The sequence below is a fragment of the Carboxylicivirga mesophila genome (assembly GCF_018271975.1).
Lineage (GTDB): Bacteria > Bacteroidota > Bacteroidia > Bacteroidales > Marinilabiliaceae > Carboxylicivirga > Carboxylicivirga mesophila.
In genome coordinates this window covers 115,343-173,013 of record NZ_JAGUCN010000001.1, presented here as the reverse complement: position 1 = coordinate 173,013, position 57,671 = coordinate 115,343, and the positions used below count along the sequence as shown (strand labels likewise).

Below are 57,671 nucleotides of genomic sequence, written 5' to 3'. Positions count from 1 at the left end.
GTAAAGCATCGTTTACATATTGGCTTTGATGATCCATCACACGCAGAGGGAAGCGATGAGTTTATCATGAGTGAATTTCATCGTGTGCGTGACGAGATTAAAGACGGTTTCTACAAATTCTACATTGAAAACATTAAACAAGCCTAAGGCATGTCGGACAATAAAAAGCAAATCGGTTTTTTTGAGAAGTACCTGACCCTGTGGGTGGCACTGTGTATCGGAGGCGGTATTTTAATCGGCCATTTCTTTGGCGATACAGTTTCGGTTTTAAGCAGCCTGGAAGTATCGGGTGTAAATATCTTAGTGGCTATACTGGTATGGCTCATGATTTACCCCATGATGCTGCAGGTAGATTTCACCAGTATCAAAAATGTGGGAAAACGGCCCAAAGGGCTAATCCTGACACTGGTTGTTAACTGGCTGATCAAACCATTTACAATGGCTTTCTTTGCCTGGATATTCTTCAGCAAATTATATGGTGCATTCATAGAACCAGAGCTGGCCGGTGAATATATTGCAGGAGCCATCCTGTTAGGCGCTGCTCCTTGTACAGCCATGGTGTTTGTATGGTCGTACCTTACTGATGGCGACCCTAACTACACTCTGGTGCAGGTGTCGGTGAATGACCTTATTATATTGGTGGCCTTTGTGCCAATAGTTGGTTTTTTGCTGGGCATCACCAATGTGACTATCCCTTATGATACACTGGTAAGCAGTGTGGTCATCTTTGTGGTGGTCCCTTTACTGGCTGGCACCGTTACCAACCGTTACCTCATTAAGCGCCATGGACAAGAATGGTTCACACAAACATTCTTACCAAAGTTTAAGCCGGTAAGTGTTTTTGCTTTGCTGGCCACATTGGTCTTGCTATTTGCGTTTCAGGGGCACAATATCACACAAAATCCCTTGATCATTCTTTTGGTAGCTATCCCCCTAATTATTCAGACCTATTTCATCTTTTTCATTGCCTGGTTTGGGGGGCGCAAGCTGAAGCTTCCACACGCTGTATGTTCACCAGCATCCATGATTGGGGCCAGCAACTTCTTTGAATTGGCCGTGGCGGTAGCCATCGCACTGTTTGGCTTACAATCACCGGCAGCACTGGTAACCGTAGTGGGTGTATTGGTTGAAGTACCGGTTATGCTATCCTTAGTAGCATTAGCAAATAAATGGAAATATTAAAAAAACAGATAATTAACAGTCAGTGGTTATTAGTAAAGAATGTTAAACTACTAACCACTGACTGATAACTACTGACTAATTATTATTTTTGCAGCATGATTTACTTATTGGCTGGCATAGTAGTAGCGTTAGTAGTGGCTTTCATCTTTTCACGAAAGTCAGGTACTGATGCAGAAGAACAAACCATTGTGGCTGATGACTGTTGTGGGGCACATGAAGTATGTGAAGCCGACAGCCTGCTTAGTAGCAGCGATAAAGCTGAATATTACGAAGATGAGGAGCTGGACAGCTATCAAGCCAAACAAGCCAACAGCTATTCTGATGAAGAAATTGAGCAGTTCAGAGAAGTACTGTTTACCCTTAAGGAGCGCGAAGTGGCAGGCTGGCTTAAAAGCCTTCAAATAAGAGGCATCAATCCACCAGATATCATCCGGGAAGAAGCACTGATGATTGTAGCCGACAGAAGAGGCCTGTAATAATACGTGTCACCTCAATCACAGGCATCTCGATCACCAACAACAGATGCCTGACCTCTTAACTTACCAACTTATCTTATATCTTAGTGCTGTAAAATTCAAAACCAATGAATCCAGCATTAACAGCTACCATCATAGCCAGCTATTTTGGCCTTTTAATCCTTATTTCCTTTTTAACCAGCAAAAAGGCCGATAACGATACCTTCTTCAGAGGCAATAAACAATCGCCCTGGTACATAGTATCCATCGGAATGATTGGGGCATCATTGTCGGGTGTTACCTTTATATCGGTACCCGGATGGGTGGGTTCAACCGGTTTGACCTATATGCAGATGGTATTTGGCTATTTTTTGGGATACCTGGTGATTGCGCATATTCTTCTGCCACTATACTATCGTCTTAACCTCACCTCTATTTACGCCTACCTTGATAAACGTTTTGGATTCTGGTCGTATAAGTCGGGCGCGGCCTTGTTCCTGTTGTCGCGTACCATCGGTGCGTCAGCTCGTCTCTACCTCATGGCCAATGTGCTGCAAATAGCAGTTTTTGATGCCTTCAATATTTCCTTTGAAATAACCGTGCTGGTGACCATATTGCTAATTTGGCTCTACACCTTTCGCGGGGGTATCAAAACAATCATATGGACCGATACTTTACAAACACTTTTTATGCTGCTGAGTGTTGGCATTACGGTCGTGGTTATTGCCAAAACCATGAACCTGTCTTTTAGTGGTATGATATCGGCCATTGCCAATAGTGAATACTCACAGCTGTTTGAGTTCAATGATTTATCGTCGAAACAGCACTTTATCAAACAGTTTTTCTCAGGTGCTTTTATTACCATTGTTATGACCGGACTAGATCAGGATATGATGCAAAAGAACTTAACCTGCCGTAATCTGAAAGATGCACAGAAGAACATGCACTGGTATGGTTTCTCATTCGTTCCTGTGAACCTGCTTTTCTTGAGTCTGGGCGTGCTTTTGTTTATGTTTGCAGCTAATCAAGGCATTGCCATTCCTGAGCGATCAGATGATTTGTTCCCGATAATTGCAACTGGCGGTTATCTGCCTAAAATTGTGGGCGTGTTCTTTATGCTGGGATTGGTAGCGGCTGCCTATTCAAGTGCCGACTCTGCTTTAACATCGCTCACCACCTCCTTTTCGGTAGATATATTAAATATTGAAAAGAAGGATGAAGCGCAAGCCAAACGCACTCGTTTTAAGGTGCACATCGGATTCAGCCTTTTGCTGGCTTTGGTAATATTGTTATTCAGAGCTTTTAACAACGACAGCGTCATCAGCACGGTATTTAACCTGGCCGGTTATACCTATGGGCCACTGCTGGGTTTGTATGCATTCGGTTTATTCACCAAATTCAAAGTACGCGACAGCTTAGTTCCCATCATAGCCATCCTGTCACCTATAATCATTGGCATACTGGATTACAACTTCACCATTGGTTTTGAAAAGCTGATATACAACGGTGCCATTGCTTTTACTGGACTTTTGCTGATCACCAAATACAATGACTAGAGTCGTTTGGGCACCTCTACCTGATAATTAGTAAAACCTATGCTCTTAGATGGCATAGGTGATTCAAACGGCATGTAGAAATCACCATCATCATCAATGAGTAAAAGATGGTTTAATTCCGGAAAGTCAATTTTGGTAAGATCACGCATTTTATACACCACTGCATTTCCAGGATCTCGTAAAGTTCCTTTTCCCTTTATCTGGTAGAAGGCATGGATTTTACCCCTAACAAATGAGCCATCGCTGTTGGTCCACACCTGTACCACTGGCGATAAGGCATTAGGACCGGAAAGGTTAAACCTGCTGTAGGTACAGAAGTTACCCAAACTGTAGGCAATAAATCGATTTTTATAAATCTCAATGGAACGCGGCACATGTGGGCCATGTCCAAAAACAATATCTGCACCAGCATCAATCACGGCATGGGCAAAAGCATACACGTTACCTCTGTTTTCGCCGTAGAAAGTCTCTGTTTCTCTTGTAACATGCATATGCGCTTTACCTTCGGCCCCTCCATGAAAAGATACTATCACATAATCACACTGTGCATCCAGCTCCTCAACAATACGCACTGCACCTGCAATGTCGCCAATTTGAGCCGTTCCGGTGTTGGGAGCAAATGCACACATACCTACCCGCTGTCCGTTTATTTCCTTAATAACAGAAGGCTTATCCACCAGTCCGGCAAAAGCAATATCCAAGCTATCCAGCAGCTTACGGGTTGTTTTGAGTCCAGCTGGTCCAAAATCCCTAATATGGTTATTGGCAACACTCACAAAATCAAAACCTGCTCTTTTTAACACCGGCGCATAGCGTGTTGGTGTTTTAAAGGCATAGCACTTCGTGATGTCCTTACAGCGCTTAAATACATCCCCTTCATCCAGGAAAGCACCTTCCAGGTTACCGAACACCACATCCGCCTGTGAAAATACCGGTGCCACCTCATGTAGCAACGGCCAGGGATCATCATTCGGTGGTAAATAATCGGCAGATGGGAAGTGGGTACCCAACATCATATCCCCTACTCCAATAAACGACAATCCGCTATTCTGTTGCGAAAAGCCTGAAATAATGATACCAAACACACCAATCAAAAGCAGGGATAATTTTTGCATAATCTAACTATTAGGATGCTAAAGATACAATTTTGGAACCAAGGCGAATGGCCACCATTTGGCTTTTCGCGAAAATACCGCTAATATTGTGTTAGCGCATTTCAAAACTACGTAGTAAAAATTATATCATGCCTTATAAAGAGCAAAAAGTTGAAAGATTGTTCTATTCCATTGGTGAGGTAGCCGAGATGTTTAATGTTAACACCTCGCTCATCCGCTTCTGGGAAAAAGAGTTTGACATCATCAAGCCTCATAAAAACAAAAAAGGCAACCGCCTGTTTACTCCAAAGGATGTAGATAACTTCCACCTCATATTTCACCTGGTGAAGGAAAAAGGAATGACTCTTAAAGGCGCTCAAAAAAAGCTTAAAGAAAACCATGACGATACGGTTAATAACTTCGAAGTGGTATCAAAGCTTAAAGACATCAGAGAGTTACTGGTGGAAATCCGTGATAATATAGATTAAGACAGTCAATTGTGCAGATTCAGGATATTTTAAACGAACTGGAAGAGTTCGCCCCTTCAGCATTAAAGGAAGATTTTGATAATGTTGGCCTGTTGGTGGGCAATGCCGCCACAGAAGCAACCGGTGTACTTATCACTTTGGATATTACAGAAAAGGTAATGGATGAAGCCATTGACCTGGGCTGTAACCTGGTGGTGGCCCATCATCCGATTATGCTTTCGGGACTAAAAAAAATTAATGGCCGCAATGCTACTGAACGCATCGTCATCAAAGCCATACAACACAATATTGCTATTTATGCGTCACACACCAATGCCGACTCGGTGATTAACGGGGTGAGTGGCCGCATGTGTGAAAAACTGGGACTCCAGAACTGTAAAATACTTGCCCCCAAGAAAGAGAGCTTGCTTAAGTTGGTAACATTTGTACCTGCCGACCATGCTGAAAAAGTGCGCGAAGCTGTTTTTGCTGCCGGTGCCGGTCAAATTGGTAATTATGACGCCTGCAGCTACAATGTAAATGGACAAGGCACCTTCAGAGCAGGTGACAATACCAGGCCGTATGTGGGTGAAAAAGGACAAATTCATACAGAAGCTGAAGTGCGCATCGAAACCATCCTGCCTGCCTACCAGAAGGGGAAAGTGCTAAGTGCCCTGTGGAAAGCTCATCCATACGAAGAAGTAGCCTACGACCTTTACCCATTGGCCAATGAATGGCCCTCTGCCGGAATAGGTATGGTGGGCGATTTACCTGATGAAGTTGATGAAGCCACGTTTCTTAACCGGGTGAAGAATAAATTCAATGCAGGATGTGTTCGCTACACCAACCTGCTGAATAAACCAGTGAAGCGTGTGGCCGTATGTGGTGGTTCGGGCAGCTTCCTGTTGGGTAAAGCCATAGCCGAAAAAGCAGATGTGTTTATTACCGGTGATTTTAAATATCATCAGTTTGCCGACGCCGAAGACCGTATTCTAATTGCTGATATCGGACATTTTGAGAGCGAACAGTACACTAAAGAAGTTTTTTTTGAGTTACTTACAAAAAAATTCTCTAATTTTGCAATCCATTTATCAAACGTGAATACCAATCCCGTAAATTATTTATAACAGCATGGCAACAGATTCAAAAGCAAATGCACCAGAAATGACGGTAGAGGAAAGATTAAAAGCTCTTTATGACCTTCAGAGTGTGGAGTCGTCGATCGACAAGATTCGTACGTTAAGAGGAGAACTTCCTTTGGAAGTGCAGGATTTGGAGGACGAAATTGAGGGGCTTGATACCCGTATGGCCAACCTTGATGGGGAGGTTAAGAAATTAAATGACGCCATCCTGAGTAAGAAAAACGAGATTAAAGAAGCTGACTTATTAATTAAGAAATATGAGGCTCAGCAAGGCAACGTGCGTAACAACCGCGAGTTCGATTCTTTATCTAAAGAGATTGAGTTCCAGAAGTTGGAAATCGAGCTTTGCGAAAAACGCATTAAAGAATTTACTGCTGAACTGAAGAATAAAAAAGAAATTGGCGAGTCATCTAAAACTCTTTTAGAAGAGCGTAAAGCTGACCTGGATGCCAAAAAGAAAGAGTTGGAAGAAATCGTTGGCGAAACTCAGGTTGAAGAGGAACGCCTGATTCAGAAGTCTTCTGACATTATGAACGTTATTCCGGAACGTCTTCAGGTAGCCTTTAAGCGCATCCGCAAGAATGCCCGTAACGGACTGGCCGTTGTAACTGTTGAGCGTGATGCATGTGGTGGTTGCTTTAACAAAATTCCACCTCAGCGCCAGATGGATATCGCTTCTCGCAAAAAGATCATTGTTTGCGAATATTGTGGCCGTATTTTGGTTGACGGTGCCATGGGTGATACTGTAGAATAAGCATATTCGATAATAAATATAAAGCAGCCGGACTTGTTCCGGCTGTTTTTGTTTGTAGCTTTTGCTATTTTTAATGCAAAACAAACGCATGAAACACATCCTGACCGTTTTTTTTATTACAGCATTTGCACTGCAGCTAAGCGGGCAATCCTCCTATCTGCTGTCACCCCAAGGTCAGGCAACCCTGCATCAAATCTACCAGACGCCACAGGCTAACTTACATCAATTCGAAAGCAGGAATAACCCATCCATTGAAGATGAGTACCTGCGTCTCTACGGGCTTTTCATGACCTATCAGGCCAATGAGCAATCCATTCACGCGAATTCCTTTCATCAAGGGTTAAAACACTTCGAAACTCATTTTAATGATGATGAGCGCTTTCATTTAATGCAGGTCACACTCCTTATCCAGCAAAGTCTGTTGTATTGGAGCAACGAAGCGTACACCGATGGCGTGCGTGCTTTTTACAAAGCCCATCGTGTGTTTGCGAGAGCCGATAGGGCTAATTTTCAATATGACTACGATAAGATAAACGGCTTGTTTAATGTATTTCTGAGTCAGATACCCGAGCAGTACCGTTTCTGGGCTTCACTATTCGGATTACAGGGGGATGCTGACAAAGGTTTACAACTACTGAGAAATAACCTGCAAAATAGTCATCTTAACGAAGGTGCCAGACAGGAAGCATTGGTGGCCTACTCCTACTGCCTGCTTAAATTTGGCGAACCAGACAAAACAGAAATCATTCAGTTAATGGCTTCTTCGCAAAACCTTCACTCGCCTGTTCTATCATTCGTTATAGCATCTTTAGCTATTAAAAAACAATTGGGCACTGAAGGCTTAAGCTATGTCGAAAATCTTCCTTATCAGACTTACCAGGCCTTTCCATTGTTGTACCATGTGAAAGGCCGCTTATTATTAAATCAACTGGATAGTGCAGCCACCAACTCTCTGCATACTTTTACTAAGCTCTACAAAGGACAATCCTTTCGGACAGATGCCCTGATGCGTCAGGCCTGGTGGTGGCATATTCAGCAGAATTTAAACAAGCGGGATAGTCTGATAATGCTTGCGAAACAACAAACCGTCTTCTCAACATCCAACGACAAGCAAGCGCAAAAAGAGTTAGTCGCATTGCCAGATGAGCCAGTAACCTTACTTAAAGCACGCCTGCTATTTGATGGCGGCTATTATGAGAAAGCACAAGCAGCATTGATGTCTTCAAACACTTCACAGTTGAGTAGGTATTACCTGCCGGAGTATCATTATCGGCTGGGGCGCATCAATCAGGCACTTAATAAGCACCAGGATGCGCAGAAAGACTACGATATAGTCATTAGCTTATGCCAGGATGATAAGCGCTATATCGGTCCATATGCTGCAATAGAGTCGGCTAAAATTTATTTGAGTCAAAATGATAGTACCAAAGCTCAGCAATACCTCCAACAAGCGCATCAACTAAACACCGGGGAGTACAAGCAAGACATATCCCGCACCATTGCCTCTTTAATTAAGCAATAAGCGCTGCTGCGCATTACATAAACTTAACACTCCACATAAATTCTTTCGTGGCTGCCAGTCAATACTATAAATTGCCTGATCAACCGCAAGCTCGCAGCTGGCAAGATAACTAGACCTACTAGTCTACATATACTTAATAATTACTTAATATTTAAGTTCTTAAATCACCTCCATTCATACTATTTTTGTTTATATTAGTATTGATATTTTTTTCTTTTAACCTAAAACACATTTATATGAAAAAGTTTTTACTCTTTTTATTAATTTCTCTAATCCCACTTTCAGGCTTTTCCCAAGCCAGTGACCTTTTCTTTTCAGAGTATATAGAAGGCTCAAGCAACAACAAGTACATTGAAATTTTTAATGGTACAGGCGCACCTGTTAACCTATCTGATTATCAAGTAATATTGTTTTCAAACGGTTCATCCACGCCAGGAAACACACTTGATTTAGAAAATATTGATCTAGCTGACAATGCCGTATATGTAATTGCTAATGCAAGTGCAGATATTTACAATTCGGCTAACACAACCTCAACGGTTACCTATTTCAATGGAGATGACGCAATAGCTTTAAAAAAAGTATCAACTGACAGTTATGTTGATATCTTTGGTTGCATTGGAGAGGACCCCGGGAGCGCTTGGACAGACGGAGCGCATTCAACCGCAAATAAAACACTTGTAAGAAAGGCTTCTGTTAGTGGCGGTGTTACAACAAATCCTACATCGGGTTTTCCCACACTTGTGTCTGAATGGAATGTATACGACCAAGATGAAGCCAGTTACCTTGGCTCACACACTTTTTCAACCGTCGTTGGTACTGTTGAATTAACATCTCCAGCTGGTGGTGAAAATTATACTGCCGGACAAGTTGTTAAGTTCATGTGGAACTCAACCAATGTTTCAAATGTCTATTTTGAGGTTTGGACTCAGGAATCTAAGTGGGAACAAATCACTGACAATATTGCTTCACCCGATGGGGACAATGAGTATGACTTTACTATTCCTGCTAATGCCTTTTCATGGGACGGCTACAAGCTAAGAGTTGTTGATGCAGATAATTCATCGGTATCAGATGAGTCAACCGCTTTTATAATTGACGGGCACGACACCGAATTATTATGGGAAGATTTCTCTGGTTCCCAATTTAATAGCACATTCCAATATAGTGTACTCGGAGCCAACAAACAATGGACAGCCTATAGTGACTATGCACAAATGAATGGCTACGATAATCAAAACATGGAAGCTGAAGAAGATTGGTTAATCACCAATGCCATTAATATGGATAATACAACAGAAGAATTATTTGTATTTGAGTCTTCAGTCAATTATGACAATGTTAATTCCAGTCTTGAAGTATACTATTCAACAGATTATTCTGGTACAGGAGATCCAACTGGTTCAACCTGGAATACCTTGAGTGCAACTTTTGCCACATCCACAACCTTTACACATTCTGGCTATATTGATGTTTCTGCAATAAGTGGCACTGTATATTTTGCTTTTAAGTATCTGAGCTCTGCTGACGGAGCTGACTTGTGGCAAATTAAAAATATTGAAATCACCGGGGTTGATACACCAACCAGCGTAGATAGCCAAAAGGCATCCGAAGTTGTTATCAGTCCAAACCCATTTACTAACGAGTTATACATTAAGGGAACAAAAGAGCTACAAAACATCATCCTGTTTAATACGGCCGGACAAGTTGTTATGAACGACCAGTCAGGCAGTAAACGTGTAAGCACGGCAAACTTACCAAAGGGTATGTATATTGTACAAGTGAAATTTATGGATGGTACATCAACTACTCAAAAAGTAATCAAGAAATAAGATTTTCCCCTCTAATAATTCAAAAGCTGTCACGCGCTTGTCGCGTGGCAGTTTTTTTGATCAAAAAAAGGGCCTGCCCACCGGCAAGCCCCCAACTAAACTATATTAAAGCTAAATGAATCCTAGAATAAGCTGTCGATGAACTTATCGTCAGTGAGATTAGGGATGGTCACCTTTAACTGAGGATTAGCATCCATGGCACGTTTAATGGCAAAAATAGCGCCTTCGTTACGTGCCCAGCTACGACGCGAGATACCGTTATTTACATCCCAGAACAGCATGTTGGTCAGTCTGCGGTGAGCATCATCAGAGCCATCCAGCACCATACCAAAGCCACCGTTCATTACTTCACCCCAACCTACGCCTCCACCATTGTGGATAGACACCCAGGTAGCGCCACGGAAAGAGTCACCAATAACATTTTGCACTGCCATGTCAGCTGTAAATTGTGAGCCATCATAAATGTTCGATGTTTCACGGTATGGGCTATCGGTACCCGACACATCGTGGTGATCGCGGCCTAATACGACTGGTGCAGAGATACGTCCTTCAGCAATAGCTTTATTGAATGCTGCTGCAATGCGCATACGTCCTTCGGCATCGGCATACAGGATACGCGCCTGCGAACCAACCACCATCTTGTTTTTACCGGCTTCCTTAATCCATAGGATATTATCAGCCATCTGCTGTTGTATCTCAGCTGGTGATTCTTTCATCAATTCTTCCAGCACGTCAGTAGCTATCTGGTCAGTTATTTCCAAATCTTTTGGATCGTTGCTGGCACACACCCAACGGAACGGACCAAAACCGTAATCGAAGCACATAGGCCCCATGATATCCTGCACGTAAGAAGGATATTTAAAGTCACCCTTCTCATTCATAATATCAGCTCCTGCACGGCTCGACTCCAACAAGAAGGCGTTACCGTAATCGAAGAAATACATGCCATTATTGGTGCACTTGTTGACCGCCGCCACATGACGACGCAGGCTCTCCTGAACTTTCTCTTTGAACAGTTCAGGATTTTCGGCCATCATTTTGTTTGACTCTTCAAACGACAAGCCAACAGGGTAGTAACCACCTGCCCATGGATTGTGCAACGAAGTCTGATCAGAACCTAAATCCACATGGATACCTTCTTCGGCAAATTTCTCCCAAACATCCACCACGTTACCCTGGTAGGCAATAGACACCACTTCTTTGGCTGCCTTCGCTTTTTCGACACGTGCTACCAGTTCATCCAAATCTGCAATCACCTCATCAACCCAGCCCTGTGAGTGGCGCGTATGAGTAGCCTTTGGATTCACCTCAGCGGTGATACTGATAACACCGGCAATGTTACCGGCTTTTGGCTGAGCACCTGACATACCGCCCAAACCAGCCGTGATAAACAGCTTACCGGCCAAATCAGTTTTTCCTCCTGAAATCTTACGTCCTGCATTTAAAACAGTAATGGTTGTGCCATGCACAATACCCTGTGGACCAATATACATAAACGAACCGGCAGTCATCTGACCATATTGAGTAACTCCCAGGGCATTGAATTTCTCCCAGTCATCCGGCTTGGAGTAGTTCGGAATCATCATTCCGTTAGTTACTACCACGCGTGGTGCATCTTTATGTGATGGATACAAGCCCATTGGATGTCCCGAATACATCACCAAGGTCTGCTCATCAGTCATGGTAGCCAGGTACTGCATACATAAGCGGTACTGTGCCCAGTTCTGGAAAACAGCTCCATTACCTCCATAAGTAATCAGCTCGTGCGGGTGCTGTGCCACAGCATAATCCAGGTTATTCTGAATCATCAGCATGATAGCAGCTGCCTGACGTGATTGATGAGGAAATTGTTCCAGATGGCGTGCTTTCATCTCATAATCAGGACGCAGGCGATACATATAAATACGTCCGTAAGTATTAAGCTCTTCCAGGAATTCAGGTGCCAGCTCGGCATGATCCTTTTCCGGGAAATACCGTAAGGCATTCTTTAGCGCCAGTTTCTTCTCTTCTTCGGTTAATATCTCCTTACGCTTTGGCGCGTGGTTAATGTTTGGCTCATAAGCTTTTGGAGCCGGCAACACTTCAGGAATCCCCTCTAAAATTGCTGCTTGAAACGCTTGTGTATCCATATATGGTAAGTTTTAATTTTTCGATTTTGAGCGAAATTACAACCATATTCAGCTTATATACATGACAAAAGGCAAATTGAGTAAAATCAGGTTTTGAAAAAAGCTGATAGCTATTAGCTTCTAGCTGACAGCACAAAACACTATGCCCCCCCACAGTCTTTCAACTGCTTCTCCAAGAAGAGCATTGATTATCTAGATGTAGCTATCATTCTTTTATATCTTCCCCTTGGGGAAGTGCCTGAAAGGCGATGGGGGATTATAATCAAAATTCTCTCCGCTAGCGCGGATTTCCAATCCGTGCTCCTAAAACAAAACACAAAACAACACAAGTAATCACGACTTTAGAATGTTTAAGCAGTGCACATGATTATAGTGGAGGCAAAAGGCTTATTAGATGTGTTTGTTGTTAAGTAATTGGCACGGATTTCAAATCCGCGCCAGCTTCAGTCTGAAAGACGACGAAAACAATACCTCATAACCCATTCATTTTCAACACCAATAAACATCTCATAAAAACGTGCTTATGTTTTTACAAAAACGTAGTGATGTTTTGATCAAAACATAAGCACGTTTTTTCTAAAACATCACTACGTTTTTTTCACTTGTCAAATGCAGATTCCAAATCATTGCTATTCTCTCCTTACTCCACTGGCATGGATTTATAATCCTTTTAGAGATTAATCCCAGCCCCAGTTACCATCACTCAGCCAATGTGACAATTATCGTTTCTGTTTGTTATTAAAAACTGTATATTGAAATCCAATTTCAAAAAAATCAAATCATATGTTTTCAAAAGAGACGTACATCAATAGACGCAAAAGATTGCAGCAAAAAGTGCAGTCGGGATTAATTCTGATGCTGGGAAATACAGATGTTCCTATGAACTACAAGGACAATGTGTACCATTTCCGTCAGGATAGTACTTTCTTATATTTCTTTGGCATTGACCTGCAAGACCATGCAGCCATTATTGATATTGACAATAACAAAGAATACCTGTTTGGCGATGATATCTCGCTGGGCCACATCATCTGGATGGGACCTCAACCAACCATGACTGAGAAAGCTGCTTCGATTGGTGTTGAAAATACTCGCCCGATGGCCGACCTGGCCACTATGGTAGGTGATGCCCTCAAAGCTGGTCGCCCCGTACATTTCAACCCGCCTTACCGCGGTGAAAACATTATGTGGCTGGCCGACTTGTTAGGCTGCCGCCACAACGAAGTACAAAGCAAGACGTCGCTGGAGCTGACTAAGGCTTGTATCGAGATTCGCTCTATTAAAGAACCTTGCGAAATTGAGGAGATGGAGCGTCACATGGCCGTAGCCTATCAGATGCACACCACCGCTATGCGCATGGCGCAGGATGGCGTGACCGAGCAAGCCATTACCGGCGCTATGGAAGGTATCTCCATGAGTGGAGGCGGCATGGTATCCTTCCCCATCATTTGTAGCAAGCGAGGTGAAACATTACATAACCACGACCATAGCAATACATTGAGAACAGGCGACCTGCTATTAGTGGATGGTGGTAGCGAATCGCCATTGCATTATGCAACTGACCACACACGTACATCGCCTGTAGGTGGTAAATTCTCGCAACGTCAGAAGGAAATTTACCAGATTGTGGTGGATGCCAACAACATCAGCCGCGAAGCCACTAAACCGGGCGTTACCTACAAAGAAGCACACCTGGTAGCCGCACGTGTTATTGCATCGGGACTGAAAGATCTTGGTCTGATGAAAGGCGATGTGGACGAGGCTGTGGCAGCTGGGGCACATGCTATGTTCTTCCCTCACGGACTGGGCCATATGATTGGTCTGGATGTGCACGACATGGAAGACTACAACGATACTTTGGTGGGCTACATGGACGAGATGGAACGAAGCACTCAGTTTGGCTTATCAGCACTTCGCCTGGGTCGTACACTACAGCCAGGCTTCTGCATCACCAACGAACCTGGTATCTATTTCATCCCTGCATTGATTGACCAATGGAAGGCAGATGGCACCAATGCTGATTTTATCAATTTTGATAAGGTTGAGTCTTACAAAGACTTCGGAGGTGTTCGTCTGGAAGACGATATCCTGGTAACTGAGGATGGCTGCCGTATTTTAGGCGATCGTATTCCAATTACGGTTGATGAAGTTGAAGCCACTGTAAGTGAAGGAAAGAAATAGGTTATAGATATTAGTCAGTGGTCAGTAGCTCATTAAACTACTGACTACTGACCATCAACTAATGACAAGTTATTAAAAGTAAATCATGAAGAGATTACAACTACTATTTTTAGCTACGGCAATAGCAATTGGAGCTGTAGCACAGGAAGAGCCCAAGAGCACCATTGAATTTACACCGGTGCACGACATTAAAACAACCCCTGTAAAAAGCCAGGACCGCACAGGTACCTGCTGGTCGTACAGCACCACTTCTTTTGTTGAGACAGAAATTATTCGCCTGGGAGGTCCTGAACTGGACTTATCTGAGATGTATTTCGTTCGCTATGCCTACCCTGAGAAAGCCCGTCTGTATGTGATGGCACACGGCAAAGGTAATTTCAGCGAAGGAGGCCAGGCACACGACGTAATGAATGTGATACGCCAGCACGGTATCGCCACAGAAGCTGCCTTCCCTGGCCGACGTGATGTTACCAAACCTCATAACCATTCTGAGTTAGCCTCTTCACAAAAAGCGCTGCTCGATAATTTCATCAAGAGACGCAAAGCAGCTCCTTCTCCTGTTTGGTATGAAGTACAGGGTGCAGTACTGGATATTTATCTGGGTGAAGTACCTGAAACAGTAGAGGGTAAAACACCTCAGCAGTTTGCTCAGGACATGAAAATTAATCCGGATGATTACGTAGAACTAACATCCTACACACACCACCCCTATTACAAAGCCTTTAACCTGGAAGTGCCCGACAACTGGAGCAATGATCACTATTACAACCTGCCATTAAACGAGTTGATGGAAGTAATGGATAATGCTTTAGCCAATGGCTACTCATTTGTATGGGATGGCGATGTCAGCGAAAAATTCTTCTCACATAAACTGGGTGCCGCCATTGTGCCTGCTGATGAAGACTTAGGTTTTGCTCCACAGGAAGAAAAAGAGATTACACCTGAAGTACGCCAGGAAGCCTTCCTGTCGTGGCAATCAACTGACGATCACCTGATGCACATCACTGGTCTATCGAAGGATCAAAATGGTACATCCTACTATAAAACTAAGAATAGCTGGGGTACTGATCGCGGTGCCTACGAAGGTTATCTGTACATGTCGGAAAGCTACATGCGCCTGCACACAGTAGCCATTATGGTGCATAAAGATGCGTTGCCAAAGGTCATTAAAAAGCAGTTGGGGATTAAGTAATATCTTATTGTAGTATCAAGACTCAAGACATAAGACTTTAGACGAAAAAGAATAGATATGAAAGGTGGCTGCGGCCACCTTTTTTTTTCTAAAGTCTTCATGACTTGCTTAATTGCTCTTCTTTCCCAACACACACCTACCCTGCATTCAGCACTTAATTGTCCGCTAGCGCATATGTAATCTGTGCTATGGAAGAATTAATACTAATAAAATAGTCCGGCTTTTGAATGCATATGAGTTTTTCAACTAGCTATGAGTTCAATATAGATCGTACAGTTGGCATAGTGCCAAAGCTAACCTACTGAATGTTTTGCTTATTTATTTAGTGCACGGATTGCAAATCCGCGCCAGCCGTGGCAGCAAGCAGAAAGGTGACCGTTTGGCCACCTTTCTGCTATATCAATCGTTCTATTTAATCAAATGTCTGGTTAGAGTTTGATGATATCTGAATCATCTTATCATACTCTTCAGCCGTTAAGTCTTCTTTGAAATAATAGTGCTGCGGATTCACCTTCTTGCCTTTCACATGTACCTCATAGTGAAGGTGAGGCGCTGTACTTCCACCGGTATTACCTACATAGCCAATCACGTCACCACGTTTTACCTTCTGTCCTCGGCGCACGTTAAATTCATCAAGGTGCGCATATAGTGTAGTATAACCAAAGCCATGATCAACCTCGATGCGTTTTCCATACCCGGTTTTTTCATTGGTGATTTTAGTTACAACTCCATCAGCCGTGGCATAAATATCGGTGCCGATAGGTGCCGAGAAATCCATTCCTTCATGAAACTTTTTCACCTTGTAGATGGGGTGAATACGGTATCCCCAACCTGAGGCTGTCCGCTTTAAATCAGCATTGGAGATAGGCATAATAGCCGGCGTGCATCGCAGCATTTCTTCTTTACGCATGGCCAGCGAAATCACTTCATCAAAGGAAGTAGACTGCACATAAAGCTGTTTCATCACCACGTCAAGGCGCTTGGCTGTGTTAATCACCAGTTCGGCATTATCCATATCTTCGAGATGGCGATAGCGGTTGACTCCACCAAAACCGGCTCGCCGGATACTGCTTGGAATACTATCTGCCTGAAAAATAGTACGGTAAATATTTTCGTCCCGCAGCTCAATATCTTCTAAAACTAACTCCAGCTGATCGAGCTTCTTATTCATAATGTCATACTGTGCCAACAGCTGATGGTTCTCGCGCTCAAGGCGTTTCTCCACCGGACTTTGAAACACATATGGGTAAATGAGATAAGTCAGCATCCCCACCAACAATACAAACATAAAGTAGATAGATGCTCTGGAAATATAGTATTTAGAACCTTTGTTTATTTTATCGTAGCTAAGCGTTTCAGGATTATAGCGATACTTAACTTTTGACATAGACCGTATGTTTTACTTTTGTTAGAAAAATTGGGTACTAATCGTCCCAAAATTACTTAAATAATCTAACTTTGCAAGGTTTTTTATTGTACATAACACCTTGATATAAATTTACGAGATATGATGACGGCCTCTGAAGTAAGAAAGAGTTTTCTGGATTTCTTTAACTCTAAGCAACATAAGGTGGTGCCTTCGGCGCCAATGGTGGTTAAAAACGACCCGACATTGATGTTTACCAATGCCGGGATGAACCAGTTTAAAGATATATTCTTAGGCAACCATCCGGCTGAAAGTCCACGTGTTACCAACTCGCAAAAATGCTTGCGTGTATCGGGTAAGCACAACGATCTGGAAGAAGTAGGCCATGACACCTACCACCACACCATGTTTGAGATGCTGGGTAACTGGTCGTTTGGTGATTACTTCAAAAAAGAAGCCATTGCCTGGGGTTGGGAATACCTGACTGATGTGCTGAAAATAGATAAAGACCGTCTTTACGTCACCGTTTTTGAAGGCAGCAAAGAGGATAACGTGGGCCGTGATGATGAAGCTGCCGATGCCTGGAAAGAGTGGATTGGCGAAGACCGCATCATCAACGGTAATAAAAAAGATAACTTCTGGGAGATGGGCGAAACAGGACCTTGTGGACCCTGCTCGGAGATACACATAGATATGCGCCCCGATGAGGAGCGTGCCATGGTAGATGGTAAATCACTGGTAAACATGGATCACGACCAGGTGATTGAAATCTGGAACCTGGTATTTATCCAGTATAACCGCATGGCCAATGGCGAACTGGTGCCACTGCCCAATAAACATGTTGATACCGGTATGGGATTTGAACGCCTGGTGCGTGTTATTCAAGGCAAGTCATCCAACTACGACAGCGATGTCTTCACCCCCATCATCAATAAAATTGCTGAACTATCGGGCTTTGAATACGGCAAAAGCGAAGAAACAGATATTGCCATGCGCGTAGTGGCCGACCATGTGCGCACCATTGCTTTCTCCATTACCGACGGACAACTACCATCGAACAACAAAGCGGGCTATGTAATCCGTCGTATCCTGCGCCGTGCCGTGCGTTACAGCTATACCTTCCTCAATAGCAAAGAGGCCTTTGTGTATAAGCTGGTGGATGTACTGATAGCTACCATGGGCGATGCCTACCCTGAGCTGCAATCGCAGAAAACATTAATTGAGAAGGTTATTAAAGAAGAAGAGGAATCGTTCCTGCGTACCCTGGCTACCGGCATCAGCATGCTGGATAAAATTATGGCCGAAACCAAAGCCAACAACTACAATGTGGTAAATGGTGCAGTGGCCTTTGAACTGTACGATACCTTTGGTTTCCCACTGGATTTAACAGAGCTGATACTGAAAGAAAACAACCTGGTGGTGAACCGCAAGGAGTTTGAAGAAGAGATGAACAAGCAGAAAGAGCGCGCCCGCAGCGCCACTGCCATTGAAACCGACGACTGGGTGGTGCTTCAGCACGATGACCGCGAAGAGTTTATTGGTTACGACTACCTGGAAACAGATGTGTTCATCACCCGCTACCGCAAAATAAAGCAGAAGAACAAAGAGCTGTACCAGCTGGTATTTAACATCACCCCGTTTTATGCCGAGAGTGGTGGCCAGGTGGGCGACACCGGTTACATTCAGAATGAGGATGAGAAGGTTTATATTATAGATACCAAAAAAGAAAATAACCTGATTGTACACCTCGCCAAAGAGTTACCATCGGATCTTAATGCCACTTTTAAGGCCATTGTTAATAAGGAAGCGCGACAAAATACAGCCAACAACCACACCGCCACTCACCTGATGCACGAAGCTTTACGTGAGGTATTGGGCGAGCATGTGGAGCAAAAAGGCTCGCTGGTGCATCCCGACTACTTAAGGTTCGACTTCTCGCATTTTGAGAAAGTGAGCGAAGAGGAAATTGCCAAAGTAGAGCAGCTGGTTAATCAGCGTATCCGCCAGAATATGCCACTGGAAGAGATGCGTGAAATTCCTCAGGCCAAAGCATTGGAGATGGGCGCCATGGCCTTGTTTGGCGAAAAATATGGCGACCTGGTGCGTGCCATCAAGTTTGGCTCATCGGTGGAACTGTGTGGTGGTACCCACGTGGAAGCAACCGGTCAAATGGGCTTCTTTAAAATCATCAGCGAATCATCTATTGCGGCGGGCATCCGTCGTATAGAAGCTGTTACAGGGGCAAAAGCTGAAGAATTCATCAACCAGCAGTTTGCTTTAATTAAGGAGCTGGGCGAGATGTTTAAAAACCCGGCCAACCTCAAAAAGAACATCGAAAACCTGATGAATGAAAACAGCAAGCTAAGCTCTCAGGCCGATGGCATGCTTAAAAACATTATGGCCATTGAGAAGCGCAACCTGGTTGATAGTGCGGTGGAACACAGCGGCATTAAAGTGATTGCCACACGGGTAAAGCCGATGCTGGCTAATTCATTAAAAGACCTGGCTTTCCAGATTAAGCAGGAGTTGGATGACGTGGTAGCGGTGCTGGGTGCCGACGTAAGCGGCAAACCACAGCTGGCTATTCTGGTAGCTGACAACCTTGTGAAGGAGCGCGGCTTAAATGCCGGTGCCATTGTGCGCGAAGCGGCTAAAAAGATGCAAGGTGGTGGCGGTGGTCAGCCATTCTTTGCCACGGCAGGTGGTAAAAACCTGGATGGATTAGACGTGGCCATTGAAGAAGCTGTAGCCATTATCAAAAACCAGCTTGATAGTTAAAACATACTTTACTACAAATAGGAAGAGCTCGCCAAACGGCGGGCTTTTTTTATGCCTTCTAATTAAATCATGACTTTTATTTAATTTTTCCATAACTTACTATGTCACAATCAATAGGTAATTCATCAAACATCTTAAACAAATCAACATTCAAGACATAACACTATGAGAAACACAATTGGATTAAGTGCGCTATGCATCTGCTTTTTGTTAGCTTGCACACAGCCACCGTCAGACACCCAAAACACGGATGATAGTTTTGAAAAGTATGGCCAGGAGTTTAAAGGAAAGATAGCGCAAAGCTATGAAGACTCCCAGGAGTGGTGGCCAGAGAAGAAACGCCCCCCGAAAAACTCTCCTAACGTGATAATATTTCTGCTTGATGATGTAGGATTTGCACAGGTAGGTTCATTTGGTGGCCTGATTGAAACACCGAATATTGATTATCTGGCAGATAATGGGCTGCGATTTAACAACTTCCACACAACTGCCTTATGCTCCCCATCACGAGCAAGCCTGATGGCAGGACGTAATCCGCATAAAATAGGATTAGGTTCGCATGCTTTAACTGCCATGGGTTTTCCTGGTTACAATGCCATTGTACCACCTTCGGCCAAATCAGTTGCTAACTATCTGCAGGAAGAAGGCTACGTCAATTATGCCCTGGGCAAATGGGATCATACCCCCTTGTACGAAGTATCACAAATCGGGCCACATCACCGCTGGCCAAGTGACGAAGGCTTTGCCCATGCCTACACCTTTATGGCTGCCGATGTGCACCAGTTTATACCGGTTATGTGGGACGATCACCACCCCGAACCTTACCGGAAATCGGAGCACCTCGACAAAGATCTGGCTGACAGAGCTATCCAATGGATCACAGGCCACAAATCGTTGGACGACGAATTACCATTTATGATGCTATGGGCTTCCGGATCCATGCACTCGCCTCATCATGCAATAGACGATTACATTGCCAAATACAAAGGTAAGTTTGATATGGGCTGGGATAAGGCTCGCGAAATGATATTAGCCAATCAAAAGGCACTAGGCATCGTACCAGAAAACACTAACCTGTCGGCCCGTATTAAAGAAATACCTGCCTGGGAAACGCTTTCAGCTGATGAAAAAAAGATGTATGCCAGACAAATGGAAGTATTTGCGGCACAAATGGAACATGTTGATCATCAAATTGGCCGGGTTTTAAAAACACTTAAACGCATTGGCGAACTTGATAATACCTTGATATTTGTAACAGCCGATAACGGCGCTTCAGGAGAAGGAGGCCTCACAGGTACTTTCAATGAAACCTATGTTTTAAATGGTATGCAAACCCCATTTGAAGCCAACCTGCGCCACTACGATAATTGGGGCCAGTGGGATAGCTATCCGCATTATCATGCAGGATGGGCCATGGCCGGTAATACGCCTTTCCCCTATTTTAAGCAGTCGGAACACCGCGGTGGCCAGCACGATGCCCTGGTCGTACATTGGCCTGCCGGCTTTAAAGCACAAGGTGAGATACGGAGTCAGTACCATCACATAACCGATATTGCACCAACCATAATGGATGCCTGTAACTTTGAGTTGCCAAAAGAATATCATGGCATTGAACAGCAGGCATTCACAGGTATACCAATGAACTATTGCTTTGATAACCCTACTGCTCCCAATGCCAAAAAACAGCAATACTACGAAATGTTTGGCAACAGGGCTATCTGGAAAGACGGCTGGAAAGCGGTTACCTTACACGCCAACCGGATGCCATGGGATGTAAATGTCGTACAACCATTCGAAGATGATGTGTGGGAACTGTATCATGTGGCCGAAGATTTCTCAGAAAGCAATAACCTGGCCGATGAATATCCTGAGAAACTGGAGGAACTGAAAAAAGTATTTGAACAGGAGGCCTGGGACAACAATGTGTATCCGATGTATGACGATATGCTGGCGCGCCTTAACAAAGTTAACTATGTGCTCTTTGGCGATAAAAAGGAATTCACCTATTATGCACCGGGTGCCGTGCGAATAGCTGAGAAAGCATCTGCCCCGGTGAAAGGTCGTTCGCACAATATTGAAACAACACTTGATTTAAAGGGTGGCGAAGAAGGCGTTATAGTTGCCTGCGGTGGAATGACAGGTGGTTATACCATGTACATCAAAGGTGGGAAAGTACACTATAACTATAATTTCCTTGATGGTGAACACCACCACCTGGTGTCAAAGCCACTGCCAAAGGGAGAAGTGGATATTAAATTCACCTTTGAGCTCGACCGCGAAAAATTAAAACCCGGCACCATTATGCCATGGCCAGGTACTGGTGCACTATACATTAATGGTGAAAAACAGGACGAGGTATATTTCCCTACAACACACATCTCTACCTATTCACTGGCCGAAACGTTTGATGTAGGTATTGACACCGGCGCTCAGGTGGACCCAGACTACCAAGGCAACCCATTTCCTTATACAGGTGTGATAGACCGGGTAACAATAACATTAACAGACTAGCTATAATGATAAGCAAGCAAGTATTGCAGGTATTCTGCAATACTTGCTTTTACATCATTCATTTTGAGCCATCAGGAGTAATGAAATAGTTATTAAGGATAATTTCTCAACAGTACAGGTGGCATATTTGTACCATAAAAAATTGTAAAGAGTGAGTCATGAAAAAATTAATATTTGCCTTGGCTGTTATTCCCTTATTAATTGGATGTGCAGGCACATCCAAAGCGCCTGTTGAGCATAGCAATGAGGCTAAGCAGTTTGAAAAACACCCAGAGAAAGGCATCGTTTATGTGTATCGAACAGGCAGAGTCGTAGGCGCTGCCGGACAGATACAAGTTAAGATAAATGGCATAGATGCAGGGGGTACCGGTCCTGCCACCTTCTTTCGCTGGGAGCTGGAACCCGGCACCTACTCGTTTATGAGTTACACCCCTGAAAGCTCAAAGGTGGTAGAACTGAACGTTGAGGCCGGTCAACACTATTTCCTGCGCCAGGATGCCAGAATGGGCGTCAGTGCCGGACGTGTGACCCTGGTTGAAAAAGATGAACAAACAGGCATGAAGGAAGTAAATGACTGCAAACTACTGGTTAGTGCCTATCGCCAGAATTAATAACAATAGCTAAGCTCGCCAACAGGCGGGCTTTTTTATACAAAAAAAAGACAGCCCCAATGAGCTGCCCTCTTCAGTATATTGGATAACAAACTACTCTACTAAAGAATAATTTCGGTGTCAAATGCCACTTCTTCGCCAGCCTGGTTGATGTAATTGATAATGAGTTTAGCACCAGTCACTTCCTGCTCAATGCTGCTTAAATCAAACTCAGCTACATAGCTCAGTTCCGATGTGGCTTTATCCTTTTGCGAATCGTGTACAAGCATCAACACCAACTCTTCGGTATTAGCCTCAAAAGCATCGGCATTATAAGCCAGCTGATTCAGTTGCACCTTGTCGCCTCCCACATAGTTTAAGTTGAGGCTTAATACGCTTCCTTCCACCACAACGGCTTGCAGTTCTACGCCCGAATCAGTCAGGTCCACCATATCTGCATCAATCACTTCTTCTACCTGCGTGTAGTTAATGTCTGTCAGTCGCACATTAATACCTTCGCCCACCTCGGGTGTTGGCACATACTCCATGACGTACCACGCATAGTCGGCCATTATTTCTTTATCAACAGCCACATTTTCTACTATCTGGTAAATAACGCCATCAACCGATACAATGGTTTCGCCATCGTAGTTGGCCGTTTCAGCCATTACCACAATGCCCGCAAAGGGATCTTCCACTTTAATAGCATCATCACTGCTACAACTAACCATTAACATAGCAACAAGCGCTGCCATCATTCCTGCATGCAAAAATTTCATCTTAATCGCTTTTAATATTAAAAAAATCGGATCTGTTGATTTTTTCCAGATGGGTAGTAGTATGATGTAATTATTGGCTGTGGGTTGCGCCCCGATGGGTACTTTTTTCGTTGAAAAATCATCAAAAGCAACCTAAACGATTAGCAGACAGACAGGTCACAACCACCATATCATTTTAAAAAAAAATCAATTCAAACTCCCGCATAAGCAGAGCAAACTATAGAGGCTTCACCAAACATCAGATACAACTAACGCTTGTGTCATTATTAACCAGAAAAAATTTTTCTCGGGTCATTACAGAGCTGCCAAAGCCCGAAAAAATATTCTTCAACTCATTGCAAGTTTCTACTTGCTCCACCGGAAAAGGCATAGCACCGACCGGAGATAGTAGTTATGGCACCGGGACAAGATTACTTACACGATGAGCGAACCACTTACTTAACCATAATAGCTCAAGGATAATTCCATATAGGAATGGATAATTGCACTCAACTTTCTCTATATTTGAAATAACATGCAGTGCACGTTATAAACAAGTTAGGCCTCATATAAAAATACAAACATGAAATATTACACATTAATTACCATATTCCTTCTCATGAGTATAGTGTATGCTAATTCTCAACAAAAGGGAATCAATGTTATATATGGCGACCATCATTTATTTACAGTTGAGACACCGACAAACTGGATAAACGATAAAGAGGCAGCTAGCACAATTGGACTAACAAACTTCTTTTACTGTATTGATGACAAAAGTAAGTCAGTAAAGAGTTATATGTTTGCAAATGGAATTGATAAAGGAAATCCCCAGGATTCTTTAAACGCTTTTGTTGATGGAGATATTGAAGCATTTAAGGAAAAATACCCGAATGCAAAGATTTCTAAGTTCGAAATTGGGCATACCCCACCAATTATTGGAGCAATTGCACTCTCATACACAAACTTACATGACAGATTTAAAGAAGAGGTAGTCTACTTAGAAACAGAAATGACATTCATTGTCCTTACTTTCTCAGCAGATAATGAAAATGACTATCAGAAATATTCAAATGTTTTTGATTCTGAGTTTATCGGGACCTTTCAGTTTATAGGTAATGACCCGACTCCATTTCTAGAATGGCAAAAGAATAATCAAAATTAAAATACGAGGCCTAACAAGCCGCAATAATGCAAAGCAGAGTCCGTACGGTTTAGGGTGGGCAGATTCCCGCCTCAATTGTCAGTCCTATCGGACGGACAACCTCAACGCAAACCTGCTACAACATCATGCGGCCAACCAATGGGCGCAAGCAAAAACGCAGTAGCAAAATCTAATCATCAGCAATAAAAACAAAGAGCTGATAGTGATGGTGCCTGCATTGGCTCCCGGCGACTATGAATTGCAGGTGGTGACGCAAGGCACCAATGGTTCGATACTGCTGAAAGAGCCAAGAACAGAGCAGCTGGATAGCATATTGAGCGTTCAATAAAATGCTTTTACTCCACAGACTTTTCTGTGCGGAGCCACAGACTTTTCTGTGCGGGGCCACAGACTTTTCTGTGCGGGGCTACAGATTTTCCTGTGCGAGGCCACAGATTTTTCTGTGAGCATTATTAAAACTAAAGCAGTATGCTGGATTAAACCCGAGAGGCGCAACAGGTTGATTGCCGACGCTCCCGGGCTTTTTCATGTATTGACAGTAACTGCAACTGGCGGTATCAGATACAAATGCTAACAATTTTAATAATTCGATTAGTATGCAATGCACACACTTTCTGAATGCTTAACATATAAAGGTGCACAATACTTGCCTAAATGGCATGTATTGCGCACCTTTAGCATGCGTAAAGAAGAAATAAACGCCATACGCTTATAAAATCGTTAGGCAATATTTATCTAAGCAATTGAAAAGTCAATAACCTAGTGCAACAAATTAAATATGAACCCAACAATTATGGAAAAGAAAACAGTAACACTTATACTTCTGTTTGTCACATTGATTAATATAAAAAGTCAAACGACAGATATTAAACTCAAGGATATAATTGTAGGCACATGGAATATAGAATATAGAGGCACAACAGTGACAACAGACAATCCTGATGCAAATGAAAATATCGACCTGACTTCAGAATTACTTAAAAAGGAAGATGGCAAAATAGAATTCGTTAATCAAACATATATTTTAAATTCGGACAAATCAGGGAAATATTTAATTAAAGGAACGACTATATATTTAGACGACAAAAAGTATCATTTTGCAATTCATAATAAGGACAAATTTAACCTTGTTAGAAAAATAAATGCAGACTGTTTCTTGACATATATGATTGAACGAAAAAATAAATAAAAAACATTGCCTAACAATGGCTAATAAAGCATAAGTGAATCGACTCGTTTTGGTTGGTTCGTAGCTTCGGCGGTCAGCGCCAAATCGATTTGGCTTTTGAAATTAAAAGATAAAAACAAATACAACGCTTTGGCTCCGTGAAGTTCGAGAGTGAGTACGGCTAAAAATCACTTACGCTTCATAGCCGCGTCCGTCAGACTGTCTAAAAACCGCCTGTTTATAGAATAGCGGGATCAGATATTTTGTATCTTGGGGTATCAAAAACATACTCTTAACATAGCATTGCCAATAGTTAGGTTGTTATGCCATACATCAATTGCACTCATCTAAAACGAACTAAATGAAGCTATTCACTGCATTTATAGAAAAGAACACTTCTGGAAAAAAGGTTTTAGGTTTTTTTATTCTAACCAATGTCGTATATGTCTTCATGCTGACTGTTACTATTCCTAAAACAATGGCGTTTTCTGATGGAATGAAACTGTTGGATATGATGCCTGCGGGGTATGATTTGAATTATGTTAGTGAATTATTCAGTTCTCTTGGAGAAAATGGGCGTAGGTTATACCTTACCCGTCAAATACCTGTGGATTTGATTTACCCATTCCTCTTCGCTCTCTCCTACTGTATACTTCTAGGGTATTTCTTAAAAAAACTAAATAAACTAAAGACGCCATTTCTGTATTTATGCCTAATCCCTGTATTTGCAGGTATTTCAGATTATTTAGAGAATATTGGAATAATTACAATGTTATATAGCTATCCGGACATAACACACGATGCGGTAAGTATGACAAATCTATTTTCAATTTTAAAAAGTATCTCGACAAGTGTATTTTTTATAGTCTTAATCGTTGTGTTAATATTAGTTGGACTTTCAGCTATGAAAAGGAAAACCTAAAACAAATATTAGCTCCGCTCACATGGAAAGTCAGTACGCTTAAAATACCTGAATCCAGTATACACAAGGCCAATGCCAGCAACTTATGAGATGAGTGAAATAACAACTAAATATTTTACGAACAGGAAAGATTGGAGAAATTGGCTCCAGGCTCATTTTGAAACTGAAGATGAAATCTGGCTGGAATATCCTTTAAAAAGGACAGGTAGAAAACGCATCTTGTATAATGATGCCGTTGAAGAAGCGTTATGTTTTGGGTGGATCGACAGCACCCTTAAATCACTCAATGAAGAGACCTCCATTCAACGGTTTTGTAAAAGAAGAAGAAACTCAGGTTTTTCACAGCCAAATATTGAACGCCTGAGGTGGCTTTTTGAAAACAACATGATTCACGATTCAATTAAGGATGACGTTTTAAAAGTCATTCAACAGGAGTTCACTTTTCCAGAGGACATACTGCGGGAGTTAAAAACGAAAAAAGTTACCTGGGAGAATTACCAGAACTTTTCGGAACCATATAAACGCATCAGAATTGCCTATATCGAAAATGCCAGAAAAAGGCCGGAAGAGTTTGAGAAGCGTTTACACAATTTCATTGCCAAAACAACAGAAAACAAATTGATTAAAGGCTTTGGAGGCATTGACAAATACTACTAACCTGAGTTCAAAATTTTACGTCAAACTCAGGTTACTAATGTGCGACAATCCTAAGGTCAAATCACAGTCTGGAGGACACCGTTGCTTATGCTATATATAGCTGGTTTACCACGCCAGCATCTCTTGAATAGCCTTTTCTATGCCTTCCTTGTCGAAACCACATACACCATAGAGTTCGGTCTGTGTGCCATGCTCAATGTATTTATCTGGTATGCCCAGGCGCTTCACTCTGGCACAATAGCCGTGGTCTGCCATAAACTCCAACACGGCACTACCCATGCCTCCGATGACTGTTCCATCTTCAATGGTTATCACCTTGTCATGATGCTTAAACACATCGTGCAGCAGTGCCTCATCTAGAGGTTTAACAAAACGTATATCGTAATGCGCTATTGTAGTGCGACCATCCTGCTCCAGTTTTTGAATCACCTGACTGGTTTTAACACCTATCGGACCAATGGTGACTATGGCCAAATCCTTACCATCCTTCAGCTTACGCCCTGTTCCTACTTTAATCGCCTGCATGGGGCGCTGCCAATCAATCAATGAACCATTACCGCGTGGGTAACGAATGGAAAAAGGCCCCTGGTTGGGCAACTGAGCAGTATACATCAGGTTACGTAGCTCCTCCTCATCCATTGGCGACGAAACAACCAGGTTGGGTATACCACGCATATAAGACAAATCATAGGCCCCATGGTGAGTAGCACCATCGGCTCCCACTAACCCTCCCCTATCGAGGCAGAATACCACATTCAGGTTTTGCAAGGCCACATCATGAATCACCTGATCATAGGCACGCTGCATAAACGATGAGTAGATGTTGCAAAATGGCGTATACCCTTCAATAGCCAGTCCGGCTGAAAAGGTCACCGCATGTTGCTCGGCAATACCCACATCAAAAGCTCTGTCGGGCATCTTCTCCATCATAATATTAAGGCTACAGCCGGTAGGCATAGCAGGTGTAATACCTACAATCTTCTCATTGGCTTCGGCCAGCTCCACTATGGTATGACCAAATACATCCTGAAACTTGGGTGGTTTTGGCACTGTTGATTTGGCGGCAATGGTTTGTCCGGTTATCTTATCAAACTTATCGCCTACGGCGTGCCAGGCTGTCTGGTTTTCTTCGGCAAACTTAAATCCTTTCCCTTTTTTGGTGATCACGTGCAGCACCTTCGGTCCGGGTATATCTTTCAAATCACTCAATACGCGATGCAGATGCCCCACATCGTGGCCATCAACAGGACCAAAGTACCTGATATTTAAGCCTTCGAAAATATTGGTTTGCTTGGTCAACAGATTCTTAAGCGAATTATTCAGCTTAGTAATCATTTCCTTCGAGCGCGGCCCGGTCAGCTTCATCTTCTCAAGCATCTTAAATGCTTCGGAGCGAAACTTATTATACGTTTGTGAAGTGGCAATATCCACCAGGTATTCGCTAAAACCGCCAACAGCCGGATCAATCGCCATGTTGTTGTCATTCAAGATGACCAGCATGTTAGACTTTAAGGTTGACATGTTATTCAAGCCTTCAAAAGCCATGCCTGCTGTCATGGCACCATCGCCAATCACAGCCACCACATGCTTGTCGCTATCATTATCCATTGCGGCTGCAGTAGCCATTCCTATACCAGCCGAAATAGAAGTGGAAGAGTGCCCCACGCCAAAGGCATCGAACTCACTCTCAAATACATTTGGAAATCCGCTAATGCCTTTAAATTTGCGATTGGTATGAAACACGTCACGTCTGCCGGTGAGTATCTTATGCCCATAGGCCTGATGTCCCACATCCCAGATAATCTTATCTTCGGGCGTATTAAAAACATAATGCAAGGCCACCGTTAGCTCAACCACCCCCAGGCTGGCACCAAAATGCCCTGGATTACACGAAAGCGCATCTATAATAAACTCTCTTAATTCATCACATACTTGCGGCAATTTATCTGCTTCAACCTGCTTCAGGTCAGCAGGTGAATCAATCGCATCCAACAAGCGGCTTGGGCCTTCATTCATATTCTTAACTTCGTGAGCTGATTCCAATTGTATCCTAAGTGTATTTAACAGGGCAAAGATAATAAGAATGGGGTTATAAGCGCATATATATAAAAATTTCATTACCCCCGCCAATCAGAGCACTTTAGAACCCCCATAAACCACAAGCCATTAGCTAGTTGATTACACGGTGACCTTTGCGTGTATATTATTATTCTATTGACAGCTCACACCTATTGACCTTTCAGCTTTTTTTTCAATCTTTGAATGGAAAACAACCTTATCAAGATGATCAGAATTGCCTTTACTTGTTTAGCCGCGCTATTGATGCTGGCTTGTGTACCATTAAAACAGTTTGAAGAACTGACTGAGGAGAATGAACAACTGGAAGTGAGTGCCTCACAGGCAGCTAAAGAAAATGATGCACTCAAAGTAGAAAACCGCGAATTAGCAGGACAACTCGAACGATACACAGCAAAAGTGGCCTCTCTGAGTGATGACACCTTGCGCCTGAGTCGCAAAAACCAACGTCTGCAGCAACGTTACGATGAGCTTTATCAGAATTACACCGAGTTACTTAATAAGCTGAAGACCAACTCTGGCAGTAATATGGATAATAAGAACCTGCTGGCCTATCTGCAAAAGCTGCAGGATGATCTGCAAAAAAGAGAAGATGAGCTAGTGGCATCGGAGCAGGCCTTATTGAAAAAACAGCAGAAACTGGAACAGGCCAACGCTGAATTGTCTGCTGCACAATTGCAGTTGCAAGAGCAAAACAAACGACTCATTGAACTGGAAGAAATGTTAACCAGAAAAGATGACGCCATGCGCTCACTAAAACAAACCATTAGTGATGCCCTGACAGGCTTCTCGGGCGATGAGCTGCAGGTACATATGAAAGATGGAAAAGTATATGTATCACTTGAGGAAAAACTACTGTTTCAATCAGGTAGGTATGAGTTGAACCAGCAAGGGGCAATAGCGCTGGAAAAAATTGCCCGCGTTCTGGAGCAAAATGAAGACATTGATATATTGGTGGAAGGGCACACCGACCATGTTCCTTACAATGGACGGGGTGAACTAAAAGACAATTGGGATTTAAGTGTAAAGCGGGCCACTTCAGTAGTGAGAATACTACTGGACGATAGTGAAATAAACCCTCGTCGCATCACTGCAGCCGGACGCAGCAAGTATATTCCACTCATTGAAGGAAATGATGCTGCCGCCCTGCAAAAAAACAGACGTACCGAGATAATACTTACCCCTCGCTGGTCAGAAGTATTTGAACTATTAGAACTGGATAATTAGCATGACACTAAAAGCATTTATATTAGAGGCCTGGGCGCTTATAAGAGTTCTCACTCTGCGGCGCCAGTTAAATGCTTTTCGCTTGGTTTATTCCTATCTGCGTGCTCACTATGGTCATACCGTTCAAATAACAGGTAAACCGATGGCCTGTGCTATTGAGCCAACCAGTATCTGCAACCTAAAATGTCCGGAGTGCCCTACCGGCGCCAACTTACTTAAGCGTCCAAGGGGTATGATTCAGCTCTCAGACTTCTCAAACATGCTGAAACAGCTGACGCCTGAACTGTTGTATCTCAATCTTTATATCCAGGGCGAGCCATTGATGCATCCTGATTTTGGAGCCATGGTTAAGGAAGCTGCCCGCTACAGGCTCTATACCTCTACTTCCACCAATGGCCATTACATGAATCCGTCACTGGCCGATCAACTGGTGCAATCAGGATTGACCCGCATTATATTTTCGGTGGATGGCACCAGCCAGGAAAGCTATGGTTTATACCGCGTTGGTGGCAGTTTTAACCGGGTTAAGCAGAGTATTATTGATGTGGTGAGAGCCAAAAAGCGGGCACGCTCAGCCTATCCATTAATTGTGATGCAGTTTTTGGTATTTAGACACAACGAACATGAGCTGCCCCAAATTAAAAGACTGGCACGGCGTTTAAGTGTGGATAAACTGGAAGTTAAAACCGCCCAGTTCAATAGCTTTGGCACGATGCGTCCACCCCTGAATGCCAGGTACAGCCGATACTCTGATGAACTGGGCCGCTTCCTGAAAACCCCTGTTCAAAACAGGTGCTGGCGACAATGGCATTCGACCACCATCACCTGGGATGGTCGTTTATCGCCCTGCTGTTATGATAAAGACGCCGAACATGCTTTTGGCAACGTTAACAAACATTCCATTGATGAGTTATGGTATGGCGACAAGAGCCTGTCATTTAAGCAACAGATATTTAGCCAGCGCAATAGCATTGACATGTGCACCAACTGCCCCGAAGGTAAGCACCTGTTTTAAGCATCGCTTAATCCTGCTGGTGTAATCAAGCTTCAGATAGTGTTTATCACCACTTTTCATCGGTTAATAAATCCTTCGTAAAAATTCAATAAAATAAATAGATTAACTGCTATAATTATTTAACTTTAACCAGAATTCCAAAACAAAACCGTTGATATTGCACACATTATAATGCCTTAAACGAACTATGGGAAGAGTTACTGGGGCAAGGTTATACAGGAAGTTAGATGTATTTATACGTAGGAGGTTAGGACCTACCAACTTACGTTCGGGTGACGGACTGCTCTATTGGCGGGAACGGATTTTTCATTATTTCTCCATAGGGGTTCTGTTCATCGGATTGGTGGTATACTTGTACCTGGGACTTTCATTTATTAAAGATGCCAAGTTTGCCTATGCTATCTTTTCATCATTTGTATTCTTCTCAGCTGTATTCGCAACAACGGTCAGGAGCCTGCCTCTAAAGTTCAGAGTCTCCTGGATATTATTCCTCATTTATCTCATTGGGGTATACTCACTACTCGAATCCAATAATTCATCTTTAGGGTACGCGTTCTTTATTTCCTACGCTTTGCTTTCAGGTATACTGGTAGGACAAAAACGTGCCTGGATGTCGGTAATTACCATAGGCATCACTATTGCAGCCATTGCCATGGTGCTCTATTCCAACATACTCAACGTACCTTTTGAAGCATCTATACCTCTTAAAGCATACATCAAAACATCCATTATCTTCCTTGTGATTATTTTAGTAACGCTTCTTCCCCTTGTAAGCCTGCTAAATGGTCTGATATTTAACCTGGAGAAAGAAACTCGCTACAGAAGACTTTTAAGGCGTGAGCATGAGGATCTCACCCTGGCCAAACGCAAGGCTGAAGAAAGTGATCATCTGAAAACTTCGTTTCTTTCCAACATGTCGCATGAGATACGAACGCCGATGAATGCCATTCTGGGCTTCTCAAATTTATTGTCTCACCCCGACATAAGCACAACGGAGAAAGAAGAGTTTATCAACCTTATACGCATCAACGGTAAAAACCTGTTGACGCTGGTGGAGGATATTATTGATATCTCAAAGATTGACAGCGGACAACTTCAGATTAAAAATGCTCCTTGTAAGCTGCACCATGTGATGATGCAGGTATATGAATCATTTTTAGATGACATCAAACGTCGTGGATTATTCAACCTGAAGCTGTATCTGAAAGAAGGAGTAAGCGATGAAAACATCCGCATACTAACGGATGAACACCGTCTGAAGCAGATTCTGATTAACCTGGTTGGCAATGCTGTTAAATTCACCGAAAGAGGATTTATTGAATTTGGCTACACGCAAGAGGATGACCAGTTCCTGAGGTTTTATGTGAAAGATACTGGCATTGGACTGCCCAAAGGTAAAGAGAATGAAATCTTTGACCGTTTTTCTAAATTTAACGATGACAAAGAGCGTTTATATGGTGGCACCGGCATTGGTCTATCCATTGTGAAACACCTTGTTACGCTAATGGGTGGCGAAGTGTGGGTAGAATCAGAACCATTGGTGGGCACCACCTTCTTCTTTACATTACCTTATCACCGACTGGCTATTCCTGAGAATTTCAAGGAAGAAAGCAAAGAGCCTGTCAGAGAATTTAACTGGGAAGGCAAAACATTCTTAGTAGCAGAAGATGAAGAAGATAACTTCAGGTATATTGAAGTTGCCTTAGCCTTATCAAATGCCAGCCTGATATGGGCTCGCGACGGTCAGGAAGCAGTGGATGTATTTAAGCGCATTGATGGTATTGATTTGGTTCTGATGGATATTAAAATGCCATTGATGGATGGCTATACGGCTACCCGCCAAATTAAAAGCCTCAGCAAAAAAGTACCGGTTATTGCACAAACGGCCTATGCCATGTCGGAGGAAAAAGAGAAATCGCGCGAAGCCGGATGTGATGATTATATTGCCAAGCCAATTGGCTATGATGATCTGCTCAGCACCATCAACCGTTTTGTTCCCGGCAACGGCCACTAATCAGCTCCCCTTCACCCATTAATGCCATTTAAACGGGCAGCTTCAACATCCCATCTCGTCCAAAATGAGCACAATTAACAATCGCAAAACTCTATCAACTTGATAGTTACACTCGCAGCCTCATTTTTTATTACGTGTGAAAGATAAGTCATCTGTCATATCAGTACACAGTGAGAATGTTATCAGGGCCCGAAAACAGAAGCTGTAACTTGTATAACCATTAATCCACAAGTTATGAAAGCGAAATATATACTAATACTGATAGCCATCATTTCAACCAGCTGCTCAAAATCGGTTTTGAGCGATATGGAAATAACAGACCCGCACTTGCTAAAGGTGAAGGTGAAGATTGAGCAAAACGTGCACGACGAAAGAGAAGTGCAGGTTTTTATAAGGGATAGAAATAACCGCCCCATCGACCTTTTGGCAGGTAAGGTAATAGTAAATGAGTACGTAGTACCCTTTGACAGGGCTGAAGTAAATGCTGCAGGTGCGCGTGGCTACATCTACCAACCCTGCATGGATGAGCAAATATTCAAAATCACTATTTACTGGAATTCATACGATTCGCACACATTTATACTAAGTCCGCAAAATGGGTGGCCCGGATTCAGATATCCTGACTGTTCATGCAACTATCATGATCCGGACTATATATATGATAGCTATTCGCTCAAACCAGCACCATTTTACGACCACGAAATTGATATTGTTTATAACATCATCAACTGGTAGCGATGTTATAAGCGAATTTTAATAGCGAGAAAAGGCCCATGTGGCCTTTTTTTATTTCTATCGCTCAATTGATGCAAATCAGAAGTTCTGTCAGTATTATCCGGCATCTTTGCATCAAAATATGAACCATGCATAACAGATACCAGCAGCCAACAGCCTGGCAGGGACGAATAGATAGTATTAGTGACCCCAGTGCTTTTAGATGGCACCAGATTGTCCATCTATTGAACCTCAACCAACCAGTAAAAGCCGATAGCTCGGCGATAAACATCTGTTTCTTAGGCTTCTGTTGCGACGAAGGGGTTAAGCGTAACATGGGACGACCGGGTGCGGCCAAAGGACCAGCCAGCATCCGTAAGGAAATAGCCAACTGGCCGGCCAACTGCCATCCCCACGCCAACCTATATGATGCTGGTAACATTACCTGCACAGACGGCCACCTGGAAGAAGCCCAGGAAGCATTAGCCAAGGCGGTAAAGCTGATTTTGGAACATGGCTATTTTCCTATATTACTGGGAGGTGGTCATGAGATAGCGCTTGGTCATTTCAATGGGATACTTCAATCAAAGGGAGCGGCTCCTGCCATTGTTAATTTTGATGCTCACCTCGACTTAAGACCTGTGCAGGATAAAGGTTCATCGGGCACTATGTTTAACCAGATTCATGCTATCTGTTCTCAGCTCTACCAGCCATTTAATTACTTATGTGTAGGACCTCAAACCTATGCCAACACACAAAGTTTGTTCGCTAAAGCCGATGAAATGGGCGCCAGATACATTCTGGCCAAAGAGATAACTGCTGCCCATATTCCTCAGGTAGATGAGCAAATACACTATTACCTGCACGATAAAGATTCCGTTTATCTGACACTATGTACCGATGTGCTTTCGGCAGCTCATGCACCAGGCGTATCTGCCGTACAGCCCTTTGGACTGGATCCAGATTTAGTTCTGCAGCTTATTAAGAGCATTGTAAAAACCGGTAAAGTGTGCAGCATTGATTTTGCAGAAGTATCGCCCCGCTTTGATGCGGATAACCGAACAGCCAAATTAATAGCTGTCTATATTTATGCTGTCGTTAACGCCATTATTGAACAACAAATCAGCCAATCGCACTAATTTCAAGCAACTTATCTGGATCGAGTATCTCTATCTCATTGCAATGAATAGCTATCAGTCCTTCCTCTTTAAACTTAGTTAAGATGCGTGTGGTGCTTTCAATAGACATACTGGCCAGTTCAGATAAATCCTTACGGGTAAGTTGCAACGGGAACTTATCCTGCTTATAAATACGTTGTGCCAGGCATAGTAACACATCAGCCAAACGACCATAGGTTTGCTTCTTGGTTAAACAAAAGAAACGGCCATTGATAATGACAGAATTCTCGGCCAGCAGGCTTATAATCTGTACTGCAAACTGTGCATTATTTTCTATTAAGCTTTTGAATGCTCCTATTTCAATGAGCTTAACCGTAGAATCCATATAGGTTTGAGCACTATACGGGAAGGTGTTATTCCCATCAAATAAAGCGGGTAAACCAATAATATTAATTGCAGGTAGTATTTTCAGAATCAATGAGTCATTGCCATTTTCCAGGTAAATCTTGGCCAATCCTTCTTTCATCACCATTATGTGCGAGGCAAAAGCTCCTTGCTTGCATATTGTTTCACCACGCTTATACTCCACCTCAACACTATTCTTTTCAACAAATGCAATTTCATCATCTGTCAAATTATCAAAACAACATAGTGGATTCTCTCCCACTGAACATCCGTTATAAACAACTGATTTTGGCATTTCTTTAGCTTTTAAGGGTTAGGTAAATATACGTAAAACATGGTTATTCCCATCATGACATTACTCATGTTAAACCTACTTATAATCAACCACAACCGTCACTACAATCTAATTATACATATTCATCTTTGCAATTATACATATATACATACGTTTTGTTACAAGCTTTTGGCCGTAACGCATCATACTTTTCCTTGATTTGGATCACTTAAAGCTGCCAGAAGTTACTATTTGATCCACGTTTTGTTGCAGATGCTTTTATATAGAGAAAAAATTCTTCAAAGCTAATTTTGCTTCAAATCCAATTTATATGAAAAATCAATTCTCGAAATCAGTGATGGCTTTATTGGTAAGTTTGCTGCTCCCGCTTGCCGTATTGCTGTTAACCTTAAAGGTAGCTGCCCATAAGGGCACCCCTGATGTAGTGGATGTTAAGCTTAAGGCCGAACACATTTCATCGGTAGACCATTCGCAATTTGAAATCCTTCAGCAGGATTTTGAAACACCGCATGATGTTACAGCTGCATGCTTATCGTGTCACACAGGCCGCGATGAAGAAATCATGTCCACTGCACACTGGAAATGGGAGCGCGAAGAGGAAATTCCCGGCCGCGGAGTTGTTTCGGTAGGTAAAAAGAACCTGTTAAATAACTTCTGTACAGGTGCCAATGGCAATAATGGCTCCTGCATGCGTTGCCACATTGGCTTAGGCTGGAAAGATAAAAGTTTTGATTTTGCCGACAACCGCAACATTGATTGTTTAGTGTGTCATGATCAGACTGACACGTATTTTAAACAAAAAGGGCAAGGTGGTATGCCGGCAACTGCCGAAACAGCCAACTCAGCATATCAGGTGCCCGATTATCCTTACGTAGCTCAGAACGTTGGTTTGCCAAAGAAAAATAACTGTGGCATCTGCCACTTCTATGGAGGTGGTGGTAACAATGTGAAGCATGGCGACCTGGAAGAAGCTCTGTTATCGTGCACAAAAGAAGTGGATGTGCACATGGCTATGGACGGCCCTGATATGGCCTGTATTGATTGCCATACAACCGAACGCCATAACATCATGGGCAAATTATATTCGGTTTCATCGGCCAATACAAACCGTATACATTGCGACCAATGCCACACAACCACCCCGCATAATGACAAGGTATTAGACAACCATTTTGAAAAGGTTGCCTGCCAGACCTGCCATATACCCATCTATGCCAAAGCCAATGCTACCAAGCTCTATTGGGACTGGTCATCGGCCGGGCTAACCGACGAACATGGCAATGGCTACTCGGAAGATGATGCTGATGGCAACCACAACTACCTATCCATCAAAGGTAATTTTGTGTGGGACGATCATGTAAAGCCTGAATACTACTGGTTCAACGGTACGGTTGATCATTACCTGTCTACTGACACCATTTCGGAAGTACCAGTTAAAATCAACAGCCTGTTTGGTGAATACCGCGATTCAACCGCCAAGATATGGCCGGTGAAAGTGCACCGCGGCAAACAAATCTACGATACCGAGAACAACACACTCATTAGCCTGAAGCTATGGGCAGCTGAAAAAGGCGAAGGAGCCTTCTGGAAGGATTTTGACTGGGATACAGCGGCACGCCTGGGTATGGAGTATAACGATCGCCCTTACAGTGGCAACTATGATTTTATCGCCTCAGAAGTGTATTGGCCCATCAACCACATGGTGTCGCCTAAAGAGGAAACACTTAGCTGTACCGAATGCCACAGCCGCGATGGCCGTCTGGCGCAACTCAATGATTTTTACTTACCAGGTCGTGATTACAATAAAACAGTTGATTACGCAGGCTTTGGCCTCATCTTCATGACCCTGATTGGTATTGTAGCACACTTCTTTGGGCGCATTGTTGCCTATTTCAAAAACCGATAACTATGGAAAAAGTAAAAATATACAGCCGCTTTGAGCGCTTTTGGCACTGGACACAAATGATGCTCATCCTACTATTAATCATCACCGGGTTTGAAATCCACGGCACGTTTGAGGCATTCGGTTTTGAAACATCGGTGCGCCTGCATTCGGCTGCCGGATGGGCCTTTCTGATACTAACTATCTTTGCCATCTTCTGGATGCTGGTAACCGGCCAGAGTCGTCAGTTTGTGCCTGTGCGCAACAATATCAAATCCCAGATAATGTATTACATATCGGGTATTTTCAAGAAAGAACCTCATCCGGTGAAGAAGACTGCTGATAGCAAACTCAATCCGCTTCAGCGTATCATCTATTTTGGTTTGATTATCCTGGTGTTTCCGGTGCAATTGATTACCGGATTCTCTTACCTGTTCTTTCATTATCCTGATAAACCATTTGCTTTTGAAGGACTGGAGGCCATTGCAGTGTTGCACACACTGGGCGCCTTTCTACTGGTCGCCTTTGTATTGGCGCACTTTTACCTCATCACAACAGGACATACGATTACTTCCAACCTTCAGGCCATGATAACAGGCTATGAAGAGCTTGAAGAAGAAACTGAAACTGCTACAAACTAACAACTATGAAAAGATTATTTGTATACATCTCGTGCCTGGCTGCCTTAATGAGCTGCCAAACACAAACGGGCAACCTGAGTGTTGACGACATGGTGGCATCAGCCTCTAAAGTGGTGACTTACACCACACCCGCCGATTTAATGAAAACGATGGAGTCTGAAGAGATATTTTCAGTCATCGACGTACGCCAAAGCAACGAGCATTACCATGGCTTCATTCCGGGCGCTGTTAATATTCCTCGCGGCAGCATGGAGTTCAATATTGGCACCGAAGCGTTTTGGGAAACAGAAGGCTTATATGTACCACAAAAAGATGAGATGCTTATCCTCTACTGTAAAAAAGGTAAGCGCTCCACTTTAGCTGCACAAACGCTGATGCAGATGGGCTATAACAAAGTCTATGTGCTTGAAGGAGGTTGGAAAAACTGGGAACTCACCTACCCCGATTTCTGCGATAAGAACCTGGAAATGCTGGCCGGTGGACCTGCCAAACATGATGATGGCGGTGGCTGCTAAATACTGATTCTAACAATAATGTAAATACATACGATTCTTTAATTATTAAATCCTTTAAGTTATGAAAAATCTATTTCGTTATTTCTTTTTGATGCTGGCTATCAGCGCAGTAGTTTTTACCGGATGTAAGGACGACAATGATCCTACCACAAGCACTAATCCTTCTGAAACATTAATGGACTACCTGGTGGAGATTGATATGGATCTGAACCATGTTATTAAAAACAGTGATGGGCAAAAATTTGTCATGGCGGCTCCGGCTGATGGTAATGTGAGCAGCAAATATGTTATTGATATCAGAAGTACTGATGCTTTTAATGCAGGTCATATCGCCAATGCGGTTAATGTACCTGATTTTAAAAACATCCTGACTGAAGCTGCCAAAGCGGATAAGCCAATATTAGTGGTATGTTATACTGGCCAAACGGCTTGCTATGCAACTTCATTATTACGATTATATGGTTACCACGATGCACAGGCCTTAAAATGGGGTATGTCTGGTTGGAACGAAACAACTGCCGCTCCTTGGGATAACGCCATCGCAGATATCAGTGACGGGCACTCAAACTGGACGTTTAATGCCAGCGAACCTACATTAGGAGTATATGACGCGCCCGTTTTCCCAACAACAGCTATCGAAGGTGAAGGAATTCTTAAAGAACGTGTTGAATATATCGTTTCTCAAGGCTTCAAAGGTGTTGAAGCGACTGATGTTTTGGAAAGTCCTAGCGGATTCTTTATCAACAACTACTTTAATACAACTGACTACAGTGCTTTCGGGCATGTAGATGGAGCTTACCGAATGAATCCTTTATTAGTGAGCCCCAGCTCAACGGAGGAAGCAGCTGTAACTAATCTTGATCCTTCAAAGAAGGTGGTTACCTATTGCTACACCGGTCAAACATCAGCAGTTATTACTGCATACCTGCGCGTACTGGGTTATGATGCCTACAGCCTGAAGTTTGGTATGAATAAATTATCTAACTCAAGTGATGCCTGGACAGCCAATCAGTGGAGAGGCGATTCAAATCCTAAGAATTTACCACTTGAGCAGTAATCCGAAATAAAGCCGCTCCTCGAAGCGGCTTCTTTTTCCCATCTTAATTATATGATCATGACTAAAAATATTATTCTACTCATCTTAGCTTCCTGTCTGCTGTTGCCCGCTAATTTGTTGGCACAGGGCTGCGAAGAAGCAGCCGGAAGCGATGAAGCATTGAAAGTATTTGGCTTCTTACAGGCCGAATACGACCAGCAGTTTACCGACGAAACAACCAGCTCCTTCAGCTTTAGAAGAGCACGACTGGGTGCAACCGGTAACATTCCCTACGACTTCTCCTATTATGTGGTAATGGAAATGAGCCCGATGCTTAGCAGTAACGGAAGCGCCTATCTGTTGGATGCTTTTATTACTTATGGCCGATGGGACTGGGCGAAAATCTCCATGGGTTCATTCAAAAATCCTTTTAGTATGGATTTGGGTGGTACAGCCTGTAGTGGTATTAATACCATTTTCCGCTCTCGGGCAGTTGATCAGCTGGTGGTGCCACAGCGCGACTTAGGTATAATGGTGCTGGGTGGTGACCGCAGCACGTTCTTTCAGTATCGCCTGGCCTATATGAATGGTGCCGGCCTGAAGAAGGACAATAACAATTCAAAAGACATCATCGCGCGTGCCGTATTTCATCCGCTTGATTTCTTATACGTAGGTGGTAGTTATCGTTTGGGTTATCCAACCAATGACGATGATAAGCGCACATCTTATGCCTTGGAGGCCGAATTCAATTATGGTCCGTTCAGAGCAATGGGTGAATACATTGTTGACGAAGGCGAATACGATCGCTCACTGGGCGGTGGTTGCGGTGGCGAACTGATCGCCCTTGGCGATGAGCGTAAAGGTGCATACGTGCAAGCCATGTACATGACCAAATGGAATGTTGAACCAGTCTTTAAATACGAGTTTTTTGATGCTGGTATTAACGACTATCGCGAGGACATCATGACCTTTGGTGCCAACTACTTTTTCAACGATTGGACACGTCTTCAGGTCAATTACCTCTATCGTGCCGAGGAGCCGGTTGAAGGCAATAACGATGGCTTGTATGTACAATTACAAGTGAAATTTTAATCGATAAACAACAAAGAGATGAAGAGACTAAGTTTAGTAGCTGCCCTTGTTATATACACCATAGGAGCTGTTGCACAAGGCGATTTTATTTCGGTTAAAGAACTAGCGGGTAAAATCAATGATTCTAAAGTGCAGATTTTTGATGCACGCAAAGAAGCCGAATACAAGCAAGTACATATTCGTAACGCTGTCAGTTTCCCTGTTGAGGAGCTATCGACCAAAACACCCATTGAAGGTATCCTGAAAAGTGATGCTGAAATAGCGAAGGTAATGGGCGCTCATGGTGTTGATTTCAGCAAAGAAATTGTATTGTACTGCAACAAAGGCAGCAATGCCGGCCGTATGTACTGGATCATGAAAATGATGGGTGCAAGCAATGTAAAACTGCTTGATGGCAATCTGGATGCCTGGAAAGCAGCCCGCAAGCCGGTTACCCGCATGCCCAAAATGCCAAAGAAAACAACCGTAACAGCTAATGTGGACCGTTCGACTTACCTGACTATGGATGATGTTAAGGCCCAAAAAGCTAAAAGCAACGTTATTTTGGTTGATGCCCGCGCTGATAACTATTTTAATGGTACCGATCCAAAAAGCAAAGGCCACATTGAAGGAGCCATCAGCATCAACTCTGATTTGATGCGCGATGACAAAGGCCTTATTAAATCAGCTGAAGATTTAAACAAGCTGTTTGCTTCCAAAGGCGTTACAAAGGACAAGGAAGTGATTCTGTATTGCCAGACCAGCACGCGTGCCGGTTTGCTGTATACTATAATGACAACCAAATTGGGTTATACAAATGTGAAAGTATATGATGGAGCCTACAACGAGTGGGTGACCGCCAATAAGGTTGTATCGTAAAATACCCTTTTAATCAGTTAAACTTGATTTTCCAGACAGGCCGCTCTTCAACCCTTGAGCGGCCTGTTGTTATCTATTATCGCAGGAAAATAAAGAGTGCTATTAACACCCAGAATACCCATTGGAACATCTTAAATAAGCCTCCCTGAACCGAGGATGTTAAAGCAATAATGATTTGAACCAAGGCAAAAAAGGCATAATTCATGCCGATAAAATTAAGTACCATGGTAGGGTCATACATACAGTTTTCGAAATTAACTCCCACCATTATCAGCAACAGCGAAGACAAAATCTGATAGACTGACACATAATGAAATACCGACAAAATCACATTCTTTGGCACAACATCCAGATCACATGCCTTAAAAGGCTTTAAATACATTTTTGTGCCGGCTGTAAAATGTCCCAATGTTGCCAAGCCGGCAATGACGCCGGCTAATAATACCATTGTATTCATAAATCACTTATTTAGGTTTTGTAAATAGTTGTCAATAATCTTCTTTGCCTGTTCTACTTCGTTCTCCAGCACCATCACTTTAACCCCTTCTGCACCTATCGGGTCATACATAAAGTCGTTAAGCGTTGAATTCTTTAGAAAATGGGCTATCTGTGCATCCATCAATAATGTGCGTATCATTTCAGCCTCCCATAAAGTGCCTGAAAATACTTCTACCGTAGCCTGCTGTGCTGAAGACAAATCCATGCCCGCAACATAGCCAAATAACAGCTTAAAGTCAAACGGCTAATTACTTGCCCTGTCAATTATTTGCTGCAACTCGCTTTTTAACTCTTCGGAGATAATGGTATTAACCCGATTGTGTTCCCAATCAAAACAGACTATTGTCGTTGGCTCGTTCTTATAGTCAAAACGCCCGTCATTATTACGATCAACACCCAAGGTAACCATTAACTGGTGTTTATCCGGCACTCGCTCATAGTTAAGTACTGTTGTCGAACTCACAGGCAATGGCATCAGTTTCTGATTACCTACCGAATAGATATGCAGGGTCGATAAATCTTCTTCTGAGATTTCACCGTCATTATTAGTATCACTGTCCACAATATTAAAGATTAACAGCACATCCTTTTCCATGTAATTATAGGTCAAATCAGTACCAACAACTCTTTCATCCAATATTTTATGAGTTGTATCAGCTTGCCCGTCATACACCAGCAGGTTATTAAAAGCATCATAATAGTAGGTTCTTTTTCCCCATTTAGAACTCCTGAAGCTTCCCTCCTCTTCATACATGTTCATTACTCCTTCTCCAATATCCTCGGGGCGACTCAGCTGTTTTGTTTTAACCGGGATAATGTAAAGTAATGCTGCCGTATCAACGAGATGCGGTGCATCAAACGACACGAGGTGTTTTCGCAGGTTATTGGCAACCAGCTGCTCAGCCTTATCATCTGCTACGAGCGTATTATTATCCACTCGCTGCCTTGGTAATAAGTCACTAATAAAAACACTGGCTATTGTAACAATCGCTATGACACCTAATAGCACAAGAATGGTCGACAACACTGCCAGCATCCGTGCATTGTAGTTCTTCACTTTTTCAATATTCATAACAGGATCATTTTAGTCATTAAGATGGGTTCTGAAAAACTGCTCAGGATTTGTTCGGGCGATGGTCATAAAATCATCTTCACCCAGGTAAGCACGCAGATCGAGACTAAATCGTCGTTCAGTCGCTTCTGTTTCTACCATGTAATAATCAGAGCCAAACAATACCTTTGAGCGCAGTTGCTTACCCTGCAGCAGCACTTTCAGCAATGGGAAAAACTCCTTTTTATTGAGCGTAAAAGAAATATCGGAATACAGGTTAGGATGCTTCTCCAGCATCTCCTTAATAATCAAGAACCAGTTATCTGGTCCATCCGGGTTATCCAAAAATTCACTCCAGTAGTGAGCCGAACCAAAGTGCCCTAAGCAAATTTTCAGCTCCGGGAAGTCCTGCATCACATATTCCCAGTTTAAGGGATGCGTAAACCTGGAGCACATCTCTTTGCGATTCATCCCCCGCGTATCTATCTTATCACGCGACTTTTCCAACAGTTTCCTTAGTTCCTTTTTTTTACCCTTGAAATGAACGGGATTGAAGGGGCTGCAGTGGGTCACAATGGGCAGGTTATGTTGCTGACAATACTCATACACCGGATACATGCGCTCATCATATGGGAAATAGCCCAATGGCGGATACACTTTCAGCCCTCTGAAACCCCATTCCTCCACACATTTTTTAAGAATATCCATGTACCCATCGCGTCGCGGATCGATATGTACAAAAGGAATCACCTCAGGGTGCTTTTGTTTTAATTCACCCAGCTCGTGTAACTGGTCCATATAGGCTCTTGGCACCTTACCTGCTCCCATGTAGGCCATATCCATTGCTAACACGCCAAACCGGCTGTTCCTCGGATAAAACTTACGACAGTTGTGATAAATGGCTTCCTGCGAGCCCAGTCGGCCCAACTCAACAAACTTCACATAACGATCAAAGGCATCGTTATCCGAAAACGGGTTAATATTATTAAGTATCCTTGAAACCACGCGAAAGCCGGGCTTGGTAGACAGTATGCGCACTAAACCAAGTGGCAGGAATCCCCGCGGTATATCAGCATCTTTAAAGGTGTGAATGTGACAGTTGTAAATCATATTATTGCTTTAGGTTAGCTACAATTAACAATGTTAATGAAAATGCCTGAGGATTTACCAACTTTGAAAATCCTTTCTGATAAAATCAATAAACACGATTACTTAGCCAAAGCGATCATTCCTGCAACATCTATACGCCAAGCACGGCTTCCTTGATATTACAACGATAGGTTCGTCCGACTGGCAGTTGTTTGTCTCCTATGAGAACCATGTTACCTCTTATGGCTGTAATCTTATTGAGGGCCACCAGGTATTGCCGGTGAATGCGTATAAACTGATAAACGGACAGTTGTTCCTCCATGCAACTGATGCGTTCGCGTGAAACATGCTTACCCGTTTTATCATAAATGATGATGTAATCCCCAAAACTCTCAATATACAGTATCTCATCAATGGCCAGGCGAAGTATTTCTTTACTGGTCTTTACATTGATACAGGTATCTGTTCCTTTGATACCAGTTTGTTCTGCCTGATTACAACGCTCTTCACAGCGATTAAGCGCCCTACCCAAACGCTCAACCGAGATGGGTTTTAACAAGTAATCCACCACATCCATATCATAGGCTTCCACAGCATAGTTACGATACGCAGTGGTGAATATTATAGCAGGAGGTTCTTTTACCGCTTTCAGAAAATCCATGCCTGTCATACGTGGCATTTCAATGTCTAAAAACACAAGGTCGATTTTATTTGTTCGAATATACTCCAGGGCCAAAGCTGCCTGAGTAAACGTATTTTTAATTACAACCTGGGGAAACAATTCGAGGTGACGCTCCAATATGCGAATAGCTATTGGTTCATCATCTACTATAAGGCATCTGATCGGTTTCATAATTAACACAGGTTAAGCTTGAGATTAACATGGAAAGTATTGCTTTCAAAGCGCTGATAAAGTTCATAACGTTCGGGATAAAGCAATGCCAGGCGTCTCTGAAGGTTGCTGAGGCCAATTCCTCCCGATTTATCTCTCTTTACATTCGAATCACAGGTATTGGTAATGCTTACATACAAACCATCGTCACTCCTGATAGTAATACCAATATGCAATACTCCATCATCTGCGGGGCGCCCGTGTTTAAAGGCATTTTCAACCAGAGGCAGCAACAGCAAAGGAGCCACCTCAAAATCCCTTCCTATTTCAGTGTGCATGGTTAATTGCAGAGCATCTCCAAAACGTACCCTTTGAATGGCTGTATAGTTTTCTATCTGCTGTATCTCTTCACTTAATAGCACATTTCTCTCACATTTATACAGCATATAGTCGAGCATACCCGATAGCTGCAAGATGACTTCTGGTGTTCGCTCCGACTTCTCCAGGCTAAGACCGTAAATACAGTTGAGTGCATTAAACAGAAAATGTGGATTCACCTGCTTCTTGAGCATCTCCAGCTCCTTTTCTTTCAGCATGAGTTCGCGCTCAAACACTTTCTTATCCTGTAGTTCTTTGTCCTGCCTTAAGCGGAAAGTTTCCAACATAAACTGAATGGCCACCCCACCAAAAACTATCATGTTAACACCACCCACCTGGTAACTCACGTTTGCAGCATCCTCGATAACACGGCCATTTTCATAATCCCAGAAGTAAAGATTAAGAATAAAAGATAAAACACTTTCCAGCCAGAATGCCCCCATAAACACATATAATGAAAAGATGATAAAGCGGAAATAGCGCTTTGCCTCCAGATTTGGACGCGTAACAAACCGATGATGAATATCGACACACACAAAGGAGATAAACCAGAAGATAGCAGTAAAAACTAGTGCAACTTTCTGCTCGGAGTTGTTGCCTCCATAAAAACCTTTGAAAAAGAAAAACGCGATTAGCCAATAGACAGCGAATGTAAGTCCTATGGTAACTTTGCGTGTATTTAATGAACGGAATCCAAGCATAGTGGAAAATTAACAAAATTAAGATGCAAAGCTGCTTTAAGCCTTGTATTTTGCGATAAAAGGTTGGTTAAATACGACGAACTGCAATATTACCACGTAACTGCTATAAATGGTATTTGGACATGTCTTTCGTGTCACTCAACGCATTTTTTTCCTACTTCTATGGTTCACCAATAAGTTTGGCATATATTGTTAAACCTAAATGATTCATCATGTTTGATTTTCTAATTCAAGGTGGCATCTACGGGATGTCGATTATAACCTTACTAGGCATAGCCGCATTGGCAATGGCTGTTTATAACTTTAGCCGTCAGGCTGCACGAAAAGAAACTTCTCCTAAGTTACTCAATAGTGTTCTTTACCTGGGCAGTATGTCCTTTTTTGCGGGCTTAGTGTGGAATGCAATGGGGCTATATCAGATCCTTGATGTTATCCAGCAAATGGGTGAGGTATCACAAACAGCACTGGCTGGTGGTTTAAAAGCTGCGAGTGTCAGCACCATCTGGGGTTTGTTTCTGTTCTTTATCTCCTATGTATGCTGGTTTATTTTACGATTAAGAATCACAGAATAGTTAGTTTTAAGCAACTTGTTTAGCCGCTGTCATTCTAAGCAAGTTGCTTTGTCAATCCACTCCTTCATCACCTCAGCTACTGTTACGCAACTTTCTTACTTTTAATCGTATCTTTGCCGAAAATTAGATACAATGAAGTTTGAAGAGTTTGGCTTAGACGAGAAGATTACCAAAAGCATCGACCAATTAGGGTATAAGCGTCCAACGGACATCCAGTTTAAAGCCATTCCGGCTATACTGGAGAAAGAAGACGTATTGGCCATTGCCCAAACCGGAACCGGTAAATCGGCTGCTTTTGTTATTCCAATTCTTCAGTTGCTTCAGAAAAAGCGCAAAAAGCAGGATACCGGTGTTCGTTGTATTGTGATGGTTCCTACACACGAGTTAGCCAAACAGATTACCGATGTGTTTAAGCAGATTGGCAAGAACACATCACTCAAATTCACAGCTATCTATGGCGGTGTTGACCAAACGGAACAGGTGGAGCGCCTGAAAAAAGGAACCGATGTATTGGTAGCCACACCCGGACGTTTATTCGACTACATCAACCAGGGCGTGGTTAAAGTGTATAATGCCGAAATACTGGTATTGGATGAAGCCGATCACATGCTCGATTTGGGCTTTTACAAAGATATTCAGGACCTGATTAAGTACCTGCCCAAGCAACGACAAACCTTATTCTTCTCGGCCACCATCGACAAAAAGATTAAAAAACTAGCCTACTCGCTTGTTCGCCGTCCCATTCGCATACAGATATCGCCTAAAAATCCGGTAGCTAAGAATATTGACCACTCAGTGGCCTTTATCAAAATGGATGATAAACGCTTTTTCCTGGAGCGCATTATTCGCTCTAATCCGGAGAAGAAGATATTGGCTTTTGTGCGAACCAAAGTACGCTGCGAGCGGGTGCTAAAAGCGATGGAGCGCGTAGACATACAAGCGGTTACCATCCACAGCGATAAAACACAGAACGAACGCGATGAGGCCATGAAAGCCTTTAAATCGGGTGAGATAAAGCTATTGATTGCCACCGATGTAAGTGCCCGTGGTATTGATATTCCCAATGTAGACTATGTGGTGAATTACGATTTACCCGAACAACCTGAGAACTATGTGCACCGCGTTGGGCGTACAGGCCGTGGCAAACAGAAGGGGTATGCCATTGCATTTTGTGCTGAAGAAGAAAAAGAGCTGTTAGAAACCATTGAGAACTATACAGGTTATCCCATTGACATCACAGACATTGATCGTGAGGAATATGCCGACACCATTGACTTTTCAACCGAGACACACGCCGATTGGAAAACACTGATGCGCCAGGCTGAAGAAGATGAGATCGCCTATGAAGCCATAAAAAAGAAACGGGCTAAGAAAAAGAAGAAATAATTATAGGGAGTTATAATATTCCACCACTTCTTTGACACTCTCAGGCTTACGAAACTTCGTTTTATGCTTTTTAATAAAACTGCTGAGTTCTTGCTTGTGGTCTGGCAGCATGTCGATTAAATCATTTTTACTGTTGACCACCTGCAATACGCCATCATTTATCGATAGATAGAGCTCCGGAGCCCTGTTCTTAAACTCTGCCGGCTTAGCATCCTGAAATGGTTTAGGTTCTTCGGCAGCCTGTAAGAATACTTTGTGCTTTAAATATAAGCTGCAGCCTGAATCAACCACCAAGGCCTCAAAATAACCAATCTGCTTCTTGTTGATGAGCTGATACACCTTCAATCCAAAACTATGCTCACCAAGGGTAAACAATGGAAACTCTTTCTGTTTGGGGATGGTATAATAACGCTCATCCTTTTTGATTTCCATGACATCATCATGCACATTATAGCGGAGAGTTAATGGTTTAATTTGCTGACCATTTTCGAGGGTGATAAAGGCCTCTTCCGATTCATAAATATAGGGAGTGCCTTTGTAGTCTACCGGCTGTTCACCATCCAGCATTTTGATGTTTTCCAGGTTTCGCCAAAACTGATTAAATTTCGGAGAGGCCAGATAATCTTGCGCGGACATACCTGTCAGGCAAAACAGGCTAATAAGGAGGGGTAACGTTAGTCGCATAACAGAAGTTTTAATGATTAAAATTAAAAAACTTCAGGCAACATTCAAATCAGGTCACTACTTTACTTCTTCATAATCAACATACTCACCTTCATTGTCATTCACGATATGAGTCGATTTTTTATGAGCATCCTGCTTAATAGTGACTTTTCCTTCCTGCTTACGGGCTTGCTGCTGATAGTTGGTGGCGGCTTGTTGCTGCTGTTGTTGCATGCGCTCCACACCTTTCTTCATCACATATGGCAATAGCAAACGGCCAATTATTTTAAACAGGTAGTAAAAGGTTATCAGGAAAAATATGGTTTTAGCAAGACCTATAAGCATAGCAATAATGTTTTTGTAAATATACCGATTCTCTCAACAATTATCGTGCAAAAGATAAACTGAGAATGGCAACCTGTCAAGCAGTCGTTAATATGGCTCTTTTAGAGCCAATATGTCATGTATCAATGAAATTGGAACAAAAAAAGCGCAGAATGCATACATCCTGCGCTTTAATAAGTTATTCATCAACAGTCTAGCTGCCCATGTTAGAAGCTTCTTCTACAGCCCTCTGAAATACATCATCAACCTCATGAAAAATTGGATAGAATCCTTCATTATCCAGGATATTACGTGCAATGTAGGCCTTCAGCTCAATATCAATCTGCGCTTTTGAAGTATTGTATTCATCCTGCTTAAACGCTACGCCCTTATCCTTGGCAAAGCGCAGGAAATCGGCTAATAAATTCTGCTTATCGAGGTATTCCTTCATGGCCTCAGCAGTGGTGAACTGCTCCAGCTTCTGACGATTATTATCGGTATACTGCAAAGCATAGCGATACATGATACCATTCATACGCAAATGCACAAAATAGTTGGTGATCATGGAAGTATCGCGTGGCACAAAAATATCTGGCATAATACCACCGCCGCCATATACGGTGCGGCCATTTTTAGTGGTGTACTTTAAATCATCATCGAAACTGATGCTATCGGCATTGTAAAACTCACCATGCTCGAGGCGATTGTAAATATCTTCGTAATATTCATCCACCCCGTTTTCATAAGGTTTCTGAATGCAACGTCCACTAGGCGTGTGATAACGGGCCACCGTCAGTCGCAATGCTGATCCATCAGGTAATGGAATTTGCTGCTGCACCAGGCCTTTACCAAACGAGCGACGACCAATGACCAAACCACGGTCGTTATCCTGAATAGCTCCTGCAAAAATTTCACTGGCCGAAGCAGAAAACTCATCAATAAGCACCACCACCTTTGTATCCTGGCAGGTACCTGCTCCATTGGCATGCACATTTTGTCGCTTCTGCGATTTGCCTTCGGTATACACAATCAGGTCTTTGGCAGGTAAAAACTCATTACACAATCGAATAGCTACATCCAGCAGTCCGCCTGAGTTGCCCCTGAAATCGATGATTACCTGCTGGCAGTTATTGGCTTTTAGCTTCGCTAAGGCTGTTAAAAACTCCTGGTAGGTATTTTGAGCAAAACGGTCAACTTTAATATAACCGGTTGTTTCGTTCACCATGTAGCTCACATCCACGCTGTAAAGAGGAATGCTGCCACGTGTAATATTAAAATCGATTAAATCTTTATTCGGACGGCGTAGCACACCCACTTTAACATCCGTGCCCATTTCGCCACGCAGCTTTTTCATCACATCGTCGGTTGCTATTCCTTTGCCGGCAATAATGGAATCATCCACGGCCACAATTCGGTCACCCGGCAGGATCCCCACCTTTTCCGATGGTCCGCCCTGAATGACCTGAATCACCATTACCGTATCATTCTGCATGCTAAACTGCACACCAATCCCGCCAAAGTTACCCTGCAGCTCTTCATTCACCTTATTTAGATCCTTCGCCGGTATGTAAACTGAGTGAGGGTCCAGATCCTTAAGAATCTCAGGAATGATACGCTCTTCAATGGCCATACGGTCCACTGTATCCACATACTCCTCCTCTATAAGATTCATCAGTGCATCCAGCTTGTTGGCCTGCGGATAGATCATCAGCGAATTGCTTTTACCGCCCGGTGCACTAAAAAAATTGCGTCCTATGAATACGCCCAGTGCGACTAACAAGCCGAACAGGAAAGGCATAAATATTTGCTTGCGTGTATTTGACTGCATAATGGTGTAGTATTTTCTAATAAAGAACTTTAATATTATTCATGTGTGTTGCCAAGAATTAAACCATCTTCTACCCTGATCAGTTCATCCTGGATGTGTACCACCTCTATATTGGCGCGTGTTAATAAGTCAAGACCATCGGTATTGTGATATTTTTCGGCAAACACCACCCGCTTTATACCTGCCTGAATAATCAGCTTTGAACACTCAATGCAAGGTGAGGCAGTCACATATAAAGTAGATGCATCAGAGCTATTGTTGGAACGCGCTACCTTGGTGATAGCATTAGCTTCGGCATGCAGTACATAAGGCTTGGTTTTGTTGTTACAATCCTCACACTCATTTTCAAAGCCCGATGGCGTACCATTGTAACCATCGCTGATGATCATCTTATCCTTAACAATAATAGCTCCCACCTGCCGGCGATTACAATAGGAATTTTGCGCCCATATGCGTGCCATGGCCAAATAACGTTGATCGAGTAAAAACTGTTTAGTCTGAATTTTATCGTCTGCTTGCATGATTTGTACTTGCTTGTTACAAAAGTAACAAAATATGCTACGGACAAAAGACGACGAAATAAAAGATTGGTGCCGGAAGTGATGATCAGTCACTATTTGAAACCTTCCGGTTTCTTAATGAATCAAATTTCCACGCTTCCGCTTATAGAAATAATGCATTACAAATAAACAACCTGTCAGGCACAAAGGAAACGCCATTATAATAACCCGCCAGATACTTTTTATAAAAGAATGACTCAAATGATAATGATACTTATAAACAAAAAAGGCCATTATTGCTCCAATAATTATGAAAATAGTACCACCGGCCAGCTCCCTTCGCCAGGCAAAAACTAATAATAGCACTAATGCAAATGAAGGCACCATTTGCATAAAAAACGTACGGAGTTGATGCCATGAACTAAACTCTGGCTTAAACGCTTCAAAGGTGAGCATGGAAATCACCACAATAGCCACCATACACAAAAACCGGGGCGTCCAGTACAATATCTCACCTGTTTTAGTCATACTCTGAATTTATAACTGACTCCCATTTTTGTCAATAACTATTTTTCTGGAATATGAGACACAGAACCTATGATTCACTCTCAAGATGCCGGGGTCAGGTAACTACTTTCAAGAGAATAAAAACATACCCCCATTTGCACCACTGTATATACTGCAGATACCTTATGACCCAATTGGGTAGTAAGGCTTGACCCAGTTGTGTCATAACCTACTTCCTTATCATCCTTTATACATTCTCAGTCTAAGGGGATTCCATATGACCATATACAGTGTTATTAACCACTATCATAATAGTGCCCTAAAAGTATCTGCATAATTGAACATACCTCACCCCTATACTAGGCAAAATATTGATTCCTTTATGTTTGAATACTCTATTGCCTAAAGAAAAACAGTACAGGTGGCTTGATTGGACTATAAAGCTGCCAATTCAATAATGAAAAAACTATGAAACGATTTTACACAATCAGCCTGCTTTTGGTGGCGTTATTCATGCTGCTACATGGCTGTCAACAGGCAGATGATCCTGCCTACAAAAATCCGAAATTACCCATTGAGAACAGGGTTGATGATCTGCTGTCGCGCATGACGCTGGAGGAAAAATTCTGGCAACTGTTTATGATACCAGGTGATTTATCGGATGGCAAAGAGCGCTATCGCCATGGTATATTTGGCTTTCAGGTGGCCACCAAGGGGCAGTCGGCCAATGAAGTGGAACAGCTGCTCGACTATTCGGGCGAAGGCACGGCTCAGGAAACAGCCGAACTCATTAACGACATCCAGAAATACTTTGTAGAAGAAACCCGCCTGGGCATACCTATCATCCCGTTTGATGAAGCATTGCATGGCCTGGTGCGCGATGGTGCCACGGCATTTCCGCAAGCTATCGGATTGGCCGCTAGCTGGGATACCACGATGATTGGCGATGTAGCACGTGCCATCACCCAGGAAACCAAAACACGCGGCATCCGTCAGATACTATCGCCAGTGCTCAACATAGCGCGAGACGTGCGCTGGGGCCGCACCGAAGAAACCTATGGTGAGGATCCTTATCTGACCACCCAGATGGCCTATTCCTTTATCACCCAGTTTGAGAAATCGGGCGTCATCACCACCCCTAAGCATTTTGTGGCCAACGTAGGCGACGGCGGACGTGATAGCTACCCCATCCATTTTAACGAGCGTCTGTTGGAGGAAATCTACTTTCCGGCCTTTAAGAAATGCTTTATTGATGGACAGGCCTGGTCGGTGATGACTTCCTACAACTCGCTGGATGGCCGCCAATGCACCGCCAACGACTGGTTACTCAATAAAAAACTAAAAGATGAATGGGGCTTCGATGGTTTCGTTATTTCCGATGCCGGTGCTACAGGTGGTGCCAATGTGCTGCATTACACGGCTAAGAACTATGCCGAGTCAACTGAGCAGGCAATAGAAAATGGGCTGGATGTGATCTTTCAGACGTCGTACGACCATTATCCGCTATTCTTCGAGGCCTTTGAGAAAGGCATGATTGATGAAGCAGCCATTGACGAAGCAGTGAGACGCGTGCTGCGAGCTAAGTTCAAGCTGGGCTTGTTTGAAAATCCCTATATTGATCCTGAGCAGGCCGACAAGGTAAATGGCTCCAAGGCACACCGTGAGGTGGCCAAACAGGCAGCACTCAAATCAATGGTACTGCTTAAAAACGACCATCACACATTGCCTCTTAGTAAAGAGATACGTTCCATCGCTCTTATCGGCACCGACGCTGTGGAAGCACGTTTAGGTGGTTACTCTGGGCCTGGCAACGAATCAGTTAGCATACTCGATGGCATCAAACATAAACTGGGTGCTGCCTGCCAGGTGAACTATGCACCCGGCTGCGGACGCGAATCCGAAAGCTTTGTGACGATACCAACCGCACAGCTTTCACATCAACTGGCAAATGAAAAACAACAGGGCCTGAAAGCCGCGTATTTTAACAATATTACGCTTGAAGGCGAACCTGCATTGGAGCGTGTCGATCCGGTGATTGATTTCCGCTGGACCCTGTTCTCACCCGACCAGGCCACTATCAATTACGATTTCTATTCGGCTCGCTGGACCGGACAACTGACGGCGCCTGCCACCGGTCAATTTGAGATTGGCATTAAAGGGGACGATGGCTATCGCCTCTACATCAATGATGAGCTACACATTGACAACTGGCAGAAGCAAACCTTCCGGCAGCTGACCAAGCCTTATCATTTTGTAAAAGGCAAGACCTACGACATACGACTGGAATTTTATGAAACCACGGGCAATGTCAACCTGAAACTGATCTGGAACGCCGGGGTAAAAGACCATTGGCAACAAGAGATAAAAGAAGCCGTTAACATCGCTAAAAAAAGTGACGTGGCTGTAGTCGTGGCCGGCATTGAAGAAGGCGAGTTTAGAGACCGGGCCTACCTGTCACTGCCGGGTCATCAGGAAGCCTTAATACAAGAGGTGGCAGCCACAGGCAAACCGGTAGTAGTGGTGTTGATTGGTGGCAGCGCCATCACCATGAACAACTGGATAGATGATGTGCCCGCCATCGTTGATGCCTGGTATCCGGGCGATGAGGGTGGTAATGCGGTGGCCGATGTGCTGTTTGGCGATTACAACCCGGCCGGACGCCTGCCTGTCACCTTCCCCATTCATGAGTCACAATTGCCACTGTATTACAACCATAAACCCACAGGACGGGGCGATGACTACCTTAACCTGAGCGGCAAACCGCTTTTCCCCTTTGGCTATGGATTGAGCTATACCTCATTTACCTATAGCGATCTAAAGATGGAACAAGCGGTTATTGCCGCGGGTGAGTCGAGCACCGTACATTTTAACATCACCAACACAGGCGCCTACGATGGCGACGAGGTAGTACAGCTATATATCAAAGATTTGTATGCCTCTGTGGCTCGTCCCGTGATGGAGCTGAAGGGTTTTCAGCGCATTCACCTGAAGCAAGGTGAAACAAAAGAAGTAAGCTTTACCATTACACCCGAGCAGCTGAGCATGCTCAACGAAGCCATGGACAGGGTGATTGAACCAGGTGATTTCAGAATTATGATTGGCGCCTCATCCAATGACATCAGGTTGCGTTCTACACTGACGGTGTCTGAAGACAGATGACGGAAGACCAAAGACCGAAGGATCGCATCTTTATTTACACAATGGGCATAAAGATGCGATCCCTATGATATAATGAAGTATAAAGACATAAGACTTAATGCAAAACTCTGGGTAAAATAAACACCTTGGAAAAAGCTAACAGCTATTAGCCAAAAGCTATAAGCTAAACCAAAGGCCGTATCTAACGATTATTCGTCAGGATACGGCCCTTGGTTTTTAAATGAAGATTAACTTTTCCTGTATCTTAATTGCTTACTGTTTCTTACGGGCTATTACAACAGCTCCAATGATAAGCAACAGAATGATGATGGAACTAATGATGGCCACTGTCTGTCCTACAGCAAAAGACTGTGGCTTAAAACGGAACTCAATATCGTGCTCCCCCGCCGGAATCATCAATCCGCGCAATATATAGTTGGTGCGTATCATCTCCGCTTCCTCACCATCAATATAGGCTTTCCACCCTTTGTCGTAGTAGATATCACTGAAAACAGCCAGTTGCTCCTGTGGCGCATTCGACTCAAATATCAGGTAGTCGGGCGCGTAGTGTGTCAACTGAATGCGACCCATCACCGAATCTACAGCATAGTTCTGTACCTTATTGATAAAGCGCTTCTCAACCACCGCAGTACTATGTAAATCGGTTGTTCCCAACGCGGCGATCTCCTCATCAGGATTAGCCACTTCCTGAACATCTTTCACAAACCAGGCATTGCCCATGTAGTTAGGATTGAAGATAGGCGCAGCTCCCGGATTGTAGATGATATATTTGGTATTCATCATATTGAGTACCGGCATGTTCTCCATGGCTACTTCCAGCTCACCCGGTGTTTGTGCCATTTGTAACACACGCATCAGCTCCTGCCAGTCATTCATCAGGTAATAGTCAGCCACATCCTGGTAACGGCGTAGCTTGGCTCCGTGGAATCCACCAACCGACTTGTGCCAGTAGGGCGTAAAGCCATCTTTAAACGGATCGCGGTAAATCGGAAATACGCGGTAGTAGGCATCACTATCTTTCAAAATAGCCTGGTCGGCTTTGGACTGCGCCAGTTCCTGACGTGCCTTTGTTTTAGTCACAAAGTTATCGTTGTTCAGGTAGCGCTTGGATACGCCCCAAAGGTCGATAAACACAATTAAAGCCAATCCCCACATGAGATAACGCTTCTGCAACTTTCCCTGGGCAAAAAACCAGATAGAACCCGAACCCAGCAAGATGAATACAAATGAGCGCCATGCATCAGAAGTCATCAGCACTTGTCGTGCAGCAATTAAGTTAGATTCTAAAAGCTGATACATTTGAGCCTGCTCACCACCTTGTTGTATTTGTGCACCAATCTGTTGTGATTCCATTGGCGACAGAAACTCGTATATACCAAAGGCTCCCGGAAATAAAGCAAATAATAAACTAACACCACCTGTTAGTGCAAAAGCAATGGCAAACCACTTGCTATCTTTCTTCAGCACCTCTGGCTTCTCCAGGATGGTTTTTAAGCCCAGAAAGCCCAACACAGGCATAGCCATAGAGGCCAATATCAAAGCCATCTCAACAGTTCGGAACTTATTGTATAAGGGGAAATTGTAGAACATGAAATAATTGAACCACTGCAAGTTCTTACCCCAGGCCAGCAATATTGAAAACACGGTAATACCAATCAACCACCAACGCTCTTTACCTTTGTAGTAGAAGGCACCAATAAAGAACAAAAAGCATATTAAGGCACCGGCATACACCGGACCACTGGTAAAGATACGACCTCCCCAGTATTGGCTCGATTGCCCCACATATTCCTTCAAACGTGGGTCAACGTGTTTCATGGCCTCATCTGAATTAGCTAAAGCTTCAGAAGCACCACCTACAATATTAGGGATCA

At 43.2% G+C, this 57,671-nt stretch carries 51 protein-coding genes (2 of these 51 running past the window's edge); 33 read left to right on the top strand and 18 right to left on the bottom strand.

Annotated features, from left to right (window positions below):
- The 4 genes from KEM09_RS00755 to KEM09_RS00740 all read left to right on the top strand — a co-directional run.
- On the top strand, nucleotides 1-147 hold the end of the coding sequence (locus KEM09_RS00755; RefSeq protein WP_212223832.1) for an arsenate reductase ArsC. 276 nt of this gene lie to the left of the window's left edge; 147 of the gene's 423 nt are visible here — the last part of the coding sequence; its start codon lies beyond the left edge, outside the window; it ends in the stop codon at nucleotides 145-147.
- A 3-nt stretch (nucleotides 148-150) separates the two neighbouring features.
- Entirely contained in the window at nucleotides 151-1,182 is a 1,032-nt protein-coding gene (gene arsB / locus KEM09_RS00750; protein WP_212223830.1) for an ACR3 family arsenite efflux transporter, read from the top strand.
- A 95-nt stretch (nucleotides 1,183-1,277) separates the two neighbouring features.
- Nucleotides 1,278-1,658, top strand: a complete 381-nt coding sequence (locus tag KEM09_RS00745) for a hypothetical protein (protein ID WP_212189004.1) — start codon at nucleotides 1,278-1,280, stop codon at nucleotides 1,656-1,658.
- Nucleotides 1,659-1,765: 107 nt separating this feature from the next.
- The gene (locus KEM09_RS00740) at nucleotides 1,766-3,193 is read left to right on the top strand and encodes a sodium:solute symporter (RefSeq protein ID WP_212223828.1); all 1,428 of its coding nucleotides are present in this window, start codon (nucleotides 1,766-1,768) and stop codon (nucleotides 3,191-3,193) included.
- Here KEM09_RS00740 and KEM09_RS00735 read toward each other — a convergent pair.
- Nucleotides 3,190-4,308: a CapA family protein gene (locus tag KEM09_RS00735; protein WP_212223826.1), complete on the bottom strand. Its 1,119-nt coding sequence runs from the start codon at nucleotides 4,306-4,308 to the stop codon at nucleotides 3,190-3,192. The genes KEM09_RS00740 and KEM09_RS00735 overlap by 4 nt on opposite strands.
- Nucleotides 4,309-4,436: 128 nt before the next feature.
- On the opposite strand from KEM09_RS00735, the gene KEM09_RS00730 reads away from it, so the two are divergent.
- The 5 genes from KEM09_RS00730 to KEM09_RS00710 all read left to right on the top strand — a co-directional run bounded on the left by KEM09_RS00730 (nucleotide 4,437) and on the right by KEM09_RS00710 (nucleotide 10,004).
- Nucleotides 4,437-4,775 carry a MerR family transcriptional regulator gene (locus KEM09_RS00730; RefSeq protein WP_212223824.1) on the top strand — a complete coding sequence of 113 codons (339 nt, stop codon included), beginning with the start codon at nucleotides 4,437-4,439 and terminating at the stop codon, nucleotides 4,773-4,775.
- Between the two features lie 11 nt (nucleotides 4,776-4,786).
- Nucleotides 4,787-5,881, top strand: a complete 1,095-nt coding sequence (locus KEM09_RS00725) for a Nif3-like dinuclear metal center hexameric protein (protein ID WP_342343991.1) — start codon at nucleotides 4,787-4,789, stop codon at nucleotides 5,879-5,881.
- Nucleotides 5,882-5,885: 4 nt separating this feature from the next.
- Nucleotides 5,886-6,650, top strand: coding sequence for a zinc ribbon domain-containing protein (locus tag KEM09_RS00720; protein WP_212223822.1), 765 nt, complete (start codon nucleotides 5,886-5,888; stop codon nucleotides 6,648-6,650).
- Nucleotides 6,651-6,738: 88 nt separating this feature from the next.
- Nucleotides 6,739-8,172: a tetratricopeptide repeat protein gene (locus KEM09_RS00715; RefSeq protein ID WP_212223820.1), complete on the top strand. Its 1,434-nt coding sequence runs from the start codon at nucleotides 6,739-6,741 to the stop codon at nucleotides 8,170-8,172.
- 236 nt (nucleotides 8,173-8,408) lie between these two features.
- Entirely contained in the window at nucleotides 8,409-10,004 is a 1,596-nt protein-coding gene (locus tag KEM09_RS00710) for a T9SS-dependent choice-of-anchor J family protein (protein WP_212223818.1), read from the top strand.
- Nucleotides 10,005-10,126: 122 nt separating this feature from the next.
- On the opposite strand, the gene KEM09_RS00705 is transcribed toward KEM09_RS00710, so the two are convergent.
- Nucleotides 10,127-12,133, bottom strand: a complete 2,007-nt coding sequence (locus KEM09_RS00705; protein ID WP_212223816.1) for a urocanate hydratase — start codon at nucleotides 12,131-12,133, stop codon at nucleotides 10,127-10,129.
- Between the two features lie 783 nt (nucleotides 12,134-12,916).
- Here KEM09_RS00705 and KEM09_RS00700 point away from each other — a divergent pair.
- Both KEM09_RS00700 and KEM09_RS00695 read left to right on the top strand, forming a co-directional pair.
- The gene (locus KEM09_RS00700) at nucleotides 12,917-14,314 is read left to right on the top strand and encodes an aminopeptidase P family protein (protein WP_212223814.1); all 1,398 of its coding nucleotides are present in this window, start codon (nucleotides 12,917-12,919) and stop codon (nucleotides 14,312-14,314) included.
- Nucleotides 14,315-14,399: 85 nt separating this feature from the next.
- The gene (locus KEM09_RS00695; protein WP_212223812.1) at nucleotides 14,400-15,506 is read left to right on the top strand and encodes a C1 family peptidase; all 1,107 of its coding nucleotides are present in this window, start codon (nucleotides 14,400-14,402) and stop codon (nucleotides 15,504-15,506) included.
- A 412-nt stretch (nucleotides 15,507-15,918) separates the two neighbouring features.
- Here the strand turns inward: KEM09_RS00695 and KEM09_RS00690 are convergent, their stop codons facing one another.
- Nucleotides 15,919-16,893, bottom strand: coding sequence for a M23 family metallopeptidase (locus KEM09_RS00690; protein WP_212223810.1), 975 nt, complete (start codon nucleotides 16,891-16,893; stop codon nucleotides 15,919-15,921).
- A 120-nt stretch (nucleotides 16,894-17,013) separates the two neighbouring features.
- On the opposite strand from KEM09_RS00690, the gene alaS reads away from it, so the two are divergent.
- From alaS to KEM09_RS00675, 3 genes are all read left to right on the top strand, one after another.
- Nucleotides 17,014-19,650 (top strand): alanine--tRNA ligase, encoded by a 2,637-nt coding sequence (gene alaS / locus KEM09_RS00685; protein ID WP_244824732.1) that lies wholly within the window; start codon nucleotides 17,014-17,016, stop codon nucleotides 19,648-19,650.
- 165 nt (nucleotides 19,651-19,815) lie between these two features.
- On the top strand, nucleotides 19,816-22,161 hold the full coding sequence (locus tag KEM09_RS00680) for an arylsulfatase (RefSeq protein WP_212223808.1): 2,346 nt from the start codon (nucleotides 19,816-19,818) through the stop codon (nucleotides 22,159-22,161).
- Nucleotides 22,162-22,319: 158 nt separating this feature from the next.
- Nucleotides 22,320-22,772, top strand: a complete 453-nt coding sequence (locus KEM09_RS00675; RefSeq protein WP_212223806.1) for a DUF2846 domain-containing protein — start codon at nucleotides 22,320-22,322, stop codon at nucleotides 22,770-22,772.
- A 101-nt stretch (nucleotides 22,773-22,873) separates the two neighbouring features.
- Here KEM09_RS00675 and KEM09_RS00670 read toward each other — a convergent pair whose 3' ends face one another.
- Nucleotides 22,874-23,530, bottom strand: a complete 657-nt coding sequence (locus tag KEM09_RS00670) for a hypothetical protein (protein WP_212223804.1) — start codon at nucleotides 23,528-23,530, stop codon at nucleotides 22,874-22,876.
- Nucleotides 23,531-24,092: 562 nt separating this feature from the next.
- Between KEM09_RS00670 and KEM09_RS00665 the strand changes: the two genes are divergently transcribed.
- From KEM09_RS00665 to KEM09_RS00645, 5 genes are all read left to right on the top strand, one after another.
- Nucleotides 24,093-24,674: a hypothetical protein gene (locus tag KEM09_RS00665; RefSeq protein ID WP_212223802.1), complete on the top strand. Its 582-nt coding sequence runs from the start codon at nucleotides 24,093-24,095 to the stop codon at nucleotides 24,672-24,674.
- Between the two features lie 172 nt (nucleotides 24,675-24,846).
- The gene (locus tag KEM09_RS00660; protein WP_342343994.1) at nucleotides 24,847-25,002 is read left to right on the top strand and encodes a DUF4469 domain-containing protein; all 156 of its coding nucleotides are present in this window, start codon (nucleotides 24,847-24,849) and stop codon (nucleotides 25,000-25,002) included.
- Nucleotides 25,003-25,467: 465 nt separating this feature from the next.
- A complete protein-coding gene (locus KEM09_RS00655) occupies nucleotides 25,468-25,863 on the top strand; it encodes a hypothetical protein (protein ID WP_212223798.1) in 396 nt (131 codons plus the stop codon).
- A gap of 340 nt (nucleotides 25,864-26,203) precedes the next feature.
- Nucleotides 26,204-26,764: a hypothetical protein gene (locus tag KEM09_RS00650; RefSeq protein WP_212223796.1), complete on the top strand. Its 561-nt coding sequence runs from the start codon at nucleotides 26,204-26,206 to the stop codon at nucleotides 26,762-26,764.
- Between the two features lie 72 nt (nucleotides 26,765-26,836).
- Nucleotides 26,837-27,421 carry a YdeI/OmpD-associated family protein gene (locus KEM09_RS00645; RefSeq protein WP_244824730.1) on the top strand — a complete coding sequence of 195 codons (585 nt, stop codon included), beginning with the start codon at nucleotides 26,837-26,839 and terminating at the stop codon, nucleotides 27,419-27,421.
- A 105-nt stretch (nucleotides 27,422-27,526) separates the two neighbouring features.
- On the opposite strand, the gene dxs is transcribed toward KEM09_RS00645, so the two are convergent.
- Nucleotides 27,527-29,539 (bottom strand): 1-deoxy-D-xylulose-5-phosphate synthase, encoded by a 2,013-nt coding sequence (gene dxs, locus KEM09_RS00640; protein ID WP_244824729.1) that lies wholly within the window; start codon nucleotides 29,537-29,539, stop codon nucleotides 27,527-27,529.
- A gap of 165 nt (nucleotides 29,540-29,704) precedes the next feature.
- Here dxs and KEM09_RS00635 point away from each other — a divergent pair, with 165 nt between their 5' ends.
- From KEM09_RS00635 to hutG, 5 genes are all read left to right on the top strand, one after another.
- Nucleotides 29,705-30,724 carry an OmpA/MotB family protein gene (locus tag KEM09_RS00635; protein ID WP_212223794.1) on the top strand — a complete coding sequence of 340 codons (1,020 nt, stop codon included), beginning with the start codon at nucleotides 29,705-29,707 and terminating at the stop codon, nucleotides 30,722-30,724.
- 1 nt (nucleotide 30,725) lies between these two features.
- A complete protein-coding gene (locus KEM09_RS00630; RefSeq protein WP_212223792.1) occupies nucleotides 30,726-31,739 on the top strand; it encodes a radical SAM/SPASM domain-containing protein in 1,014 nt (337 codons plus the stop codon).
- A gap of 187 nt (nucleotides 31,740-31,926) precedes the next feature.
- Nucleotides 31,927-33,753: an ATP-binding protein gene (locus tag KEM09_RS00625; RefSeq protein WP_212223789.1), complete on the top strand. Its 1,827-nt coding sequence runs from the start codon at nucleotides 31,927-31,929 to the stop codon at nucleotides 33,751-33,753.
- Nucleotides 33,754-33,987: 234 nt separating this feature from the next.
- Nucleotides 33,988-34,488 carry a hypothetical protein gene (locus KEM09_RS00620; protein WP_212223787.1) on the top strand — a complete coding sequence of 167 codons (501 nt, stop codon included), beginning with the start codon at nucleotides 33,988-33,990 and terminating at the stop codon, nucleotides 34,486-34,488.
- A 128-nt stretch (nucleotides 34,489-34,616) separates the two neighbouring features.
- A complete protein-coding gene (gene hutG / locus KEM09_RS00615; RefSeq protein WP_212223779.1) occupies nucleotides 34,617-35,606 on the top strand; it encodes a formimidoylglutamase in 990 nt (329 codons plus the stop codon).
- Here hutG and KEM09_RS00610 read toward each other — a convergent pair.
- Nucleotides 35,590-36,285: a Crp/Fnr family transcriptional regulator gene (locus KEM09_RS00610; protein WP_212223777.1), complete on the bottom strand. Its 696-nt coding sequence runs from the start codon at nucleotides 36,283-36,285 to the stop codon at nucleotides 35,590-35,592. The two genes, hutG and KEM09_RS00610, sit on opposite strands and share 17 nt — an antisense overlap.
- A 310-nt stretch (nucleotides 36,286-36,595) precedes the next feature.
- Here KEM09_RS00610 and KEM09_RS00605 point away from each other — a divergent pair, with 310 nt between their 5' ends.
- The 6 genes from KEM09_RS00605 (at nucleotide 36,596) to KEM09_RS00580 (ending at nucleotide 42,309) form a co-directional block, all read left to right on the top strand.
- Entirely contained in the window at nucleotides 36,596-38,191 is a 1,596-nt protein-coding gene (locus tag KEM09_RS00605; protein ID WP_244824728.1) for a tetrathionate reductase family octaheme c-type cytochrome, read from the top strand.
- Between the two features lie 2 nt (nucleotides 38,192-38,193).
- The gene (locus KEM09_RS00600) at nucleotides 38,194-38,808 is read left to right on the top strand and encodes a cytochrome b/b6 domain-containing protein (RefSeq protein ID WP_212223769.1); all 615 of its coding nucleotides are present in this window, start codon (nucleotides 38,194-38,196) and stop codon (nucleotides 38,806-38,808) included.
- Between the two features lie 5 nt (nucleotides 38,809-38,813).
- Nucleotides 38,814-39,323, top strand: a complete 510-nt coding sequence (locus tag KEM09_RS00595; RefSeq protein WP_212223767.1) for a rhodanese-like domain-containing protein — start codon at nucleotides 38,814-38,816, stop codon at nucleotides 39,321-39,323.
- Nucleotides 39,324-39,384: 61 nt separating this feature from the next.
- Nucleotides 39,385-40,380, top strand: coding sequence for a rhodanese-like domain-containing protein (locus KEM09_RS00590; RefSeq protein WP_212223765.1), 996 nt, complete (start codon nucleotides 39,385-39,387; stop codon nucleotides 40,378-40,380).
- A 57-nt stretch (nucleotides 40,381-40,437) separates the two neighbouring features.
- Nucleotides 40,438-41,451, top strand: a complete 1,014-nt coding sequence (locus tag KEM09_RS00585; RefSeq protein ID WP_212223763.1) for a porin — start codon at nucleotides 40,438-40,440, stop codon at nucleotides 41,449-41,451.
- A gap of 18 nt (nucleotides 41,452-41,469) precedes the next feature.
- Nucleotides 41,470-42,309 (top strand): sulfurtransferase, encoded by an 840-nt coding sequence (locus KEM09_RS00580; RefSeq protein ID WP_212223761.1) that lies wholly within the window; start codon nucleotides 41,470-41,472, stop codon nucleotides 42,307-42,309.
- A gap of 76 nt (nucleotides 42,310-42,385) precedes the next feature.
- Here the strand turns inward: KEM09_RS00580 and KEM09_RS00575 are convergent, their stop codons facing one another.
- The 6 genes from KEM09_RS00575 to KEM09_RS00550 all read right to left on the bottom strand — a co-directional run bounded on the left by KEM09_RS00575 (nucleotide 42,386) and on the right by KEM09_RS00550 (nucleotide 46,858).
- A complete protein-coding gene (locus KEM09_RS00575) occupies nucleotides 42,386-42,766 on the bottom strand; it encodes a hypothetical protein (protein WP_212223759.1) in 381 nt (126 codons plus the stop codon).
- A 3-nt stretch (nucleotides 42,767-42,769) separates the two neighbouring features.
- Nucleotides 42,770-43,012, bottom strand: a complete 243-nt coding sequence (locus tag KEM09_RS00570; protein WP_212223751.1) for a DUF2007-related protein — start codon at nucleotides 43,010-43,012, stop codon at nucleotides 42,770-42,772.
- Nucleotides 43,013-43,051: 39 nt separating this feature from the next.
- Nucleotides 43,052-43,879: a hypothetical protein gene (locus KEM09_RS00565; protein ID WP_212223749.1), complete on the bottom strand. Its 828-nt coding sequence runs from the start codon at nucleotides 43,877-43,879 to the stop codon at nucleotides 43,052-43,054.
- Nucleotides 43,880-43,891: 12 nt separating this feature from the next.
- On the bottom strand, nucleotides 43,892-44,968 hold the full coding sequence (locus KEM09_RS00560; RefSeq protein ID WP_212223747.1) for an amidohydrolase family protein: 1,077 nt from the start codon (nucleotides 44,966-44,968) through the stop codon (nucleotides 43,892-43,894).
- Nucleotides 44,969-45,098: 130 nt separating this feature from the next.
- Nucleotides 45,099-45,800 carry a LytR/AlgR family response regulator transcription factor gene (locus KEM09_RS00555; protein WP_212223745.1) on the bottom strand — a complete coding sequence of 234 codons (702 nt, stop codon included), beginning with the start codon at nucleotides 45,798-45,800 and terminating at the stop codon, nucleotides 45,099-45,101.
- A gap of 2 nt (nucleotides 45,801-45,802) precedes the next feature.
- Nucleotides 45,803-46,858, bottom strand: coding sequence for a sensor histidine kinase (locus tag KEM09_RS00550; RefSeq protein WP_212223743.1), 1,056 nt, complete (start codon nucleotides 46,856-46,858; stop codon nucleotides 45,803-45,805).
- Between the two features lie 212 nt (nucleotides 46,859-47,070).
- Here KEM09_RS00550 and KEM09_RS00545 point away from each other — a divergent pair, with 212 nt between their 5' ends.
- Entirely contained in the window at nucleotides 47,071-47,430 is a 360-nt protein-coding gene (locus tag KEM09_RS00545; RefSeq protein WP_212223741.1) for a MotA/TolQ/ExbB proton channel family protein, read from the top strand.
- Between the two features lie 132 nt (nucleotides 47,431-47,562).
- Nucleotides 47,563-48,816, top strand: a complete 1,254-nt coding sequence (locus KEM09_RS00540) for a DEAD/DEAH box helicase (protein WP_212223739.1) — start codon at nucleotides 47,563-47,565, stop codon at nucleotides 48,814-48,816.
- Here the strand turns inward: KEM09_RS00540 and KEM09_RS00535 are convergent, their stop codons facing one another.
- From KEM09_RS00535 to KEM09_RS00515, 5 genes are all read right to left on the bottom strand, one after another.
- Nucleotides 48,817-49,500 (bottom strand): hypothetical protein, encoded by a 684-nt coding sequence (locus KEM09_RS00535; protein WP_212223737.1) that lies wholly within the window; start codon nucleotides 49,498-49,500, stop codon nucleotides 48,817-48,819.
- A gap of 57 nt (nucleotides 49,501-49,557) precedes the next feature.
- Nucleotides 49,558-49,824 carry a DUF4834 family protein gene (locus KEM09_RS00530; protein ID WP_212223729.1) on the bottom strand — a complete coding sequence of 89 codons (267 nt, stop codon included), beginning with the start codon at nucleotides 49,822-49,824 and terminating at the stop codon, nucleotides 49,558-49,560.
- 193 nt (nucleotides 49,825-50,017) lie between these two features.
- Nucleotides 50,018-51,631 carry a S41 family peptidase gene (locus KEM09_RS00525; RefSeq protein ID WP_212223727.1) on the bottom strand — a complete coding sequence of 538 codons (1,614 nt, stop codon included), beginning with the start codon at nucleotides 51,629-51,631 and terminating at the stop codon, nucleotides 50,018-50,020.
- A 35-nt stretch (nucleotides 51,632-51,666) separates the two neighbouring features.
- The gene (locus KEM09_RS00520) at nucleotides 51,667-52,152 is read right to left on the bottom strand and encodes a deoxycytidylate deaminase (RefSeq protein ID WP_212192478.1); all 486 of its coding nucleotides are present in this window, start codon (nucleotides 52,150-52,152) and stop codon (nucleotides 51,667-51,669) included.
- Between the two features lie 114 nt (nucleotides 52,153-52,266).
- Entirely contained in the window at nucleotides 52,267-52,659 is a 393-nt protein-coding gene (locus tag KEM09_RS00515; RefSeq protein WP_212223726.1) for a DUF7670 domain-containing protein, read from the bottom strand.
- 447 nt (nucleotides 52,660-53,106) lie between these two features.
- Between KEM09_RS00515 and KEM09_RS00510 the strand changes: the two genes are divergently transcribed.
- Nucleotides 53,107-55,797 (top strand): glycoside hydrolase family 3 protein, encoded by a 2,691-nt coding sequence (locus KEM09_RS00510; RefSeq protein ID WP_212223724.1) that lies wholly within the window; start codon nucleotides 53,107-53,109, stop codon nucleotides 55,795-55,797.
- Between the two features lie 252 nt (nucleotides 55,798-56,049).
- On the opposite strand, the gene KEM09_RS00505 is transcribed toward KEM09_RS00510, so the two are convergent.
- On the bottom strand, nucleotides 56,050-57,671 hold the 3' portion of the coding sequence (locus KEM09_RS00505) for a YfhO family protein (RefSeq protein WP_212223722.1). Its footprint extends 871 nt past the window's final position; only the last 1,622 of its 2,493 coding nucleotides appear in the window; the start codon falls outside the window, past its right edge; the stop codon is at nucleotides 56,050-56,052.

What these genes read in the sequence shown, in the direction of transcription:
- KEM09_RS00645 (WP_244824730.1), top strand. Translation starts at nt 26,837, where the DNA reads ATGCCAGCAACTTATGAGATGAGTGAAATAACAACTAAATATTTTACG.
- KEM09_RS00530 (WP_212223729.1), bottom strand. Translation starts at nt 49,824, where the DNA reads ATGCTTATAGGTCTTGCTAAAACCATATTTTTCCTGATAACCTTTTAC.
- KEM09_RS00625 (WP_212223789.1), top strand. Translation starts at nt 31,927, where the DNA reads ATGGGAAGAGTTACTGGGGCAAGGTTATACAGGAAGTTAGATGTATTT.
- KEM09_RS00610 (WP_212223777.1), bottom strand. Translation starts at nt 36,285, where the DNA reads ATGCCAAAATCAGTTGTTTATAACGGATGTTCAGTGGGAGAGAATCCA.
- KEM09_RS00585 (WP_212223763.1), top strand. Translation starts at nt 40,438, where the DNA reads ATGACTAAAAATATTATTCTACTCATCTTAGCTTCCTGTCTGCTGTTG.
- KEM09_RS00590 (WP_212223765.1), top strand. Translation starts at nt 39,385, where the DNA reads ATGAAAAATCTATTTCGTTATTTCTTTTTGATGCTGGCTATCAGCGCA.
- KEM09_RS00535 (WP_212223737.1), bottom strand. Translation starts at nt 49,500, where the DNA reads ATGCGACTAACGTTACCCCTCCTTATTAGCCTGTTTTGCCTGACAGGT.
- KEM09_RS00740 (WP_212223828.1), top strand. Translation starts at nt 1,766, where the DNA reads ATGAATCCAGCATTAACAGCTACCATCATAGCCAGCTATTTTGGCCTT.
- KEM09_RS00690 (WP_212223810.1), bottom strand. Translation starts at nt 16,893, where the DNA reads ATGTCAAAAGTTAAGTATCGCTATAATCCTGAAACGCTTAGCTACGAT.
- KEM09_RS00630 (WP_212223792.1), top strand. Translation starts at nt 30,726, where the DNA reads ATGACACTAAAAGCATTTATATTAGAGGCCTGGGCGCTTATAAGAGTT.
- KEM09_RS00745 (WP_212189004.1), top strand. Translation starts at nt 1,278, where the DNA reads ATGATTTACTTATTGGCTGGCATAGTAGTAGCGTTAGTAGTGGCTTTC.
- KEM09_RS00540 (WP_212223739.1), top strand. Translation starts at nt 47,563, where the DNA reads ATGAAGTTTGAAGAGTTTGGCTTAGACGAGAAGATTACCAAAAGCATC.
- KEM09_RS00655 (WP_212223798.1), top strand. Translation starts at nt 25,468, where the DNA reads ATGGAAAAGAAAACAGTAACACTTATACTTCTGTTTGTCACATTGATT.
- KEM09_RS00520 (WP_212192478.1), bottom strand. Translation starts at nt 52,152, where the DNA reads ATGCAAGCAGACGATAAAATTCAGACTAAACAGTTTTTACTCGATCAA.
- KEM09_RS00680 (WP_212223808.1), top strand. Translation starts at nt 19,816, where the DNA reads ATGAGAAACACAATTGGATTAAGTGCGCTATGCATCTGCTTTTTGTTA.
- KEM09_RS00580 (WP_212223761.1), top strand. Translation starts at nt 41,470, where the DNA reads ATGAAGAGACTAAGTTTAGTAGCTGCCCTTGTTATATACACCATAGGA.
- hutG (WP_212223779.1), top strand. Translation starts at nt 34,617, where the DNA reads ATGCATAACAGATACCAGCAGCCAACAGCCTGGCAGGGACGAATAGAT.
- KEM09_RS00710 (WP_212223818.1), top strand. Translation starts at nt 8,409, where the DNA reads ATGAAAAAGTTTTTACTCTTTTTATTAATTTCTCTAATCCCACTTTCA.
- KEM09_RS00735 (WP_212223826.1), bottom strand. Translation starts at nt 4,308, where the DNA reads ATGCAAAAATTATCCCTGCTTTTGATTGGTGTGTTTGGTATCATTATT.
- KEM09_RS00525 (WP_212223727.1), bottom strand. Translation starts at nt 51,631, where the DNA reads ATGCAGTCAAATACACGCAAGCAAATATTTATGCCTTTCCTGTTCGGC.
- KEM09_RS00620 (WP_212223787.1), top strand. Translation starts at nt 33,988, where the DNA reads ATGAAAGCGAAATATATACTAATACTGATAGCCATCATTTCAACCAGC.
- KEM09_RS00515 (WP_212223726.1), bottom strand. Translation starts at nt 52,659, where the DNA reads ATGACTAAAACAGGTGAGATATTGTACTGGACGCCCCGGTTTTTGTGT.
- KEM09_RS00695 (WP_212223812.1), top strand. Translation starts at nt 14,400, where the DNA reads ATGAAGAGATTACAACTACTATTTTTAGCTACGGCAATAGCAATTGGA.
- KEM09_RS00595 (WP_212223767.1), top strand. Translation starts at nt 38,814, where the DNA reads ATGAAAAGATTATTTGTATACATCTCGTGCCTGGCTGCCTTAATGAGC.
- KEM09_RS00605 (WP_244824728.1), top strand. Translation starts at nt 36,596, where the DNA reads ATGAAAAATCAATTCTCGAAATCAGTGATGGCTTTATTGGTAAGTTTG.
- KEM09_RS00560 (WP_212223747.1), bottom strand. Translation starts at nt 44,968, where the DNA reads ATGATTTACAACTGTCACATTCACACCTTTAAAGATGCTGATATACCG.
- KEM09_RS00730 (WP_212223824.1), top strand. Translation starts at nt 4,437, where the DNA reads ATGCCTTATAAAGAGCAAAAAGTTGAAAGATTGTTCTATTCCATTGGT.
- KEM09_RS00555 (WP_212223745.1), bottom strand. Translation starts at nt 45,800, where the DNA reads ATGAAACCGATCAGATGCCTTATAGTAGATGATGAACCAATAGCTATT.
- KEM09_RS00510 (WP_212223724.1), top strand. Translation starts at nt 53,107, where the DNA reads ATGAAACGATTTTACACAATCAGCCTGCTTTTGGTGGCGTTATTCATG.
- dxs (WP_244824729.1), bottom strand. Translation starts at nt 29,539, where the DNA reads ATGAAATTTTTATATATATGCGCTTATAACCCCATTCTTATTATCTTT.
- KEM09_RS00665 (WP_212223802.1), top strand. Translation starts at nt 24,093, where the DNA reads ATGAAATATTACACATTAATTACCATATTCCTTCTCATGAGTATAGTG.
- KEM09_RS00715 (WP_212223820.1), top strand. Translation starts at nt 6,739, where the DNA reads ATGAAACACATCCTGACCGTTTTTTTTATTACAGCATTTGCACTGCAG.
- KEM09_RS00635 (WP_212223794.1), top strand. Translation starts at nt 29,705, where the DNA reads ATGATCAGAATTGCCTTTACTTGTTTAGCCGCGCTATTGATGCTGGCT.
- KEM09_RS00650 (WP_212223796.1), top strand. Translation starts at nt 26,204, where the DNA reads ATGAAGCTATTCACTGCATTTATAGAAAAGAACACTTCTGGAAAAAAG.
- KEM09_RS00570 (WP_212223751.1), bottom strand. Translation starts at nt 43,012, where the DNA reads ATGGATTTGTCTTCAGCACAGCAGGCTACGGTAGAAGTATTTTCAGGC.
- KEM09_RS00600 (WP_212223769.1), top strand. Translation starts at nt 38,194, where the DNA reads ATGGAAAAAGTAAAAATATACAGCCGCTTTGAGCGCTTTTGGCACTGG.
- KEM09_RS00720 (WP_212223822.1), top strand. Translation starts at nt 5,886, where the DNA reads ATGGCAACAGATTCAAAAGCAAATGCACCAGAAATGACGGTAGAGGAA.
- KEM09_RS00565 (WP_212223749.1), bottom strand. Translation starts at nt 43,879, where the DNA reads ATGAATATTGAAAAAGTGAAGAACTACAATGCACGGATGCTGGCAGTG.
- KEM09_RS00670 (WP_212223804.1), bottom strand. Translation starts at nt 23,530, where the DNA reads ATGAAATTTTTGCATGCAGGAATGATGGCAGCGCTTGTTGCTATGTTA.
- arsB (WP_212223830.1), top strand. Translation starts at nt 151, where the DNA reads ATGTCGGACAATAAAAAGCAAATCGGTTTTTTTGAGAAGTACCTGACC.
- KEM09_RS00700 (WP_212223814.1), top strand. Translation starts at nt 12,917, where the DNA reads ATGTTTTCAAAAGAGACGTACATCAATAGACGCAAAAGATTGCAGCAA.
- KEM09_RS00550 (WP_212223743.1), bottom strand. Translation starts at nt 46,858, where the DNA reads ATGCTTGGATTCCGTTCATTAAATACACGCAAAGTTACCATAGGACTT.
- KEM09_RS00705 (WP_212223816.1), bottom strand. Translation starts at nt 12,133, where the DNA reads ATGGATACACAAGCGTTTCAAGCAGCAATTTTAGAGGGGATTCCTGAA.
- KEM09_RS00675 (WP_212223806.1), top strand. Translation starts at nt 22,320, where the DNA reads ATGAAAAAATTAATATTTGCCTTGGCTGTTATTCCCTTATTAATTGGA.
- KEM09_RS00545 (WP_212223741.1), top strand. Translation starts at nt 47,071, where the DNA reads ATGTTTGATTTTCTAATTCAAGGTGGCATCTACGGGATGTCGATTATA.
- KEM09_RS00575 (WP_212223759.1), bottom strand. Translation starts at nt 42,766, where the DNA reads ATGAATACAATGGTATTATTAGCCGGCGTCATTGCCGGCTTGGCAACA.
- alaS (WP_244824732.1), top strand. Translation starts at nt 17,014, where the DNA reads ATGATGACGGCCTCTGAAGTAAGAAAGAGTTTTCTGGATTTCTTTAAC.